This is a genomic window from Streptococcus canis (genome assembly GCF_900636575.1).
Classification (GTDB): domain Bacteria; phylum Bacillota; class Bacilli; order Lactobacillales; family Streptococcaceae; genus Streptococcus; species Streptococcus canis.
This window is the reverse complement of the sequence record NZ_LR134293.1, coordinates 728,015-785,685: the sequence shown is the minus strand read 5'-3', so window position 1 is coordinate 785,685 and position 57,671 is coordinate 728,015. Positions and strand designations below refer to the sequence as shown.

The window sequence follows — 57,671 nt, the reverse complement described above, 5'->3', positions numbered from 1 at the left end:
AATTTGACCTTCTTGTGGGTCAAACAAGCGAGGAATAAGCTGTGCCAGTGTTGACTTTCCAGCCCCAGTAGCCCCCACAACGCCAATCATTTGACCAGGTTCAATGCTAAAGGAAATATGGTGCAAGGTCGGTTCATCATCATTAGGATAGGTAAAGCTCACATCCTCAAACACAATACTACCTGAAACCTCTTCTTCTTGATCAGTTTCAAAGGTCATGGCTGGCTCAGTATTGAGCACTTCTTTGATACGACCAATAGAAACAAAGGCACGACTGGCTTGCATGCCCATAAAGCCAACCATGATAATTGAAAACATGATTTGCATCATATAAGTCATAAAGGAAGCAATATTTCCAATAACTGCTGGGTCTGTTTCAACCATGCCAGAAACCATGTAGATGGATACATAAACTGCCAAATAAGATACTAACATCAAAGTTGGTTGCATCAACGAAAAGCCATAGCCGATAAAAAGATTCAAGTCCAATAGTTCTTTAGAAGCTTCTTTAAATTTGGCATATTGTTCCCGTTCTTGCACAAAGGATTTAACCACACGCACCCCGCGAAGGTTTTCCTTGGCAATACGATTAATCTTGTCCATCAATTTTTGGAATTTCCCAAAACGTGGTCCCATCTGACTCATGACCAAAGCCATGATTATCCCAATTAAAATGACCATCAGCACAATGACCCACCACAAGTCAGGTAAGGTCTGCACTGCCATAATAAAAGAGCCCATAAAGAGAATTGGCAATCGAAGGAGAACCTGAAACAGCATCATCACCAAATTTTGAATTTGAGTAATATCATTGGTCATCCGAACGACAAGATTCCCAGCATTAAATGCCTCGACATTGGCATAAGAAAAACTCTGAATTTTTCGGAAAGTCTTCTCACGAATATCAGCTGAAACCCCTTGAGCAATCTTAGCTGATAAAACCGTATTAAGGGTTCCAGAAACCAAGCCCACAAGGGCAATGATAAGCAACAACCTCCCCACATCATAAATCTTATCTTGGTTATTTTGAATAACGGCACTTAACACATCTTTTAAATAATGAGGTTGTAACAGACTACTCGCAACCACCCCAATAATCATCAGTAGCGAGCCTAAAACGTACCATTTGTAACGCAGGATTGCCTCTTTAAGCATTGTTCTCTCCTTTGTAAGTTAGCATATTTTGCTTGAGCTGCTGAATCACCTTTTTGACTGTCAGCAACTCTTCTCTCGTAATTTCCTTAAAAAAATAATGTTCAATATCCTTACGACATTCTTGAAGCAAGGGTAATTTATCCTTACCCGCCTGAGCCAAAACAATTTGTTTATAGCGCTTGTCAGCCTGCGAGGGAAGTACTTGGATAAAGCCGTTTTTGACCATGCGCTTGACTAAATTGCTAGTGACCGATTTTGAAATCTGCAGTTCTTTTTCAATATCCTTGACAAAGATTTCCTGATCTTGATGTTTGGATAGAAAAACCAACACATGTCCCTGAGGACCTGCTAAATGTTCCAAATTGTATTTCCTAGCAATTTCATCGCTAATTTGCTCAATCTGATGCGTTAATTCGCGCAAATCTGCAATTACTCGTGACATTTCTTTCCTCCTTGATAGTTTCCATGATAAGTATTTTAGTTCTCTTGATAACTATTGTCAATTAAAATGTCTTGAATTTTAAAAATCGTGTTCCTCTTCCCAATCCACAAGAACTTCAGGATAGCTTTTTGCAAAGACAACTCCTCACACCTTCAAGAAACCTATTGCCTCCCAGTAACGTGTCAGAATGACTCTTTGATAACTTCTAATCAGGTGGTAGGACACCGTACCTTTTCTGATAGAGTTACCATTCTTCTTATGATATAATAAGGTGACTAGCTCTTAAAGGAGAATTTAGAATGGCAAAACAAAAAGTAGCGATTTTAGGACCTGGTTCGTGGGGTACTGCCCTATCACAGGTGCTGAATGATAACGGCCACGAGGTGCGCTTGTGGGGAAATATTCCTGCTCAAATCGAGGAAATCAATACCAAACACACTAATAAGCACTATTTTAAAGACATTGTTTTAGATGAAAAGATCAAGGCTACCCTTGATTTGACAGAAGCCCTAGCAGATGCGGATGCGGTGCTTTTTGTTGTCCCAACCAAGGTTACACGCCTAGTCGCTAAGCAAGTGGCTAAAGCTCTCGACCACAAAGTGGTGGTCATGCATGCGTCCAAAGGATTAGAACCTGAAACACATGAACGTCTCTCAACCATTTTAGAAGAAGAAATTCCCGCTGACCTCCGCAGCGAGATTGTCGTTGTGTCAGGACCTAGCCATGCCGAAGAAACCATTGTTCGTGACATTACCCTGATCACAGCCGCTTCCAAAGATATTGAAACTGCAAAATATGTCCAGTCCCTCTTTAGCAACCACTACTTCCGTCTCTACACTAATACTGATGTGGTTGGTGTCGAAACAGCTGGCGCCCTCAAAAATATTATTGCCGTGGGAGCCGGTGCCCTTCATGGACTAGGTTACGGTGACAATGCCAAGGCAGCCGTTATTACCCGTGGACTTGCTGAAATCACACGCCTCGGTGTCAAACTTGGGGCTGACCCTCTAACTTACAGTGGTCTATCAGGTGTGGGGGATTTGATTGTAACAGGTACCTCCATTCACTCTCGCAACTGGCGTGCTGGTGATGCTCTTGGCCGTGGAGAAAAACTCGAAGACATTGAGCGCAATATGGGCATGGTTATCGAAGGGATTTCCACTACAAAGGTAGCCTATGAGATTGCCCAAGAATTGGGTGTTTACATGCCAATCACAACAGCTATTTATAAGTCCATTTACGAAGGAGCTGACATCAAAGAAAGCATCCTCGGTATGATGTCCAACGAATTCCGTTCTGAAAATGAATGGCATTAAGCCATCAATGATTAAACATAAGGAGTTACTGATGACCAAAGTCAGAAAAGCCATTATTCCTGCAGCAGGTCTGGGAACACGTTTTTTACCTGCCACCAAAGCTCTTGCCAAAGAGATGTTGCCAATCGTTGACAAACCAACCATTCAGTTTATCGTCGAAGAAGCCCTCAAGGCTGGGATTGAAGAAATTCTTGTGGTAACTGGTAAGGCCAAACGGTCTATCGAAGACCACTTTGATTCCAACTTTGAATTAGAGTACAACCTACAAGCCAAGGGTAAAACAGAACTCTTGAAGTTAGTGGACGAAACAACATCTATTAACCTTCATTTTATTCGTCAGAGCCACCCAAGAGGTTTAGGAGATGCGGTGTTACAGGCCAAAGCCTTCGTTGGGAATGAACCCTTTGTGGTCATGCTAGGGGATGACTTGATGGATATTACTGATCCAAAGGTCAAACCCCTAACCAAACAATTAATGGACGATTACGACGAAACCCACGCTTCTACTATCGCTGTCATGAAAGTCCCTCACGAAGACGTTTCTAGCTATGGGGTCATCGCCCCTCAAGGAAAAGCTGTCAAAGGCCTTTACAGCGTGGATACTTTTGTGGAAAAACCACAACCTGAGGACGCCCCAAGTGACCTAGCCATCATTGGACGCTACCTGCTCACCCCTGAAATTTTTGATATTTTGGAAAAGCAAGAACCAGGGGCTGGTAACGAAGTCCAACTCACCGATGCCATTGACACCCTCAATAAAACCCAGCGTGTCTTTGCCCGTGAATTCAAAGGCAAACGGTATGATGTCGGTGATAAATTTGGTTTCATGAAAACCTCTATTGATTATGCTTTGAAACACCCCCAAGTCAAAGACGATTTAACAGATTACATCATTAAACTTGGAAAAACATTGGAAAAAAACGGCCCTAAAAACTAAAACACCAAAAAAGGAATTGGGAAACCCCAATTCCAGAATGTAGACAAAGACTATTTTTAAAAGGTGCCAATGACAATGATTTAATGATCATGATGTCAATTAACTCTTGAAACGCTTACGTTATCATGTTTCAGGAGTTTTTCTTTTTTAGAAGAGCAAAAAAGATTGAAGACAAAATCCTTAGATTTGCAAATAAACTTGATTTATCCCGCTTGTCAGCAAGTTTGAGAAAGGGGCTACCCCCCACTTCCTGACACTCGTCTTATAAAAAGCCCAGCATTAAGACAGCCCCTAAAACAAGACCGTAAACTAACAGTGCCAACCCTTTTGGGGATTTTCCAAGCGTTAGCTTTTGAAGTCGGTTTGACAGGCCAAAGCCAAGCAGAGCGCCTCCAATAATGCCTCCAACATGGCCTGCCATGCTCACATTGGGCATAAATACATTCAAAAGCAGATTAACCACAATCAAGGTCTGGTAAGACTTCCCTAGTTCTCTCAAAGCCTGATTATTTCCAAAAGCCCCCAAAACCATAATGGCAGCAAAAAGACCAAACAAGGACGTTGACGCTCCAGCAGCCACCGTGTCTGGGGTTAACCACATGGTAAAAGCATTCCCCATAATTCCTGAAAAAACATAGAGCAAGAGAAAGCGGCGCGACCCCCAAATCTCTTCAGCCATACGACCGACAAAATATAGGGTCAGGGCATTAACAAAAAAATGACCCCATCCAATATGGATAAAAATAGGAGTAACCAGTCGCCATAACTGATTGGGCATGACCTTGACCACAAGACCAAGCATGCCACCAAACTGATAAACCGCCTGAGAGCTAGTGGCTAAAGGGCCATAAATCAACTGCATGGCCATAAAAACTATTGTCGTTATAGCCAAGAAGAAAATGGTAATAGGCTCTTGCTTAAGAAAACGTGTCATCTGAGATAAACCTCCTGAACAGCAATATCATGGGCATCTGGCACAAATGCCTTCATTTGGCAATCATAAACCGTGCTAAAGGTAGCACCCTTATAGTCTGCCAAGTAGCGGTCATAGTAGCCACCTCCATAACCAATGCGAAAGCCTTGGTCATTAAAGGCCACACCTGGCACATGAAGGCAGTCAATAGCCGATTTAGGAACTTCCTCCTGGCTAGTAGGCTCTAAAATTCCAAAGGAAGACAAAGATAGATCGTCAGCTTGGTAGGCTACAAAAATCATTTTCCCCTTTCCCATTACCTTGGGAACCACCACCCGTTTGCCGTCTGCAAGTGCCTGCTGAATCAGTAAATCGGTAGCGTACTCCGTTGGCAAAGCCAAATAGCTGGCAAGGGTCTGTGCTTCTTGATAAGCAGGGCTGTTAATCACATCAGCCAGTAAAACCTGATCTTTTGCTAACTTGAGGTCAACATCCATGGTTCGCAAGGCTTGCAGCACTTCTTGCCGTATATCTCTTTTTATCATGCCCCTATCATAACATAAAGTAGGAAAAAGATTCAAGGTTACTTCTCTTAAAACAAGACAGAAGAAGAAGGCTTAAAAGCTTAAATTTATAAGCTTTCATTGACTTTTCATCGCCTACTTTAGGCCACCAAAATCAAACTGTCTGCAAAACAATTAAAATAAAGGCAATCTAAAAAATGATTTAAGGAAAGTTTAAGCTTTCTATTGTAGAATAAAACCATCCTAAAAAGCGGTTTACCAAAACCGTTGGGAGAATGGGTTTCCCTTGTTTTCCCTTTTCATAAATCTCCTGGGCACCTATCCTCTTAGGTGCCCAATCTTATTTCATCCTGATTAGTTAGTAAGCTAGTCAGGATTTTTGTGCTTCTGGCAATTATAAAGGGAGCTCAGCCAACTGCTAAACAAACCAAAAAAGACTAGGATTATTGCAATTCTAGTCTTTTGGTAAGAGCCTTTTGTTAGGGTGATAAGAGACTCTTGGCTTACTAATATTTGGAAACGTCTTTTAAGCTTTACGCATCTTCCATCTGAAGAGCATCAAAAGGGATAAGAAGACGAGCGTTGCCCCCACAAAAATGAGTACCGCTTGTCCAGCTTCACCTGCTGCAGGCAAGGACTTCTTAACTTTCGATGGCTCAGCTTTTGGCTGTTCTATTTTTCTTCTTTTGGTTTGTCGTTGTCAAAGTCGAAACAAATAATGATCATAACACATCTTTCGGCTTATCCGAATCTCTTTATTTCTGATATTACTGCCTAAAAAAGAATTGTTTTTTTATCTAATCTCAGCCGCCTTATTTTATTGTTTTTAATTGTTATATTTTTCATATCTTCTTTATTTTGTGCTTTTATATAGCTTCCTAGATATTTCGCTTTCTTTTTCGAACCTTTGTAGAGTTTGTTTTTCTGACTTTTTTGGCTTCATTGATTGTCAATTTTGTCATCATCGTTATTTCAGCTTTTTCGCGCTGTTTTAGTTGACTTTTGGAAAAGTTCAGCTACAATATATAGGAATTATACAATTTAATTTAAGGAGAGAGAAATTACGTTGTTAGATCATTACTTGGAGCCAGACATTATTGACCAAAAGGTCTTGCTGGCTATTTTGTTGACGGAAAAAGAGCTGACATTGGAGTCGGTATGCCTTCAAACATCTTTAACAGCTCAAAAGGTTAAGCAGTATTTTCGGCAGATAAATGCCTTGTTCAAGGGCTACTTACGAGTTGAGCTCGTGAAGTCTAATATTTATTGCGAAGTGCTAAAGGACAAAAAGGAAGGCTTTTTCTACGATATCTTTGCCCTGTCAGATACGTTAAAAATGTTGAGATTTTTATTGCTAGATAATCGTCAGAACAAGTCCATTGCGACCTACACGCGCCAGCAATTCATTTCCCAATCAAAAGCCTATCGTTTAATCCATAAATTAAAGGCCTACTTACAGACAATTGGCCTAGATGTCGTTGATAATACAGTTGTTGGAGACGAATTTCGGATTCGCTATTTAATCGCCCTGCTGCATAAAGAATACGGGATTGTTCTTTATGAGATTAGACCAGAGGACATCGAGACTATTCATGCCTTTATCTTTGCGACGCAAAAGAATTTGAAGCCTTCTACCTTTTTGGACAAGCGATTTCTTTTTTTCGATGTCTTATTGATGTTGTCTTGGCGACGGCATAATTACTCTGTCAGCCTGCCTGATTTGACCTTATTTGAGCACTTCAAAACCCTGTCTATTTTTGGCGAGGTCAAGCGCTATGCCATGTCAGAAATTGAGACCAGAACCCGTGTCAGGTTTTCACTAGATGATTTCGATTACCTCTTTTTGGTTTACTTAACAACTGATAATTCCTTTTTCAGTGGTTACTGGACACCCGAACATCGAGAGCAACTCTATCGCTTGATTGCTGAAGATCCTGATTACCAACTACTCATGGATCGCTTGCAGGCCCTTATGGGTAAGCATTATAGTATCACTGAGCATATCCCTAGTTTGATTCCATTTTTTAGAAGAACCCTTTATAATTTGCAAACCTTGATTACCTTTGACGGCTACTACTCTGATCAATATCAAGGCAACATGCTCTTGCTAGAAAAAGTCAAAACCTTAATTAAAGACTGGCTTGACGATACTGGTCGTCAGGGAAATATTAGCACGGGTCATTTACACCTGATGTGTCTGCACCTGGAACAAGCTTTGGAAAATTCTTTGGCTCCCATTGCTATTACCATTGTGGAAAGTCAAGAAACTGTTGGTGACGTTATTGCTAACTTCATCACTTCAACCATTCCTTCTTACAAGATTGAATTGTCACGGGTCAATATCTTATCGGATAACATTTATCACTATGACAAGCTTGTTGATCTGATTGTGACCAGTCAGAAGCTTTTGCCTTTCCTAAAAGAACTAGATGGTTTTGCCAAAGATACTTGCTTGTGTGGCTTAAGTTTGGATGGCATTCAACAGCAGCGCGAAGAATTAGTCAAAACCATCTTAGCCTTGCGCCAGCACCACTACCAACAACGCTTAGAAGAACTTTTGGCTGAGCCCTAGACCTTTTCGAACCTCCCCTCTTAGACACTGATATGTACCCCTTTCGCTAGATAGTCCAGTGAAGGGGTTTTTATATGAAATATAATGATAAGGTTAAGTTAAATGCAGTAAAACAGCATCGCTCTGGCAATACTTTTCTGAGGTGTTTTTGATATGAGTCCGTATTTTCTCAATAAAATGATACTCAGGTGAGTACGGAGGAAGGGGTAAAAGTCTATGTCCCTGCTCCTTACACAAGACCTCTAGCCTACTCCTCCTATGAAACGTTGCCTTGTCCATAATGACAACCAATGTATCTAAAGCGGGGAGCAAGACTTTTTGGAACCAAGCCTCAAAACAGTCACTAATCATAGTATAGTAACATAAAAAGGGAAAGCACAGTTAGTTCCCACAGGAATGGCTCTACCCCCAAAAAAGGCCTCCCTTTAAGGAAGACCTAGCAACAAGCTGTTGATTAGAGACGAGCGTTAAGCTCTGCTGATAATTCTTCAAAACCTGGTTTTCCAAGAAGCGCAAACATGTTACGTTTGTAAGCTTCAACACCTGGTTGGTCAAATGGGTTAACAGCATTCATGTAACCTGAAACGGCGATAGCAAGCTCGAAGAAGTAAATAGTGTAACCAAGGGTAAATTCGTCTTGAGCTGGAAGAGTGACAAACATGTTTGGCACGCCGCCATCTGTGTGTGCAAGAAGCACACCGTCAGTTGCTTTTTTATTAACAAAATCAACGTCCTTACCTTGAAGGTAACCAAGGCCGTCAAGGTCTTCTGCTAATTCAGGGATAATCACGTTTTTACGAGGTTTGTCCACACGCACAACCGTTTCAAAGAGGTTACGGTAACCTTCTTGGATAAATTGACCAAGTGAGTGAAGGTCTGTTGAGAAGTTAGCTGAAGTTGGGTAAATCCCTTTTTGATCTTTCCCTTCTGATTCACCAGCTAATTGTTTCCACCATTCTCCAAAGTATTGGAGAGATGGTTCGTAATTAGCCAAGATTTCAGTGATGTAGCCTTTGCGGTAAAGCACATTACGAACAGCAGCATATTGGTATGCAATGTTTTCAGAGATTTTGTCTGAAGAAAGGTCTTTACGCGCTGCATTTGCACCTTCCATAAGAGCTGTGATGTCTGCACCTGATGCAGCAATTGGAAGCAAGCCAACAGCAGTCAAGACTGAGAAACGACCACCAACGTTGTCTGGCACCACAAATGTTTCCCAGTTGTTAGCGTCAGCTTCTACCTTAACAGCCCCCTTAACTTTGTCTGTTGTAGCGTAGATACGTTTGTTAGCTTCTTCTTGGCCATATTTTTTAACCAAAAGTTCTTTGAAGACACGAAAGGCAATCGCCGGCTCAGTAGTTGTACCAGACTTAGAAATCACGTTGACTGAGAATTCTTTGTCTTGGACATACTCTACAAGATCAGCTAAGTAAGTTGATGAGATAGAGTTTCCAGCATAAAGAATTTGTGGCGCTTTACGCTCTTTAGCAGTTTGTAAGTTAGCAAAGTGGTTGTTCAAGAAATCAATAGCAGCTTTGGCACCAAGGTATGAGCCACCGATACCAATAACCACAAGAACTTCACTGTCTGCTTTAATCTTTTCAGCAGCAGTCAAGATACGTGCAAATTCGTCTTTGTCGTGGTTTTCTGGAAGGTCAAGCCAGCCCAAGAAATCTGAACCTGGTCCAGTTCCTTCACGTAATAACTTGTCAGCTTCTGTTACTTGGCCTTGTAAAAAATCAATTTCATGTTGTCCTGCAAATGACTCGAGGACTTTTGAATAATCAAATGTAATATGTGACATGAGTTTCACTCCCTTAAAATTTTAAGTTTCATTAGTATGATAACCTTTTCTACCTAATATTTCAATGGTTTTATCTGATTTCACCTGTGAAAAAGCCTGAGGTTTTGAAAAGGTTTTCAAGTTTTCAACCTTATAAAAACAGGCTAGGGTGGCTTTCTCTAAGACTGATCTATTAAAGGAGAACATTTTGTTTTCGATGTTTCTGAAATTATACAGAAAAATCAAAAGACAGCATCTAAAGGCGATTGTATCCAACGATTAGTAGCTAGGCTATCGGATTGATTGATAGAACCGAGGTTTATTTAGAAAACCAGACTAACGGTTCTAGACTAGCTACAAACAAGAGCAATGGGTGTTTATCTGTTAAAACTCTTTTCCATAAGCTTTCCTTTGTTTTGGCAAAAATAACACAAGGCCATCATTTACTAACCTAGTTTGCCTATTAAAAAACGACCTGATGGCCGTTTGAATTTTCTTATTTGAGAGACTTGATGATTTCAATCCGAGTAATCACTCCTTCGTGCATGTGATCAATGCGTAAGGCCACATCCGCAAAAGCAATGGAAGCCCCAATTGTTGGGAGCTTATCCTCTACTTCTAAATGACGAAGCATCAAATCACGCATTAATTCGTCTTTGCTAGCTGCTGGTAAATTGACACGCGCCAGCACATTGGCTACCTTTACCTTCTGACTGCCTCTGACAACCACACTAGAGGTGTCATCAAAGCTGGTAAAGAGGTATTTCCGAGTTGCAAACAAGATAGTCAAAGCAAGGACACTCAGGAGCGAATCAATAGGAGAGCCATGCGCCACCACAATTTGACGGGCAATGGCAAACAAAAGCACTTCAATGATGGTACCTGAAGTGTGTTTACTCAACATCTTAATCAACTCGACCCCAATCGCGATACTCATCGCCTGATTGAGAAAATTCTGCAAGTAGGTGTCCAAACCACTCTTGATCGAAAAAATCCCCGTCAGCATCAAGGCTAAATGACCTGTCAAAATCAATAAAGACACTAGCAATATAATGGAAATCAAAATCTCAACATAATAGGACAATTCGTATAACCTAACTTGTAAATACTTTCTCATACTATCTCCTTAACATATCCTACTCTCATTATATAAAAATTATAATCATTTGAACACTAAAAAAGCAAGCCCTAGACGGACTTGCTATGACTAATCATCTAGATTAGGAGAAAAAAGCTCCCACAATGCTACGACCAAAATCTCGACCAGATTCATAGATAGCACGAAAAACAGGTGGATATACTGTCAAAAGCGCTAATACTATAATAGTGCTACAGAACGTAGACAAACTCTATTTTTAGAAGGTGTCGATGAAAATGATTTAATGATCATGACTTCAACCAACTCTTGAAACACTTATGTTGTCGTGTTTCAGGAGTTTTTCTTTTTTAGAGGAGCAAAAAAGATTGAAGAAACATTGTCCTAACTGGACTTTTTCTTCAATCTGAAGCGCTATTACTATAATAATGCTAATAATTCATTATAAAACGATACATTATTTTGAACCATCTCTGTCCTTTTTTACGAGCAGTCTCATTAGCTCCGCCTGCAATAGCTCCCAATACAAATGGAGTAGCCAATCGGAACACCTGCTACAACAAAAAAAGAGCACACACCCGACAATCGCTTAGGGCTGCTGGATTCCTCCCCTGACCCACTTCACGCACAAGTGTTGCTCCATTTATTATTATAGCATATCGTTTCCAGTTTGCAAGCTTTCAACACAGAGAAATCACCTTCAAGTGAGGGCAGCCTTATTTTAGGACAGGCGGGGTGGAATAGGCAGGAAACCTATGACCCTTTCAGAAAATCATGTTTCCTTTTTGGAAATCTTTCCCTTTCGCCCGTTTCACCCCTTCTCTATGTTATAATAAAGCTGATTAGATTAGAGCGGACGAAGTGTATGAAAAAAGAGTTTAGTGTCTTAGTATTTATTGGTTTGATAATGGTTAGTTTGTCTGCTTGTGGGCTCGTCAATAAACCTTCCAATCAGAGAGAAGCTTCTGCATTGACAGGGCAAAAACGGCAAAAGGCCATCGCTCAAGTAGGGCAACATTATTATTTTCAGCAGTTATCCAAGACAGAGCAAGAAAACTATCTTGCCTTGCATGACAGCTTATCACAATTTCGTGAGGTCATCAGTTTGCTACCTGCTTCTAAAAAAAGCTTAATTAAAACCATTGATGCCTTTATGATGGACAATCCCGAATTTTATTGGATTACTTCTGCAGATTATCAGTTTGAACTTTCTGATCAAACAGCCTTCGTCACCTTTCCTTTACCAAAAGACGCCCAAAAAACTTACCAAGACTTACAGGCCATTGGAGACGATATTGTTGCTAAGATGCCGACCGGAGATGACTACGAACGCATTAAATATTTTTACGAGGTGATTATTAAAGATACGGACTACAATAAAAAAGCCTTTGAAGCTTACCAATCCGGAGACCAGTCTCAAATTTCGTCTAACCAGGACATTAAAAGTGTCTTTATTGATCATTTATCCGTGTGTAATGGTTACGCTCAGGCCTTTCAATTTCTCTGCCAGAAGGCTAATATTCCTGTCGCCTACATTAGAGGAACAGGAACATCACGCCAAACACAGGAAGCTTTTCCTCATGCTTGGAATGCTGTTGAGCTCAACGGACAATATTATGGCGTAGATGCTACTTGGGGCGATCCTGTGTTTGACAATCATCTGTCTCAGCAGCAACAAACAACTATCAATTATAGCTTTCTCTGCTTGCCCGACCAAATCATGTCCTTATCTCATCAAGCTAGCGCGGACATTACTTTTAACGCTAAAGAAACCTTTAAACAGGTTTGGAACATTCCGAAATGTACAGATGACACTTTAATCTATGCCAAACGTAACCACAGTTATATGACTAGCTTTGATACTAATGCCATTCTCAATAGCCTAAAAAGCCAATTGTTGCAAGGGCAAGAGCAGGTCAGCCTTCAATTTGCCAACCAAGCAGATTATGACCAGATGGTCACAGACTTAGCAGCTAATCAAGCAAGGTACCACAACCTCTTTAGCCACTATTGGGAACATTACAGCGGTTTCTCCTATGGTCTATTAGCAGAAACCTTTAGTATTTCTTTTACCAATCACACGTAAACTACTAATTAGGTTCATCTGCTGCTGTTGCCTGACTTGAGCATACCTTTTAGAATGGAAAAGAGGCTTAAACGCATTGGCTAAGTCTCTTTGACATGGTTAGGTTTCGTCATCAGCAAGCACTGTTTCTTGCTCTTTGGCCAGGCGTTTAGCTTCTTTTTGACGTTCTCGTCCTTGTCTAAAGAAGGTTTGCATGATTCTAGCGCAATCTTCTGCTAACAGACCTCGTTCAACCTCTACACGGTGGTTTAAGCGCTCATCTGTCAATATCTGGTAAAGACTGTCTGCTCCACCAAATTTTTGATTGCTGGCCCCATAAATAACATGCGGAATCCTTGCTAGCCCAATGGCTCCACTGCACATGACACAGGGTTCGATGGTCACAAACATAGTAGTGTCTAATAAGCGCCAGTTCCCTTGATTGGCATTGGCTTCATTAATAGCCATGATTTCTGCGTGCATGACAGCTTGGTTAAGCTCTTCACGCGCATTGTGCCCTCGGCCAATAATCTCACCATCTTTGACAATGACACAGCCAATTGGAATTTCTGCTTTTTGGAGGGACTTCTCAGCTTCTTTTAGGGCCTCTCGCATAAAATAAGTTTGCTCTTCTAAACTATATGGCATCAGGAAAGACTCCCCAAGTTCCAAGCCTTGTGTGGCAAAGCAAGGTCAACAGGAATATCACCTGCATAGACCTGTGTCTCTTGCCTCAATACTTCTAAATGATTTTTCGGATCAATACCTTCTGGCGGAATAGGGGGCATGTGGGTCAAGACCAGTTTCTTAACGACTGCCTGACTGGCAATCAAACCTGCTTCCTTACTAGTCAAATGGGCGATATGGTTTTCATTTCCTTCATAGAGATAAACGTCTGCCAAGAAGAGGTCAGCACCCTTGGCAAAATCCGCAAGCCCCTCAAAGTAACCACTGTCTCCAGTAAAGACAAGTACCTGACCAGTCTCTCTTTCTAAAATACGAAAGGCATAGCAAACCACCGGGTGAACTGTCTTGATAAATGTAATGTCAAAGGGGCCTATGGTTTCAACGCCTGCCACATTGTAAGCTCTACCTTCAGAAACATCAGGAATAGTAAGTTTGGCAAATTCATGTCTATCCTCATTATGCCCATAAATTGGCAATACTTTAGGCTGCCACAGGTAACCTGGATAAAGTTGAAAATAGTGGCGCAACACGCCTAAATCAGCCACGTGGTCTGGATGATAATGGCTGATAATCACCGCATCTAGGTCTAAAGGACTGATTTCTTTTTCGAGTTCATTGAGTGCTCTACTTCCTGCATCCATCAATAACTGAAAACCATCATGTCCTGTGACTAAATAAGACGTTGTTCCTGCATCTTGATAGGGATAGGCTCCCCAAGACCCTAAGGTGGTTAATCTCATCTCAAAACCTTCTTTCTTGCTTTGCTCCTATTATAACAAAAATTAGTGTCAAAGAGGATTGATACCTATTAAAAACAAGCCCTAGCAGATAAGCCTGCCAAGACTTGTTTTCACAACTTAATTTCGGATAACCATTAGTTTTTAGTGTTCAAAAAACTATCTTTGTATTTAACAGCGATAATGGTCGCAATGATTGCTTTGATGGTGTCCCCTGGAATAAAGACCAAGTTTGACAAGAGGGAGGTTACAAGTGGCATCCCTGTGTAAGCTGCTAACCAGATGGCTCCCATCACATCAACCAGTAAAACTCCTGAGATAAAAAGAGCCAAGAATGCCAACGGCGTACTTTTTGAGAACCAGTTGCGGTAAAGCAATGAAAAGGCAACAGGCACAAGAAGGTAAGCAATGACATAGCCAGCAGATGGGCCCATCAAAACTGGGATCGTTGTTCTTGATCCTGAAAAAACAGGTAAGAAAAGACCAATCACTAAAAATAAGAAAACAGATAGGGTTCCTTTTTTGCCACCTAGCATCAATCCAGCCAACATAATACCTAAGTTTTGTAAAACAATAGGGACTGGAATAAAGCCTAAGGGAATAGCTGGAATAAAGCCTAAAATAATAATCAAAGTGGTCATCATAGCCACCTTAACAAGTTCTTTGGTTGTAAACATCTGTTACGACTCCTTTAAAAAATAGATATCCTTGTGCCGATGGCAAGCTGGATTGAAGGGACTTTGACAATAAGGACAATGGCCATAACCATAGTCAGATCGGCTTAAAAGCTTTCGACAGTGACCACAAATCACAGGGAACATTTCAGCAGATCCTGTTGCCACAAAAGCATGATTGGTTAACTGGTCATGGCAATGGTAACAAGCATAATAAGTCTGACAAGCAGCACACTTGAGCCCTACAATATCAAGTGACGTATGATAATGTAGGCAGCGATACTCCTGGTCAAGAGCAATTCCAAAACAGTCCGTCATCTCTCATCCTCTTGTAAGAGTTTAATCAAAAATTTATCATTTGTCAACCTCATTTTTTAAAAGGGTAACTGTTGTCCAAAAAAGAACAAGTAAAAAACAAGATCTTCCCTTTAAAAATTGACCTATCGATTGAAAGCACTAATTATCCGTCTATGTAAAAAAGCCTGAAACCAGAGACGATTGTCGCCTTCAGTTTCAGGATTTTAGCATTTTTAACTAGAAATTACGGTTAGATGTGTTGTAGCCATAGCGTTCAAGGAAATCTTGACGGAATTCAAGGAGGTTATCATCTACAATAGCCTGACGAACTTTTTTCATCAAATTAACCAAGAAATAAAGGTTATGGTAACTTGTCAAGCGGATACCAAACGTCTCATCTGCTTTAAGCAAGTGACGAATGTAAGCACGGGTATAATGTTGACAAGTGTAGCAATCACAATCATGATCAAGCGGGGTAAAATCTTCAGCGAATTTGGCATTTTTAACCACAAGACGCCCCTCACTAGTCATGCAGGTTCCATTACGGGCAATACGAGTCGGCAGGACACAGTCAAACATATCTACACCACGAATCACACCATCAATCAAGCTGTCTGGTGCTCCCACGCCCATAAGGTAACGAGGCTTGTTTTCTGGTAACAGCGGGGTTGTAAAGTCAAGGACGGCATTCATTTCTTCGTGGCTCTCCCCAACAGCTAAACCACCAATAGAGTAGCCTGGAAAATCCATAGCTACCAAATCTGCCGCAGACTGACGACGAAGGTCTTCAAAACCTGCTCCTTGAACAATCCCAAACAAACCTTGATCATGGGGACGACGATGGGCTTTTAAGCCACGTTCTGCCCAGCGACTGGTACGTTCAATAGACTTTTTGACATAATCGTAAGGTTGGTAAAATTGTGGGCATTCATCAAAACTCATCATGATGTCTGAGCCAAGGTTATTCTGAATGGAAATGGCCTTTTCTGGTGAAAGGAACATCTTTGAGCCATTAAGATGGTTCTTAAAGGTCACCCCTTCTTCAGTGATGTTTCGCGAATCGGCTAACGAGTAAACTTGGAAGCCGCCTGAATCGGTTAAAATCGGCTGATCCCAATTCATAAACTTGTGCAGACCACCTGCGCGAGCAATTAATTCGTCTCCTGGACGCAACCAGAGGTGATAGGTGTTTGATAAAATAATTCCAGAACCAATAGCTTTTAACTCTTCTGGCGATTGGGTTTTCACCGTTGCCTGAGTTCCTACTGGCATAAACATAGGTGTCGGGAAGGTCCCGTGAGGGGTAATAATTTCCCCCAATCGTGCACCAGTGTGCTTTTCTTTTTTGATAAGGCGATACTTAATTGGATAATCTGTCATGTTCTTTTTTCCTTGCTATCAAGATAAACAGTCTTGAGCGTTTTTAATCTGCCTGAGTTTCCATCATAATGAAGGGCTTCAAGATGACATGTTGTTCCAGCGCCTATCATTTTATCAAAAAATCCAAATCTTGTCATGCTTTCCTTGAAAGGAAACACTAATGCAACTGCTGATTTTCTGACGTTTATTTTATGGTATAATGGGACAAAGGAGTTTACTATGTCAATTAAAGAAATAAAACGCCAAGCAAAGACGACCTTAGCGAGCCTTTCTGGTAAGTATTTACTATTTTTAATCCCAACACTTCTCGTCATTTTCCATTTCGGCATTGAAGTCCATCAAGGTTATATTTTAGCATATGGCATCGAAATATCCTTAATGGCTAGTTATTTCCCTTTGCTATTGACTCTTATCATTAGCTTTTTTACCTTGTCAGCCGCCTTTACCATGATTGATGTTGTTAGGCACTACCGCCGCAAGGTGACGTTTTCCGAATCAACAACAGCTTTTTCGGGAGAACTTTTTGGCAAGCTACTGATTTTGTTTTTCATGAAGTGGCTTTTCTTCCTTGTCTGGTCTTTGATTTGGTTCCTAGGACTCTTTATTTTCATTATCGGCTTATCTGCCTTTATGATGAATGCAAAATCGGGTACAGGTATTGCTATCTCTTTGGTCTTTTTGGTTCTCGGAGCTCTTCTCACCTTGGTGGGTTTTGGTATTTATGTCAACCGCTACTACGCTTATAGTTTAGCAGAATATATTCTCTACGATAAGGTCAAAGAGGGGGCCTACTTAGGTTCTGTTGCTGCTATTGAAACCAGCGTCGCTATGATGAAAGGTTACAAATGGAAGCTCTTCTTGTTACAATTAAGCTTTATCGGCTGGTTTCTGTTAAACCTGTTAACCCTTGGTTTGTTAACTATCTACCTTTTACCTTACTTCACCACAGCCAATGTCATTTTTTACGACCGCCTCAAAAAGCGTTATGAAGAAAACGATGAACCGCTTGAAGGAGAGCACTTGAGAATTCCTAAGCTCAATAAGCAACCTAAACCACTGATGTGCGATGACCATCAGGACTAACCCAGAAGCTGTTGAGCCCTAACATATGGGGCAATCATAGAAAAAATGTCAGTGTCTAAAAACACTGACATTTTTTTGATTTCTAAACACATAACTTCTCTCACCCTCAGGTTACCAAATGGATTGTGCCCTAGTCATCTGACTTATCTTTAGCCTGACATTCTGGGCAAATCCCGTAAGCAATAACTGGAATGCGGGTAACCTTATAGCCTGTTTGTTGGTGAGCTTCCTTGGCAATATCCATAACATCAACGTCCATAAAGTCAGCAATCTTCCCACATATTTCACAAACCACATTGACGTGCTGATGACCCATAAAATCATAGTAGGTGGTTAAATCATTGCTGATCTTCAATTCTGAGACAAAGCCTTCATCAACCAAGACCTTTAAGTTATTATAAACAGTTGCCAAACTCATGTTAGGGAACTTAGGCTGTAAGTCACGGTAAATCTTATCGGCACTAGGGTGCTCTGTTGACTGAATCATGTAAGAAATAATAGCCTTACGTGTTTCCGTAATCCGAATATGTTTTTCCCGTAGATGCTCCAGGACGTTTTCATAGGCATCTAGGGCTTGCTGATGTGAATGAATGTCCATAAGCTGCTAACTCCTATCACTTTTTTCTTTATTATTATATCACAAGTCTGAGGTTTCAACGACCGATGATTTAGCTTTGATTGGCTATCCATTTTAAATAGTCGATCTTAAGGCAGCGGTTCATGACAATAGCCTCTTTGCCTGCAGACCGTAAATTGGTTTCTGCTTCTTGGCTTTCTAGGCCTAATTGCGCCCAAAAAACCTTGGCCTGGCCTGCTAAAAAATCTCTAGCAACCTCTGGTAAAAACTCACTTCTGCGAAAGACATCCACAATGTCAACCTCAAAGGGAATAGCTTTGATGCTGGCATAAACCTTCTCTCCCAAAATAAGCTGGCCTGCTAATTTGGGATTGACAGGTACAATTCGATAATCCATAGCCTGCATAAATTTGGCAACGCCATAAGCTGCCGTGTCTTGACGGTCTGAAAGACCAACAACTGCAATGGTTTTGGCTGACTCCAAGTAAGCTTTCAGAACATCAGCCGAAGGATTTTGGAAAGCGTAAGTCATTTACTACTCCTTAACAATTTAAAAGACAAAATAGTAACAAGCTACAAATACTAGGATAAAGGCTAGGGCAATCAACAGCATGACACCAACCAATTTTAAAATCAGTCGTAAAAAGAGTTCAAAACCGTTCATTAGTTGCCTCATCTGTTCTATTTTTCATTTTATTATAACATACCTTATAAAAATGAAAAACGGTAAGAACCAGACTTACTTGGCTTCGTACCAGCTTTGCCCTGCATTTTCATCTGCACGCAAAGGAACAGCGAGAGCAACAGCAGCTTCCATGGTGTCTTTGACGAGTTCTCTTATAGCGGTCAACTCATCATTAGGCACTTCCAAAACGATTTCATCGTGCACTTGAAGCAGCATTTTAGCCTTAAAACCACCTGCTTGCAAGGCCTTATCCAGATTAATCATAGCAATTTTGAGAATATCAGCTGCGCTCCCTTGAATTGGCGAGTTGATGGCTGTACGCTCCGCAAAGGACCGAACGTTGAAATTACGAGAGTTGATGTCCGGTAATTCACGACGACGCTTAAAGAGGGTCTCCACATAGCCCTTGTCTTTAGCTTCACGCACCACATTTTCCATATAAGCCTTGATGCCAGGGTAACGGTCAAAGTAAGTGTCGATGTAAGACTTGGCTTGTTTACGGGTGATGCCAAGATTATTGGACAAGCCAAAATCAGAAATTCCATAGACGATACCAAAATTAACAGCCTTGGCATTCCGACGGTCATTGGCAGTAACATTCTCTGCCTTATCAATGCCAAACACACGCATAGCCGTTGAGGTATGAATATCTGCTCCTTCTTTGAAGGCAGCAATCAAATGCTCATCTCCTGAAATGTGTGCCAATACCCGCAATTCAATCTGTGAATAGTCAGAACTCAACAAGACGGCATCTTCTTGAGACGGCGTGAATGCCTTACGAATCAAACGCCCCTGCTCCAAACGAACAGGTATGTTTTGAAGGTTGGGATCCACACTAGACAGACGTCCTGTCTGGGTCAAATCTTGCACATAGCGAGTATGGATTTTACCGTCAGCTAAGATATAATCCTGCAAACCAATCACATAAGTGGATTGCAATTTAGTAATCTGGCGGTAATCCAAAATTTTTGCCACAATCGGCGCAATCGGCGCCAAACGTTCCAAAACATCCACGGCGGTAGAATAACCTGTTTTGGTTTTCTTGGTCATCTCAAGAGGTAACTGCATCTTCTCAAACAGAATGCTACCAAGTTGCTTAGGAGAATTGATGTTAAACTCTTGGCCTGCCATGTCATAGATTTCCTGTGTTAAGGCATCAATGATGACTTTGTTTTGCTCTGCCATTTCTTGCAAAGCCGCCCTATTAACCTTAATGCCTTCAATTTCCATTTTTGCAAGGACATTAGCCAAAGGCAATTCAATGTTCTGATAGAGGTCTAGTTGCTCATGAGCAGTGAGTTTGTCCAGCATTTGAGCCTTGCTGTCTAATAATACTTTGACCTTACGCGCTAAGTGACCAAGTAAGACTTCTTTATCAGGAACAGCCCGTTTAGCACCTTTGCCATAGACCGTATCGTCTTCTTCCAAAGAGATGTCAGTAAAAATGCGGGCAATGGTGCTAAGTTCATTGTCTTCTACATTTGACAGAAGGTAATTGGCTAGTCTAGCATCATAGCTAGGTGCTGCCAACTCAATTCCTAAGTGGCTCAGCAGGACCTTGCTACGTTTAAAATCATAGGTGGCAATTGGTTTTTCAAAGACCCTTTTGAAAAGTTCAGTTGATAACAAGCTGAGATCAGTTGACGCATAAATCTGGTCTCCTTGTCCCCAAGCAAAGCCAATGATGTCCTCACGATGATAATTGTCCCGAAGCACCTCAAAGTAGAACATGTCTTCATCGCTAAAAAGGTCAGCAGATAAACTAGTAATTTCTTGGTAAGAAATAGCGGGTACCGCTTCTTGAGGCATCTGGCTAGCAAGACCTTGTTTGAGTTGAACAAAATCCATCTCATCATAGAACTGAGAGAGACTGGCAACATCTGGACCTTTATAGACAATATCGTCTAAGCCAATGGTAATTGGAGAAGCTGTATTGATAGTGGCGAGCGTTTTAGATAAGAAAGCTTGGTCACGGTCATTGATCAAGTTTTCTTTCATTTTTGACGCTTTGAAACCATCAATATGTTGATAGATACCTTCTAAACTGCCAAATTCGTGAAGGAGCTTGAGGCCTGTTTTTTCCCCAATTTTTGTCACTCCAGGAATGTTATCCGATTTATCCCCCATCAAGGCTTTGAGGTCAATAAACTGGTTTGGCGTCAAGCCCAGTTTTTCCATGAGGTAAGCTGGCGTGAATTCTTCAAAGTCGGCAACACCCTTTTTAGAAATCTCAACCACGGTGTTCTCGTCAGTTAATTGGATCAAATCCTTGTCACCACTGACAATGGTCACATCAAATGGTACTTCTGTCCGCTCTGCCATTTTATCAAGCGTCCCGATAATATCATCCGCTTCGTAGTGTTCCAACTCATAATAGGGAATCCCAAGAGCTGTCAACATCTCACGAATATAAGGAAATTGCTCGCGAAACTCGTCTGGGGTTTTAGCACGCCCGGCCTTATAATCTGCATACATTTCTGTTCGGAAGGTGGTTTTGCCCGCATCAAAAGCCACCAGCACATGCGTCGGCTGAACCCGTTTCATCATATGATCTAACATCAAATGAAAACCGTAAATAGCATTGGTGTGAAGGCCACTATGGTTTTTAAAGCGGTCAATTTGATTGTAGAGGGCAAAAAAGGCACGAAAGGCGACAGATGAGCCATCAATTAATAGTAATTTATTCTTGTTTTCCATAGCCTTATTATAACACAGTCAAGCAGGCTTGGCTCCTCCAAGCCATTGCTTTTGCTGATAAGTATGATTAGCTTAAAAAGCCTAGGAAAATTCCTAGACTTTAGAACGTAGACAAACTCTATTTTTAAGAAGGTGTCGATGAAAATGATTTAATGATCATGACTTCAACCAACTCTTGAAACACTTATGTTATCGTGTTTCAGGAATTTTTCTTTTTAGAGGAGCCAAAAAAGATTGAAGAAAAATTGTCCTAACTGGACGTTTTCTTCAATCTGAAGCCTAGGAAAATTCCTAGACTTCTCTATTTACTCTTCAGGCGCGCCTATTTGATCCAATCTGATACCTTAGATTGGTTAGCATCTACCCATTTTTTAGCAGCTGCTTCTGGGGTCATGCCTTTGTTGATGTCAAGCATGACAGCTTCCATATCCTTTTTGGTCCAGTGGAACTTATCAATGATTTTGTAGACATTTGGAAGGTCTTTTTTCAAGTCTTTGCGAGCAATGGTATTGATGTTTTCTGCTGAACCAAAGGTTTCTTTGGAATCTTTAAGGTACTTCAAGTCATACTTGGCAAACATCCAATGTGGCGACCAAGCAGTGATGACAATGGGTTCCTTTTTCTTGATGGCCTGATCTAGTGAGGTCGTCATAGCTCCTGTTGATGCTGCGACTAACTCCCAACTTGATAGATTATCATAGTCCTTAAGGGCATTTTTTGCGGCTGTCATGATTCCTGCACCAGGTTCAATCCCTGTGATTTTTTGGTCAGCTTGACTGTCTAAATCTTCGATACTGTTGACATCTGTCATGTATTTAGGGACAGCTAAGCCAAGCTTGGTTCCTTTTAGGTTAGGACCCAGATCATCTAGTTTTGATTTGTATTTCTTATATTGTTGGCCATGGGTGACTGGCAACCAAGCACTGGTTGAGAAGTCAGCGTTCCCATTGGCAACAGTTTGCCACATAACGGCGTTATCAAGTGGGGTCAAGGTCACATGGTAACCTTCTTTTTTCAAGACTTCTGCAATCACGTTGGTTGAGGCAACTTCAGAATCCCATTGTACATAAGCAATGTTAACATTTTCACCTTTGTCTGCCATACCAGACGTCATAGCCATAATACCGCGTCCTAAAGCAGCTATCAAAAAGACAGCAAGGGCTGCTAGACCAATCCATTTATTGGTTTTACCAGCTTTAGCTTTTTCTTGAGGTTTGCTATTAAACAACTGTGTCATGCGGTCAAGCACAATAGCCAAGATAACCAAGGCAAGACCACTGACAAATCCACTACCAATGTCAGCGTGTTGAAGAGCTGATAAAACTTCACGTCCTAAACCAGGGGCACCGATCATGGATCCTGTGACCACCATAGAAAGGGCTAGCATCATGGTTTGGTTCACACCAGCCATAATGGTATTTCTAGCCAAAGGCAATTCCACTTTGAAGAGCTTTTGTTGCCCAGTTGACCCAAAGGCATCTGAGGCTTCAATCAATTCTGTTGGAATGTCACGAATAGCCAAGTTGGTAAAGCGAACCGTTGGCGGTAAGGCAAAGATGACTGAGGCAAACACACCCGGAACCATCCCGATACCAAAGAAGGCAACAGCCGGAATCAAGTAAACAAAGGCTGGCATGGTTTGCATAAAGTCCAAGATAGGGTTGACCACTTGTCGGACGGTGGCATTTTTAGCCATCCAAATGCCTAGAGGAATACCAATCAAAACGGAAATCAAACTGGCCACCAAAACCAAGGTGAAGGTGTTGATTAATTGTTCCCACAAGCCTTGATTATAGATAAAGAGCAAGCCTAGGAAAGTAAAAGTTGGTAGGGGCCACTTCTTCTTGGCAAGGAAAAACATGGCAGCTGTTACCAAGACAATAAAGAGAAGAGGAGGAATAAACAAGAGGGTCTTGGTCATCCAATCCATTAAGAAACTCCCCACCGCCTGCATGACATCAAAAAGACCTGAGAAGGTCTTGGTTACCCATTCCGTTAATTGTTCAACCAGTTGAGCTACTGGTAATTTTGTTTGTAATATCGTTTCCAAAATGCAATCACTCCATTCTAGTTAAGGTCTTCGTCTGAAATATTAGCCAAGGCTTCAATGACTCGTCCTCGAATAATGACTCCCAGCAGACGGTTATCGTCATCTGTTACCGCAATAGGAGCAGATGAGTCGTAGATAAGGGGCATAATGTCTGTAATGACCATGTCTTTTGACACTGTTCTAACATCACGGTCAATCACTTCTGATAGAGGTAAACCTTTTTTGCGAGCCTCTATGGCAGCATCGGCCGTCAAACTACCAACTAATTGGCGACGGCGATTGGTTGCCATTAACATGGACACCTCTTCATTATGCATACGGTTCAAGGCAACTTGAGGCCCGTCTAATTCAATGGTTGTCGTTAGTGGTTTGATCATAATGTTTTGTGCTGTCAGAACTTTTGAGCGATCGACATCTTCAACGAATTCACGTACAAAGTCATTGGCTGGATTGGTCAAAATTTCCTCACCAGTGCCAATTTGCATGATTTGTCCGTCTTTCATCAAAGCGATACGGTCACCAATACGCAAGGCTTCATTCAAGTCATGACTGATAAAGATGATGGTTTGTTTCATGCTGGCTTGCAAATCAAGCAATTCATCTTGCATCTCACGGCGAATCAAGGGGTCAAGGGCTGAAAATGCCTCGTCCATTAAGAGAATTTTGGGACTATTTGCTAAAGCACGCGCTAAACCAACCCGCTGCTGCATCCCACCAGATAATTGGTCTGGGTATTGGTTTTTAAAATCCAAAAGACCTGAATTATCAAGGGCTTTTTCTGCTAACTGCTGGCGTTCTTCTTTAGGGACACCACGCAATTCCAAGCCAAATTCAGTATTTTCCAAAATGGTTTTGTGAGGAAAGAGGGCAAAACTTTGAAAGACCATATTGATGTCATGGCGGCGCACGTCACGAAGTTGTTCCGCCGACATGGTTGAAATATCTTTTCCTTCCAGCAAGATAGATCCTGTTGAAGGCTCGATTAAGCGGTTCAACATACGCACAAGGGTTGATTTCCCGCTTCCTGATAGCCCCATGATGACAAAGATTTCCCCCTCTTTGACTTCAAAACTAGCATCATAAACCCCAACAGTAGCTCCTGTCTGCTTAAAAATCTCATTCTTACTTTTACCAGCCTTGACCATGTCAAGCGCTGCTTTTTGGCGTTTGCCAAAAATTTTACTCAAATGGTTGACTTCTAAAATTGTTTCCATTTTTTCCTCTCCTAGATAGTTGATAACTGCAATTATTAATTTTAGCCTAATAACTGTGCCAAAGTTTGTTAAAGTAGCCCTACATAAAATATAATAGTATGGTCACTTTTTTGCTTAAAAAAAGAATCTGTCGAAACAGAACACAACTATTGTATCGCGTGTGGTCACTTTTTGTCAAGGAAAATAACTGTATTTCTTGTTTGAGAACGCACAAGTGACCGCTTACAACCTTATAAGTATGGTCTTTTAAGAGACTTATTGTTTTTTTGACGTAACCACTCATCTTTTTTTCTTTTTGCCTCCCTACCTGCTTTTTTAGGGTCACTTGGAGGAGGGCAGGAGACAGGGTGAACACTCTTTTTATTATTTGTCACAGCAAATAAAAAAAAGCTGGTAGCAAAACCAACTTTTTAGGTTTATCTGGCAGCCATCATGTCACATCCTCTGTCAACCGTTCTCTGCTGCTATAAACTTGCAAGTGACTTGGCAAGACCTTAATGGTCAACGGCAAGTCATCTCCCTCATCACCGTCAACATTGCTGGTCAGCTTTTCTCCTTCTAGGGCAATCTTTACCTCCTTAACCCTTTCATAGCCTAGTTGGTCACTGCCTTCTGTTTCAGCTGAAAAGAGACTTGGCAAAGCCGCTAAGGTATCAAAGATATTATGGTCTTTGGTATAAACCAAGTGCAGGTAGCCATCATCTACCTTGGCATTGGCAGTCATTTGGTCAAAGCCCCCGATAGAATTGGTCAAACCAACAAGTATCAGGGAGCTTTTTAGCTGCTCTTCTTTGCCATCTCGCGTCAGTTGAAAAGTGTAGCTAGTATTGGATAGAACCTGTTTTAGACCTGATAAAAAGTAAGCTAGCGGTCCAAGAGCTGTCTTGGCTTTATCATCAACATTGTTAATGGATTCAGGGATATTACCAATGGCAACAATATTCATAAAATAAGCATCATTGACCTGACCAACGTCAAGGGCTCTTGGATTGTCCAAATCTAGACTATCAATGGCTTCTTCTGGATCTAACGGAATGTCTAAAGCACGCGCCAAGTCGTTGACGGTTCCCAGTGGTAAAAAACCAAAATAAGGACGCTCGGCATGCCCCGAAATGCCATTGATAGCCTCGTTAACAGTACCATCTCCACCCATGACAAACACACTATGGTAATGCTGCTCACTTGCTTCATGTGCAAAAACTTTGGCGTCTCCAGATTCTTTAGTGTGTCGAATGATGACGTTGTCAAAATACTGGGCTAATTTGTGATGCATCTTAGTTTCGTACTCTTTAGCTTTTTCTCCGCCTGAGGCTGGGTTAACAATCAATAGAGCTTTTTTCATAAACAGTTTCCTTTCATTTGTGATAGGATTTTAAAGCCCTTCTCCCTGACCATCTGGCACTTGGAAAGGAGCTTTTCAATCAGTTAATATCTCATTACATTTATTGTAACATAATGCTTCCCTTTTACCCTTATTAATGACTGACTGGATTGACAAACTAAACCAAAAAGCCCTTAGTGACGAGCTCAAAAAGAATCCAAAAAAAACTCACCCAAGACAGTCAGTCTCACTAAGCCAACTGGCTTGATGAAGGACTACCACCTTGAATGAGCAGGTTTCTATTAAAGAAGGGCCTTAAATTGAATATTTGAGTCTTCTAAGAAGCAATCGTCAAAGCCACGTGGGTGATGGTATTCGATACGGTTTTGATCTTGTGGGTAAGTGTATTTACCACCAACTTCCCAGATAAATGGGTGGAAATCGTATTGAAGACGTTCCTTACGCATTTTCCACAATTCAAGAATTTCATCTGTGGATGCCATGAAATTTGACCAGATATCGTAGTGGACTGGAATGATGACTTTGGCATGGAGATTTTCTGCCATACGAAGCAAGTCGATAGAAGTCATCTTATCTTGAATGCCGATTGGGTTTTCCCCATAGTTGTTCAAAGCAACGTCAATCTTGTAGTCACGGCCATGTTTAGCAAAGTAGTTTGAGAAGTGTGAGTCAGCACCGTGGTAAATGGTTCCGCCAGGGGTTTCAAAAATATAGTTAACAGCCTTACGAGCCATCTCTTCGTCTGTCACTGCTAGTCCTGCTAACTCACCACCTTGAGCATCAGCACCTTCAACCGGAAGAGTCACCAAGCAAGTACGGTCAAAGGATTCGACAGCTGTCACTTTCATGTCTTTAAATTCAAAGCTATCGCCTGGTTTCAAAATCATGATACGGTCTTCTGGCACACCCCATTTTTTCCAAATTTCGCCACATTCGTAAGGGCCTACAAATTTAACATGGTCAAGTTTTGGATTGTTGATAATGGCTGCCGCAGTATTGATATCAATATGGTCACTATGGTAGTGAGAAACCAAATAGTAGTCCAATTCGTTAATCATGAATGGGTCAATAACCATTGGCTGTGCTCTAAGGTTTGGTTGCAATTTACGCACACCTGCCATATTGGCCATCTGATGACCGCGCACCATGTCTTTGACTTTTTTAGTTGACTTACCACGCGCAGACCACAAGTCCATGACAACATTCGCACCGCCAGGCGTTTTAATCCAAACACCACAGTTGCCTAACCACCACATGGCAAAGTTGCCGTCTGGCACCACTTCTTCTTCGATTTCTTCGTTTAACCAAGTGCCCCATTCTGGGAATGTGCTAAGAATCCATGATTCACGTGTAATATCTTGTACTTTAGCCATTAGATTTCCTCCGAGATTATTCTTCTTTTCTATAAGTTAAGTATAGACTTTCTTAACACTGATAAAAAGACCAAGTGTCACACAGTTCTGTGTTCAAAAATGGACTGGATTTGAAGTCATAATCTGCAAGGAAAGCACATCATAGAAAGAACTCTCGATAAGCAAGCAACTGCCCTGCTATTTTCTCAGGGCATACTAAAAACCTCAGTTATGTTTTTTCTACGTCATAGAAAAACTGAGGTACCTTTTTTGATATGTCGACACTCACAACAGCTCGCGGTGAATGAGTTTTTCAATTTTAGAAGTCAGCGCATAGCGGTCTGATTCATCTTTGACAACTGCCTCGATTGCCTTGGCCAACTCAGTGGAAAAGCGTGAATGCTCGGTCAGACGCCCCTGCTTGGAAAAGCGAATGAGCTTGATAATATCATCATCACTTAAAATAGGATTAACGATAAGCATCGGAAGCTTAGTGTCCAAGGCGTCTGTTGTGGCCACAATCATATCCACCGACAAGAGGTCATAGACACTCTGGTATTGCTCTGTTGTAAAAACAGCTTCAATCTGCCCGTTGGCTAGATACCGCTGGCACTGTTTGAGCAGGAGTTTTTGGATACCAATACCATCATCAGACACAATAACCAATTTAGTCTTATCTTGATCCGCCTTGTTGTTGCGCAGCTCTCCTCCCAAATGAATGGTCAAGTAGGCCACGTCATCATCCGTTAAACTAATACCCCAGTCTTTTTCTAAAATAGTCGCACAGGATTGCGCCATAGCAAACAATTCTTCGTATTTTTCTTTGATATGATCTGTTAGCGGATTGACTGAAAAGATTCCATAAGCTTTACGGTAAATGAGTGCCTTACAGTGGGTCGTCAACTGCTTCAACAACTCTTGTTTATGGATAAAGTACAACTGATAGCAGCTCTCCAACTGGTCAATAAAATGACTGATGGTGGCCCGCATGTCATCATAATCTTGACTTTCCACATGACGGTCTTGGTCTTTTCGGAAAGACAGCATGAGCATGGCCACCATACTCACTTCGATGTCATCCAAATGGAGTTTGAAATTCTGGTAGAGCTCACTGGCTAATTCTTGAGCAATTTGGTATTCTTTGCGTTTCCAAATCAAGTTAAAATCCTTTTTGAGGGCATTTTTGACGTCCGAATTAAGCCTCATGTTGCGATAGCTCAAAAGCATGTAGGGTAAGATTTGCAACATAAACTGGCTATCTTGACTATTAATGGTTTTTCCTAAGCTAGCCTGTGATAAAAAGAGATATTCGTGGAAATAGGTTAAAATATCCTTTGAAAAATAGACTGAAAAGCCCTGCATTTCTGACAGCTTGCGGTCAAACATATCAATAAAACTACTATTTCCCCCTTGATAAACATCCACCAACACCTTATAAAGGTATTGAATTAAGGCCATGGGGTGACAATCAAAATAATACCCTCTTGCCTTAGTGACATGAAGCTGGATCTTGTACTGTTTGTCTTCCAGTTCCTCCCTTAACTCAGTCAGGTCATTTAAAATGGTGTTACGGGACACATCGTTGATCTGCATGAGTTTGTCAATGGTCACGCGCTCAGTGGAAACTGCAATATAAATCGAAGATAGACGCCTTCGCTCATCACTTTTCATGACATAATTGTAATCAGTCACTTCTTCTAACAATAAACGGCAAGCAGCTTTTTGAGCATCACTTAAAAGAATACCGATTCTAGGATAAGAGATAATCCGCTCAACCTCATCAGGCAGAGCCTCATTTATTTTGTCAAGCTGGTAATAGACTTTACGACGCGACTGGTTCAGGGCCTGCGAGATAGCCATAACCGTCTCAGGCGCTTCTAACTTGAGCAAATAAGAGAGCAAATCATAACTCTTTTTATCCAAAATCATCATTGTTCCAAACCTCCTCCCTAAAACTCCATCCTTGTCTATTTTAGCACGATTTTAGCGACTTGGCACCTAACGGCTGTAAAGAAACCTTGAGCAAAGCTGAGTCAGATGTCTCGCGTCAGCCAAGAGTTCTTCCTTGCTAGTAGCGTATTCTAAGGCTAGGTATATAGCGTTGGGAAATTGCTGGATCAGACTGGTAATATCTAGTTCCCCCTCCAATAAAGAAGTACTCATTTCCAAACCTGTGCTGTGTTGCTGGTAATTTTTGCAGTGGAGATAAGTGGTGAACGGGCTCATCTGAATAACTGCTTGCGAAATAGACTCCCCAACGAATGCCCAATTAGCCGTGTCAAAGACAAAATGGATAGGCAAGCCTGTCTGGCTAGCCAAGGTCATAAACCGAACACAATTAGCTAAACTCGCTCCCTTAGGGTCTTGGTTATTTTCCACCAGAAGTTGCATACCTGCTGGTAAAAATCCTGCTATGGGGGATAACGTTTTGGAAGTTAGACGACTAGCATCACCAATATTAAGTTTCAAAAAGGGCGCTTGCAAGACTTGTGTTTCCTGTAACAAAGCATCCAAGCTCGGATTGATCCTTCCTTCGACGAGCAAGTCTTCATTGACACTGTAAAAAAGCGCCAGCCCAAGTTGATTGGCTTTGGCTTTTAAAAGTCCTAATTCTTGGGGAATATCCCTCAAAAATTCCCGACGAACTTCAAAGCGTTTAAAACCTAAGGAGTGCACTTGGTCTAAAAGATCACTCTGCGAAATTCCTGCTTCCAAGGCCTCCTTAAAGACAATACTATTAATAATAAGCTTTTCTTGTTCAAACATATTTTTTCTTTCTAACCTTCTTGTGACAAAGTCGACAGGGCAGCTAAAGATTGCCAGGCTGGCCCCATCACGGTGACTAACTGCTGATAGAGGTCATATTTTTGCTGGTAATACTTGCCTTGCTCTTGGTTTGGATAATAGGTCTCCTTGACCCTTACCATGTCGGCCACAACCTCGTCTAAGGAAAGGCTATCCAAAGATGCCTTGGCAATCAAAGCACCTCCGAGACCTCCAAGTTCACTACCCGATACAGTCTCAATTGGCAGCTGGAGCACATCTGCAAACAGTTGCACCCAAGCCTTTGAATGCGTTGCCCCACCGGTCATTCGAATAACCTTAGGTGCTGAGCCCTTGGCTAGGATTAGCTGATCAATATGCTTCTTGTGAGCAAAAGCAATCCCTTCATAAACCGCCCGTAAAAGGTGTGACTTGGTGGTCCGCGTGCTCAATCCAAAAAAGCAGGCTTTAGCGTCTGAAGAAACATTGCTCCCATATAAAAAGGGTAAGAAAATAAGGTCATTATAGGCGGCGTCTGTGTTTTCCAGAAAGGTTTCCAAGGTATCATAAATAGATTCACGCCCTTGTTCTTTAATGGTTCGTATTTCTTCTGCCATCAACATTGTTAAGATAGCATCAAGATTTCCAGCAGACGTTGGACTGCTGGCCTCAATCAAATAATCACGGTTGGGAAAATACGAATTCATGTGGCCACTGGCTTGGCTAGCGGCTTGTTTGCTTGGATAGGCATTAATATTCCAAGTGCCAGAAATCAAACTGAAGGTCTGATCATCAAGAACTCCTGAACCGATGGCACAGGCATCAATGTCAAACAGACCACCGAGAACTGGGGTCCCTTCTGTTAAACCAGTCAGGTTTGCGGCCTCTTTGGATACTCCTCCAACCATATCCGCACAGTCCACCAATTCAGGCAAGGCTTGAGCCATCTCCTCAATATCAAAAAAACTGAGAATAGCTGGGTCATAAGTCCCTGTTTGAAAATGAATCCAATGATTGCCTGAAGCATCACCATATTCTTGATTCACCTTGCCCGTTAATTGAAAACGAATAAAATCTTTGGCTGACAAAACCCAACCGATCTGCTCATAAGAAGCCCTATCATGCTCTTTCAACCATCGTAGCAAAACAGGAGCTTGAACCCCAACGACATGTTGTTGAGTCATTGGCCAAAGTTCATCTAGCTTAGCTTCAAATGTTTTTGCTAAGTCGTTGGCTCGTTCATCTGTGGATAAAATGCCATGACAAAAAATAGCTTGTTGCTTATCTAGCAGATATAGCCCTTTCCCATGACCGATGGGAATAACAGCTGCAATAGCGGAGCTATCAATGTCTGATGTGATAATAAGGTCCTTAATGGACGCACCAATAGCATGCCAGAGAGCCTCTAAATCAATTTCTCTGAAACCAGGTCTGTCTTCTATTTTCAAGGTGGGAAAGGAGGAAATAGCAATTTCTTTGCCCTTGTCATCAAATAAAATCGCTTTTGTGGTGGTTCCCCCATAGTCAATACTTAAAAAGTAGCGCATCTTTTATCCTTTCATCGTCAAATCAGAAACCAAGAGCCAAACCGGACCTTTCAAAGGCAACCGATACCATTATCTTTTAGCCTTGAGCAGGTTACCTCACTTGACAAAATAAGTTTGGGACCCTTTTTGTCCCAAACCCCTAATCATTTTAATACAAGCCTAGTTCTTTGGTGACAGGATCGACAGCCTTGCGATTGGCTTCAACAGCAGACGGCTTGAAGTAAACACGTTCTGCATTGTGATAAAGCACATCTTCTAATTCTTCTGGTGTGAAAATAGCAACATGTTCTAGCCAGGTCGCCAATTCCTCATAAGTGTTAAAGGTCGCAGACCAAGGCGAATCTGTCCCCCAAATGATGCGTTTAGCTCCTAGAACCTCTTTGGCAATGCGCACATTCTTTTCAGCCTTAGGGAATGGAAATTTGTCTGGGCTATCTATGTCTTGGATAGCTGAAATATCTGTGTAGATATTGTCCAAGTCCTTCCACATGCTGAGCTCTGCTCGCAAGCGATTTGGAGTGTCTGCATGGGGGAATGACAAATGGCAAACCACAAAGTCAAGACTTGGGTGTAGGCGGGCAAGATTAGCAATAGCATCTGGCTGATGGCTGATTTGATCCCAATTTCCATAATCCACTGTCACGACAAAACCTGGGTATTCTAGCAAGTAGGTCAAGATACGGCTCACATGCGGATCGGTATCCAAACGAAATGGTGTTTTTTGACCTCGATAGCCATGAATGCCACCACCTTGACTAATTTCAAACTTGATAGCTCGAAAACCTAGGACTTCCACATGACGTTGGACAATCTGCATGGCATTGTCAGCAAAGGGATCCACTGAAAAGGCTCCTGTAAAGCGCTCAGGGTATCTTTTAATCGCCAGATGAGTATAGTAATTTTGATAACCATTGAGATGTCCTTGGAGAATAACAGCCTTTTCTACCTCATTAGCATCCATAAATTGTAAAAAAGATTCTGCAGTAAAAGCGTCATCTCCATAACCATCTGGGATTAGTTTGATCAAATCCCCATCGTCCCAAATCGCATAACCATTTCCAACTGCATTCAAGCGGCCTTTGCCATTAAACCCTGCAATGGTGTTGACAATATGAGCATGCCCATCGATTTTTTTCATTTTTCTTTCCTCCACTAAATCTAATCTTCCGCAATAAAGATTTTTTCACAAGACCCTTCAAAACCACTGTTTTTATCTGACATGACCTTCAAATAACGGTAAATAGCTTCTCTTCTTGTCCGTAAAAGCACTAAGAAGGCCAAGTAAGTCACAATGGTGAGACCAATATAAATTGGATTGCCAGAAATCCAAGCAAAGAGCACAAGCGCCGTTAAGGGATGAGCTAGGAGATTAAAGCTCATAATTAGGGTAACCCCAGCAGGCAGAGCAGTGCCAAATTGTTTAACCGCTTCGGTGTAAATTGGACCAAGAGCACTGGCAGCGTAGAGGCCTAAACTAAACCAAACAATCCCATTTAAAATCGCTTTTAGAATATTGCCTCTCGTTATTGCAATCATGGCCTCAATCATAAAAGGAATAGCAATCAAATCCACCACAGGGAGTGCCTTGTTTCCTGGCAAAATCAAGGAAATCACTACCATGATAGGAACCAAAACCAACCCAGCAATAATAGTAGCTGGTTCACCAAATCCTACCCCATCATCAACAGCAATAAACCAGCGTTTTTTGTCAGAAAGGGTAGAGCTTTCAGCATTTTCTTTTTTCTTGTTGCGTTCAACAGCTTCTGCCAATGGGGCAAAGGCTTGGGCAAATACCCCTGTGATCAACGGAAAAATAGTCATCACTGCAGCCAAAGCCACAGCAAAGGATAAGATACCACCCCAAGTTTCAATGGACATGAGGTTTTTGAGACTGCCTAACACCCCAATAATCACCCCTAGAATAAAGCCCAGGGTCATTGGCTCACCAAAGATACCTAACTTGGTTTTAAGAGATTCAGGGTTCAATTTGACCTTATTAATACCAAGTAAATTCCATAAGGGATCAAGGATCAAGGCAGGAATCAAGGTTTCAATATTATGAATGGAATTAATCGTGGCATTTTTGACGCCGTAGTATTCTGACCAGCGATCTGCCAAAACTTCTGACATGACAAGTGAATAGAGTAGGACAAAGACCATGAAGGCAAAGGATAAGACAAAATTTCCTGTTGCAGCATAAGCCATGGTTCCCCAAATCATGTAACCAAAATTATTCCACAAATTTGATGGCACAAAGACACGCGTAATCCCAGTTAGGAATAAAACAAGTTCGATTAGTAAGCCAAAGACAAAGAAAGACAGGCCAATTTCAGAAGAGAAGGCTGTCAAGGAACCAGCCTGCCAACCAATATCTACAATAGGCAAATTTAGCCCAGTCGTGTCAACCATTTGTTGAATATACTTGGTCACCATTGGTGCAAAGGCAGAAATAATCCAACCAAAACCAGTCAAACCGACACCTGCACGCAAGGCACAAAAGAAGGCACGTTTAGGATTGACTTTTAAAAAAAGACTGACAATAAAAATCATTACTGGCACAACCGTGGCTGCACCAAAGACGTTGAAAAAATTGTGTAAAGCTTCTAACATAGTTTCACCTTTTTATTTTATTAAGCGCTTACATTTATCTTTAGAAAAATGAGAAACCCATTTTTCTAAGCCAGCAAGGCTTGATTAACGTGATGCATTGACCACATTGATAGGTTTTCCATCAAAGAAAGAGAGAATGTTATTGGCAGCCTCCTCAGCTAGAGTGATACGGCCTTCAATCGTTCCTGTTCCCGCATGCGGACTCATGATGACATTATCAAGCTGGCGAAGTTCTTCAGAAACAGCTGGTTCAAACTCAAAGACATCTAAGCCAGCTCCAGCAATTTGTCCCTCTTTCAGAGCCCAGACCAAATCTTCTTCGGAAACAATAGGTCCCCGTGCAGCGTTGACCAGATAACTGCGGTTTTTCATCGCCCTGAAAACATCTTTGTTAAATTGATGATGGGTCGAAGGCAAATAAGGAGCATGTATGCTTACCACATCTGCTTGGCTTATTAATTGGTCAAAGTCAAGGAAGTGAACACCTAGTTCCTCTTCACGTTCTTGTGGCAAGCGATAAAGATCATTGTAAACCACCTTCATGCCCAGCGCCTTAGCAAATTCCGCCACAGTGAACCCAATTCGTCCCATCCCATAAATGCCCAAGGTAGCTCCCTGTAAGGTCATCCCTTGGAAACGACGTTCACTTGGGTCAAGCCATTCGCCTTGCCTTACCACCTTATCATAGAAAGCTAAGCGCTTGGCCGCAGCCATCATAAGCGTGATGGTCATTTCAGCCGTAGGCACCCGCACAGCTTGAGGGGAATTCGAAACGGTAATCCCTTTTTCTTTGGCATAGGCAATATCAACATGGTCATAGCCAACAGCATTTAAGGAAATCAGCTGCAGATTTTGAGCTGCATCAATCATTTCACGATCCCCTTTTTGCCCCATCAATAACCAAGCGTCGTAGTCCTTGAGGTGTTCAAGGACATACTCTCTTGAAAAAGGGGTATCCTCTGAATAGGTTACTTCACACTGGGCCATCAATTTTTGAAGCCCTTCTTTAGGAACGATGCCTGTCACTAGCACTTTCTTTTTTGTCATAATGTTCCTCCTTTAATATATAATATATTGTCATGACCTTAAAAACTGAGCTCATAAAGAGCCACTTGATTGCTGCCATTGTTAGCGGAGAAGAGATAAGATTTCCCGTCCTTGTCAAAGGCCAAGCAATTGCTGGAAGCTACTCCAGCTTCCACAAGATGAGACTGAAAGTCCCCATCAGTATAAGTGAATACCCGAAGCTCTGCCTTCTCAGACCGCCAACCAAAGATAAAACAGGGCACTCCTGAAAGGCTACCACTCCAGATGGCATGTCCAAAAGGTGTGGGGTCAGGATAATGGTACAATTCTCTGCTAAAATCATGAGAGAAAATCCTCAAGCGATCCCCATGGAAGCCTTGTATAATCATGTTTTCATGCTCCCCATCCTGATTAATATCTAACTGAACAATATCACTGGTTTCTTGACCATATAATATATCTAAGCACCAGTCTCCAGTGTCTGAAGCGTAAGGATAGGTAAGTTTGACAACACCTTCGACGGCTGTAATCAGCGAGTAGTTTTGATTCTGTACATTGCAATAACCATGGTTTTTTAAAAGACGCAAGGGTAATGCTTGAATGTCTTCCAAAACCAGCAAGTCTTTGTTGAATCTACCAACAAAAACCCGTCCCTTATCTGACCAATCCTCCACAAAAGATTTGGAGTTAGCAATGGTACAGCCAATAAATAACTGTTCTCCTGTCGGTGTTTCAATCACATCAAACCGATGAAGGTAGGGAAAATCAGTTATTTTTTGAATATCCCATTTCTTCCCATTAAAGCTACCATAAACAATCTGACAGCCCTTAGCATCAAAGCCAGGATAAAACTTCTGCGTTGCTAAAAAATCCATACTGCCAGGAACTTGCACAATTGACATGGTGCCCCCAATGTCTTGCCAAATTACCTGCTTTTCTAGCTGGCGATTCAAGTCGTAGGCAAAACAAGCCCCATCAACCTCTGAGGCAACTAAAAGAAAGTCAGCCTCATCAACATGTAAACGACAAACAGCATAGGCAGCTGGTAGGGTATCTGATAAAGATTTTTGAACCCGCATAAACCCTCCTAATTATTACCATAAGCTAAAATCATCATGACGACTAACAGGATCATCACAACAATGAGTTAATCGGTTAACTAAACCTTTAAAAAAATAGAAGAGAAGACCTGAATTAACAGCGGCCACATAAAAACAAAGAATATTTTATGTTAATCGGTTAACCAAAGACACTCTTATTATAACGCTAATCATTTTAAAAAGCAAGCGTTTACACGTGTGTTTTTTTAAAATTTAATGAGCCAAGCCTGCCTAGCCCAGCTCATTAACTATTCTTAAAATGACTGTCGAATAATCAGCTCATTAACCACTTCTAGTAATTCTGGACTGGCAGCCTGATTCTTTTCTCCTTTTAACTTTTGAATCAAATGCTCCGCTGCCAAACAGCCAATACCATAAGAATCTTGTTTAATACAAGATACAGCTGGTGTTAAGACCTGCATCCATTCCAAATCTTCATAAGTCCCTAAACCAAAATCATCTGGATAATGATAAGGAGATTGGTTCACAATCTTCATAAAACTTAACAGAGTTGGACCATTCATCATTAGAAAAGCAGGCTTGGTAGCAGACTCCTTAATCAGATTTAGTATACGGTCTTGGCTACCTTCTTCCCCCAAAACAATCAAGCGGTTGCTACTGGAACCAACCATCTCTTGAAAGCCTTGATAACGGAGTTCGCGCGTAGAAATGCCTTCAATAGGAAATGTCACAAAATAAATCTCCTGATAGCCTGCTTTTAGCATCTCCTGTAAGAACTGCTTGGTTGATTGTTTATTATCAGAAACAATGGTATCAAATTGTAAAGTCGTGGCTTGTCTATCTACCATGACTAAGCTATTAGGATCAAAGACACTAACAAAGGGGTTGTTGGGATTGACCGAGTCCAAAATAATACCTGACACATTTTGCTGCTTCAAGCGGTGCAAATTCTCCAATTCAATTTGGAGACTGTTATCTGAATTAGTAAAGTTAACCGTATAACCATAACGTTGACAGGTATCATGAATTCCCTTCATCACGGAAGAAATAAAAGGATTGGTAATGTCAGCAATCACAACACCAATCGTCTGCGTGTCTCGGGTAACAAGGCTCTGGGCTATTTTGCTGGGCTGGTAACCGGTGACTTCAATTGCCTGCTTAATTTTTTCCTTGGTGGCTAACGACATTTTTTTATAATTACCGTTTAAATAATAAGAAACAGTGGCTTTTGACACTCCAACTAACTTAGCAATATCACTGATGGTGACTTTCTCAAACATGCCTAACTCCTACTCATTCTGTCATTCGTTACGCGTATTATACCACGATTAGGATAATTTTAAAATAAAGGAGGAGCAAGACCCTTGAGTTTACCTTTTTCAAGAAGCATAAAAAAAGGGCAAGCCGATAAGACTCGCCCAAACAATGGTTAACAAAGATGGATACTTTCCCCAAAAGGCAGTTGTCCTAATGCGCATCTCCTTTTTGACCATAATAAGCATTTGGACCATGTTTACGTAAATAATGTTTGTCCATAATGTATTCTGGTGCAGGCTCTACGCGTGGATTGATTTGTTCTGTCAAGCGGTTCATTTTAGCCACTTCTTCTAAGACAACAGAATGGTAAACGGCTTGCTCTGGTGTTTTGCCCCAAGTAAATGGGCCATGATTACGAACCACAATCCCTGGAACCGCCATTGGGTCAAGACCTCGCTTGCTAAATTCCTCTAAAATCACGCTGCCAGTTTCTTGCTCGTAAGCCCCATTAACTTCTGCTTTTGTGAGAGAGCGAGCACAAGGTATCGGGCCATAAAAATAGTCCGCATGGGTAGTCCCATAAAAAGGGATGTCACGGCCAGCCTGAGCCCAGCCAACAGCTTCTGTTGAGTGGGTGTGGACAATACCGCCTACTTCTGGCCAAGCTTTATAGAGCTCCACATGGGTTGGCAAATCTGAAGAAGGGTTCAAATCACCTTCGACCACACGGCCATCAAGGTCTGTCACCACCATGTTTTCTGGTGTCAAGAGGTCGTAGTCAACACCTGACGGCTTGATGACAATACGTCCTAACTCACGACAAACTTCGGAGACATTGCCCCACGTAAATTTGACAAGACCGTGTTCTGGCAGACACTTATTAGCCGCACAGACACGTTCACGCATTTCTTGTAAATTTTTCGCCATATTACTTCAACCCCGCTTTCTCAATGAGTGGGTAAAGAAAGTTCTGAGCTTCTTTGATAGCAGCCCTTGTTTCCTCCACCGTTTCACAGTTTTCTGACCACATTTCAATCAAGAAAGGACCATTGTAGTTAGTTTTCTTGATAACAGCAAACATTTCTTCCCAGTCCACACAACCTTGACCGAATGGCACATCACGGAACTGACCTTTTGAGGTTTCCGTAACAGCATAGGTGTCTTTCAAGTGGAGGGCTGCAATGGATTTGTGGCCATTGTAAAATTCACTCCACAGGTCATTGTGCCAGGCAGAAACATTCCCTGTGTCAGGGTAAACAAAGAGATAGGGAGAGTCAATTTCCTTTTCAACAGCCAAGTATTTTTCAATGGAGTTGATAAAAGGATCATCCATAATCTCAATAGAAAGCATGACTTGGGCTTGTTCTGCCCAATCACAGGATTGTCTTAAATTTTTGATAAAACGAGCACGGGTTTCAGGCGATTTTTCTTCATAATAAACGTCGTAACCAGCTAATTGAATGGTACGAACGCCTAGGTCCTGCGCCAATTCAATACATTGTTTCATCAGTTCAAGAGACTTGGCTTCAATAACAGGATCGTTTGAGCCTAGTGGGTAACGTCTGTGGCCAGAAAAACAAATGGTTGGGATGCGAATGCCAGTTTCATAAATGGCTTTCACTAAATCAAGTCGCTCTTCCTTAGTCCACTCTAAGCGAGCTAAGCGAGCATCTGATTCATCGACAGACATTTCCACAAAATCAAAACCTAAGTCTTTTGCAAATTGCAAACGCTCACGCCAAGTAAACTGTTTTGGCGTAGCTTTTTCATAAATACCAATAGGACGCGCCATAGGTTACCCCCAAATACGTTTGATTTCGTCTTTGAATGCACGCGCCGCTGCAGCAGGATCTTCTGCCTCAGTTATACCACGTCCTGCAATAAATGTAAAGACATCAAGCCCTTCAAAGAGTTTCAAGGTATCCACATCGAGTCCGCCTGTCACTGACACACGAAAGCCCATGTCAATCAATTTTTTCACCTTGTTAAGGTCTTTTTCACCCCAAGTTTCGCCAGCAAGAAGGGCATCACGCGATTGGTGGTAAATCGCCTGAGAAATCCCAGCGTCAAGCCATAATTGAGCTTGCTCATAAGTCCAATCGCCATACAATTCGATTTGGATTTCCCCACGGTCACCGCGCTCTTCTTTAATAGCCTTGAGGGCTGCTGCCATGGTTGGAATAGTCGCACAGCAGATACAAGTCATCCAATCAGCACCGCGCTTAGCATTGTTTTTGGCAACAGTACCACCAGCATCAGCACATTTTGTATCTGCCACGATGATTTTTTCTGGGAAAAGGCTGCGCAACACCTCAACCAATTCGCTTCCCACTTGAAGCAAACAAACTGTACCAGCTTCAATCACATCTACTTCGTGACCAACAGCAACGGCTGCTTTAACAGCCCCCTGTAAGTCAGAATGGTCTAAAGCAACTTGTAAATTTGGAACATGTGTCATCTCTTTTTCCTAAAACTCTTAGCTACAGTACAAACTGGTTAAGAGCTTCTGTCCTTTCAATCATTATTGTCAATTCATCTATTTGAGAATTATCCCCAAAGATTAATTAAGAGTCCAAATCCAAACCGTCTAAGTAAGGACTGGTTTTTGATTCTTCTACCATTGCCAGCACTTCTTCTGAACTTTGGCAAGCCACTAAGCGTTCAATGGCATTGTCTAGTTCAAACAAGGCCACAATTTGTGGGATAGCTACCGTCGTGTGAATAGAAGGGTCTGTGGCCGCCAACGTCAAGAGAACAGAAACCTCTTTACCATCTGAGAAGGTTACTGGTTTTGTCAGTGTAACCAAAGCAAAAGCGTTACGGTTGACCCCACGACCTGCTTCTGCGTGAGGCATTGCCATGCCTGGCATCAAAACGTAATAAGGACCATATTTTTCTGTTGAGGCAATAATGGCATCATAGTAAGCTGACGTCACCGCTCCGCTATCAATCAAAGGTTGAACAGCTAATTGAACAGCTTCCTGCCAAGTATCAGCACTTAGTCCTAAACGAATGGAGTCGTTCTCAATAAAAGCCTGTTTTAAATTCATACAACTATCTCTTTCTAGTGGCTAGGATAAAAGTCCTTGCCTCTTTCCTTTTTAAATACTTAGCACTTTGACACAGTGGTTGATTGGAGGTTCTCATTCCTTGCCGCGCAAGTGACAACGACCCTCCTAATCAACTGTGCGGGGGTGGGACTACAAAATCGATTGCTACACAATACCGATTTTTGTCCCACTCCCATCGTTTTTGGGTTTTTAGCCTTCTTTTGCTAAAGAGAAAGAGTTGGTAACCTTCGTCACAACTCCCCCCTTTTGTTTCAGAATCAGCTTACAGCACTTCTTGTAATTTGGCTTTGATTTCATTGTCGTCCATCAGGTTATCAAGCCCAACCAAGTGACCTTTGGTACGACCATCAAGTTCATGGATCAAGTGGTTTGAAGCCACTACAATGTCATAACCAGAAGCTAGGCCTTTAGCTTCACCAACTGAGCAAGAAGCTGATTGAATATCAGTCACTCCAAGTTGACGAAGAGCATTTTCAACTTTCATTTTAATGACCATAGATGATCCCATGCCATTGCCGCATGCTGTTAAGACTTTAACCATTGTTTTTTCCTCCGAAGATGTTAGTTTTATTTTTTTATTAGAATAGCAGAGCTATTATTTGAAGTGGTGCTTATTGAGCTTCCCCACGGTAGTAAGCCTCTTTGTCCTTAGCTTTAGCAAATTGTAATTGTGGAATGGCAAGTAAGAAGAGGCAGACAAGCACATAACCTGCAATACCAAGGAATTTGAAGAGGTAACCAAATGGCAACCATGGAAGAACCAAGTCGATGTTACCGTGGTAACCACCTGTAAGACCTAATAAACCAACAGCTACCGCACCAAGAGAAACTTGTAAAATCCCTGAGATAAAGGAAAGAGCAACTGCAGCTTTCCAACCACCACGTTTATCAGCGTAAACCGCAATCGCCGCATTATCAAAGAATACTGGAACGAACCCTGTGATAATTAAGATTGGGTTTTTAAAGATAACAAGAAGAGCAATCGTGATCAATTGACCAATCAAACCAAAAGCAAATCCTGAAAGAACCGCATTTGAAGAGCCAAAACCATAAGAAGCTGCAACGTCAACCGCTGGGAATGACCCTGGAAGCAATTTGCTTGAGATCCCTTGGAAGGCATTGGTCAATTCAGAAACGAACATACGCACACCTTGCATCAAAATGAAGAGGTAAACTGAGAAGGTGAGTGATGTTTGCAGAATATACATGAAGAAGGCTTGCTTAGCTGGGTTGAACGCTCCAGGTCCAATCAAGTCCACATTAGACATGATGTCTGGACCAAGGACAGCCAAGATAGCTCCAAAGAAGACTAACATCAAGGTTGCGGACGCAACAACAGTATCGTGGAAAATATTTAAAAAGGTTGGTAATTTTAGGTTGTCAAGGTTTTCTTCTTTTTTGCCAAAGAACGGTGCAACCTTATCCACAAACCAAATGGCAAATTGTTGTTGGTGACCAATCGCGAACCCACCGCCACCTGTGAGACGTTGGGTTGCTTCAACCGTCATGTTAGAACTAATCGCCCAGTAAAGTCCACAAATGATACCAACTGCCCATGCCCCAAAAGCATTTTGGAATTGAGGGATTAATAAGAGGACAAAGACAGAAATGGTTGCTGCTTGTTGTACCATGATATGACCAGTAATGAAAAGGGTACGCACTTTTGTGACCTTACGTAGGGCAACGAGGAGAATATTGACCCCAAAACCAATCAAGAGAGCGGTTGTGGCAACACTAATGAAGCCCATCTCTTCCAATTTTGTATTGGCAGCAGCAAGACCAAAGTAAGGATCGATAACAGCTGCTTTCAACTCAAATTTCTTAGCAAGGGCAACCAAGATGGGACGAAAAGTCGTTACCAGACCACCTGCACCAACGTTCAAAATCAAATAACCAACTGTTGCCTTGACAAAACCGGCAAAGACTTCATAAATTGGTTTTTTAAGGAGTAAATACCCGATTAAAACCAGAAGACCTACGAAGAAAGCTGGGTTTTGCAAAATATTTTGCGAGAACCAGTTTAGGGGAGCTAGAAACATTTCCATGAGAACTACCTCTTTTCAAAGTTAATAAATATAATGTGTTTATATGTTCATTATAGAAAATGAAAGCGTTTTAAAAAAGACCAACTATCACACAAAGAAGTGTTCAAAATTAGACTTCAGTTAACTTATTTTAAAATTTAACCATACTTAACACTTTTAGAATTCTTGACAAGCTTGCTTTTTCGGGCAGTTAGTCACAAAAAAGACCCCACTAGAACACAGGTTCCAGCGGAGTCCACATAGACATTAACTATTATTAGTCTTTGGTTTTTACTTTACCACGATATTAACAAGTTTGTTAGGAACAGCAATCACTTTAACAATCTCTTTGCCAGCAATTTCAGCCTGTACTTTCTCGTTAGCAAGGGCTGTAGCTTCTAAGTCTTCCTTAGTGAGGTCTTTAGCAACCACTAATTTTGCTTTGACTTTTCCTTTGATTTGGACAACGATTTCCACCTCATTTTCAACCAATTTTGAGTCATCCCAAATTGGCCAAGCCACATGAGCAATGGACTCCTCTGATTGGGTCAAGGTTTGCCATAATTCTTCACCCAAGTGTGGCGCAAATGGAGCAAGCAATTGTACAAAGCCTTTGGCATAATCCACAAACAACTGGTCTTCTTTATTAGCTGCATTGACAAAAATCATCAATTGAGCAATGGCAGTATTGAACTTCATGGTCTCAATTTGTTCAGTAACGGCTTTGACAGTTTCGTTGTAAATCTTGTCCAGAGCTCCGCTATTTTCAGCCACAATCTCCTTAGTCGTTACCAAGCGGTAAACACGGTCAAGGAACTTACGAGAACCTTCTAAGCCTTCTTCGCTCCAAGCGATTGACGCATCTAGTGGCCCCATGAACATTTCGTAAACACGCAAGGTATCCGCACCGTATTGCTCAACCACATCATCAGGATTGACAACGTTTTTCAGTGACTTAGACATTTTCGCTGGTGCTTGCTCAAGCTCCTCACCCGTTTCAATATGGAAGAAACTGCCATCACGTTTTTCTACTTTGTCAGTCGCCACAAGGGCACCACGGTGGTCGCGGTAGCTCGTTCCCAAAATCATTCCTTGGTTAAAGAGTTTTTGGAATGGCTCCTTGGTTGGGACAACACCTAAATCGTAAAGGACTTTATGCCAGAAACGAGCGTAAAGGAGGTGAAGCACCGCGTGTTCCGCACCACCCACGTAAATATCAACTGGCAACCATTGTTTCAACAAGTCTGGATCTGCCAAAGCTTGATCGTTATTAGGGTCAATGTAGCGCAAATAATACCAACTTGAGCCCGCCCATTGTGGCATGGTATTGGTCTCACGACGACCCTTAACACCATCTTCGCGGGTCACTTCTAACCAATCAGTCAAGTTAGCTAGCGGTGACTCACCTGTACCTGAAGGGCGAATATCTGAGGTTGCTGGCAAGACAAGCGGCAATTCATTTTCAGGAACAGCTGTTGATGTGCCATCTTCCCAGTGGATAATTGGAATCGGCTCACCCCAATAACGTTGGCGGCTAAAGAGCCAGTCACGTAAACGGTAGGTGACTTTTTCATTTCCAACTTCCTTGTCTTCAAGCCAAGCCACCATTTTAGCAATCGCGTCAGCCTTGTCTAAACCATCTAAGAAGTCTGAATTAATGTGGGGACCGTCTTCAGTGTAAGCAGCTTCTGCCACATGACCACCCTCAAGCACTGGAATAATCTCAAGGTCAAATTGTTTAGCAAATTCCCAATCGCGTTCATCATGTGCAGGTACAGCCATAATAGCACCTGTCCCATAACTTGCTAGCACGTAATCAGCAATCCAGATTGGCATTTCTTTGCCATTGACTGGGTTAATAGCATAACTACCCGTCCAGACGCCTGTTTTTTCCTTAGCAAGATCTGTACGAGCCAAATCAGATTTCAAGCTCGCTTGGCGTTTGTATTCTGCCACGGCTTCTGCTTGCTCTGGGCTAGTAATAGCGTCGACAAGGGCATGCTCTGGTGCTAAAACAGCGTAGGTTGCTCCAAACAAGGTATCAGGGCGTGTGGTAAAGACGGTAAAGTCCTTGTCACTACCTTTAACTTTGAAGGTCACATTGGCACCCGTTGACTTGCCAATCCAGTTACGTTGCATGTCCTTGATAGATTCTGGCCAGTCCACCTCTTCTAAGTCTTCCAAAAGACGTTCCGCATAGGCTGTGATTTTAAGCATCCATTGGCGCATCGGTTTGCGGACAACAGGGTAGCCACCACGCTCAGAAGTCCCATCAGGTAGGACTTCCTCATTGGCAATCGCTGTTCCCAATTCTTCTACCCAGTTAACTGGAACCTCTGCTTCATAGGCTAAGCCCTTTTCATACAATTTGGTAAAGATCCACTGGGTCCATTTGTAATAATGTGGATCCGTTGTGTTGACTTCACGATCCCAATCATAAGAAAAGCCAAGGGAATTGATTTGACGTTTGAAGTTAGCAATGTTTTCAGCAGTAAATACCGCTGGATCATTCCCCGTATCCATAGCGTACTGTTCAGCAGGTAAACCAAAGGCATCCCACCCCATTGGGTGCAAGACATTGTACCCTTGGGCACGTTTAAAACGACTCAAAATATCTGTTGCAGTATACCCTTCTGGGTGTCCGACATGAAGACCAGCTCCTGAAGGGTAAGGAAACATATCTAACGCATAAAACTTAGGTTTTGAAGCGTCCGTTCCTGTCTTAAACGTGTGATTATCAGCCCAGAAAGCCTGCCATTTGGGCTCAATGGCTTTATGATCGTAAAATGTCATGTGAAATCTCCCGTGTAAAAAATCTAGTCCTTTTATTATAGCATGAGATGAGGCTTTTAGGAATGGGCAAGTCGTGCTATTTGCTGTTAAGTTCTGATTTTTCAAACTATTTTTAGCCTCGTCAGCCTCTTAAAAAAGTTAGCAAAAATTGCCTATCTTACTGACTGCCAAATAGCTACCAACAGCCACTAGAATCTTGCCACTTGTTAAACGTTCAATCATGTTAATCTTAGCAGCCAATTCAGCTCTCAAGGGATCAATTTTTTTTTAGAAGTTAAACTGTCAATATTATTGAGCAGTTCCAGATTGAAGAAAAAGTCCATTTAGGACAATGTTTCTTCAATCTTTTTTCACTCTTCTAAAAAAGAAAAACTCCTGAAACACGACAACATAAGCGTTTCAAGAGTTGGTTGACATCATGATCATTAAATCATTTTCATTGACACCTTCTAAAAATAAAGTTTGTCTACGTTCTGAAACTGTCAATATTATTGAGCAGTTCTTCTGCTTCAGCTGTCTTAGCATGTTCTGCAGTAGTTTCCAAAGATCCTCTTATATCTTGCTCTTTTTAGCTAAGAGCTCTTTTTCTACTTATCCGTCAACAACCTGACTCATTTCTGCTTGTAGTTCTTGGATTTCTTCTTTATGAACACTATCAGTAATTGATTTTTTGACGTTATCTGATACCAACTTATCATTAATAGATGACTCTAATCTGGAAATCTCAGTTAATGCTGCTTCTTATGCAGTTTTTGTTTGCGCTCTTGTCTTAACTTGTGCAGAAGCTGAGACAGCTGCTAAGCCAAATGCTGATTTTCTCAAGTGATACTTCATTTGTTTGGCTTTTTCCATTCCTACTCCCCTTTAAAATTGTGTAAAGAAAATGTTATTCTAAGTATCACCGTTGATAAACCTAATTTTAATTATAAATAAGCTGTAAGCTAAAACAAGACTAAATGATCATCTATTTAACCTTCATTTGTTTACAAGCACCTTCACAGAAGATGGACTGATTTATACACTTTTTAATTCCAAGAAATTAAAAAGTCGGACGATTAGATGACTATCGCCCAACTTTTTTCTTTTGAAAAATGATATAATTAAAATTTATTAGAAACTTTACTGTTTACAATTCTGCAAGTTGATAAAGTTCCACTTCGGCTACTGTTTCAGAGCCAAACATGTTCAACATGAGTTTAACTTTGTTGTTTTCAATTTCAACCACACGGCCCTCTTGTGCCATAAAGGCACCGTCAATGATTTGAACCACATCGCCTTCTTTGATATTGGTATCAAAGACATCAATGGTTTGGCCCATAGACAATAAGATGGCACGAATTTCTTCTTCAAGAAGTGGCGTTGGTTTAGAACGGTTTCCGTGTGAGCCCACGAATCCTGTAACGTTTGGCGTGTTACGCACAACAAACCAAGCTTCATCAGTCATGACCATTTCTACCAAAACATAACCTGGGAAGCGATTTTCTTCGATTTCTTTGATTTGACCATTTTTTTCCACGTTAACGGTTTGTGTTGGAATTTCCACACGCAAGATATTATCCAACATGTTATACGTTTGAGCACGTTGTAAAAGATTTTCCTTCACTTTGTTTTCGTAGCCTGAATAAGTTTGGAGGACGAACCACCCCTTGTCAAAAGAATCTAGCATGATATTTCCTTTCATTATAAAAAAGCCTCTCTTGGCTTTTGCGATGTTTTCTATTATTTTTATTATAATAGAAGAAAGGTTGGCTGTCAATGAGAGACCTTTCTTCTCGGCTATTTCAGGCATACTTATCGGAAACTTTTAGGCATTTAAAAAGGCTGGGATATTTTCCCAGCCTAGGCTTTTCCAAGCAAACTTATCACTTCTTCTAAAATGTAGCTTAGAAGAAATTGATCAATGATAATACGCCTTTTGACAACAAGTGGTCAAAGATATAGATAATCACCGTAAAGAAAGCTGTGTACTCAAGAACTGAGATAAAATCTTTCCAACGCTGCTTACGATCTGGCCATGTTGTGTCTTTTAAGACTTTAAAAATCCCACTAATGAATCCCATCAGGCTCTCCTCTTAACGTGTTTCTTTGTGTAAGGTATACTTTTTGCAATACTTGCAAAACTTGTTTACTTCTAGACGTGTTGGTTTTGGCGTGCTGCTTACTCCGATAGAGTAGTTGCGGCTGCCACAGTCGACACACGCTAGGCTTGCTTTTTTCTGTGCCATAACGCCTCCGTAGTCCTTATTTTAGCATAATTTTTAGAATTCCGCAAGCTATCTGAAATAGTCTACAATGCTGTTCCAGAGGGACTGAGCTTTGTCGCGCAAGCCCGATTGATCTACTGCGTCTGATAAGGATTTTGAGGCCTCCTCGGCTGATTTTCTCAAGCCGTCGATAATAGATTGGGAATCAATCCCCGTTTCACTACCTGTTTCATTTACCCCATAGACAGCTGCAATTCCATTTTGGGCGTAAGCATTATCCACATGAAACTGACTACCTTTGGTGTAAGGCAGGATATATGAAGCCTGAGTACTGAAAATAGCGGAAGCTGTTCCTGCGCTGGAATCCGTCAGGTAGTGATTTTCATCTGTCTGGTTAAACCCAACCCACTGGCTAATGACCACATCTGGGGTGTAGCCAATAACCCACTGGTCTCCTGCTAAATCTGGATTGAAGCTAGTTTCAGTAGTCCCTGTTTTTCCAGCCAAGGTATAACCATAGACATTGGCATTAACCGCTGTTCCATTTGAGAAGGTTCCTAGCATCATGCTGGTCATCTTGTCAGCAACTGACTGGCTAATCACGCGTTTAGCCTTGTCGGTGAAAGCTTTGACTACCTCACCTCTAGCATTTTCAATCCGAGTGATAAGATGAGCAGGGTGAATGACACCATTGTTGGCAAAGGCAGCGTAAGCCTGAGCCATTTCAAGTGGGTTGGTGGTTACACTACCACCGAGAGCCACTCCCAACTCTTTTTTGGCAGAGGTCATGTTCAGACCAAATTTTTTCCCGTAGGTAAAGGCTTTGTCAATTCCAATATCATTGAGTGTGGACACGGCTGGGATATTATAGGAATTAGCTAGTGCTTGATACATGGGCACATCTTCTGACTCGTAGTTGCCGTAATTATGAGGCTGGTAACCCTCAAAATCTTGAACCGTATTGGGCAGTTCTTTTTCAATAGACCAACCAGCAGCCACTGCGGGCGCATAAACCACAAGGGGTTTAATGGTTGAAGCCGGACTACGTTTGGCTTGGGTGGCATAATTAAAACTTCTGAAAGTTGGGTTTTCACTGCTATTTATGCGTCCAATGAGTCCTCTAACGGCACCTGTTTTAGGATCAAGGGCAACGCTGGCTGCTTGGGCAGAACTGCCATCATAGGCAGAGACCGGAAATAAATTGTCATTGTTAAAAGTGGTCTGCATTCCTGTTTGGTAGTTCTGATCCAGCTCAGTATAAATCTTGTAACCATTATTAACAATATCTTTTTCAGAAATGCTATAGGTTGAGATGGCTTCGTTAATCACAGCGTCAAAATAAGACGGGTACTGGTAATCATCTGATTTACCAACATAGGTATCTGCTAAGCGATTCCCCATACCGACAGTTTTGGCTTCATTAGCTTGTGCTTGACTGATTTTACCTGCGTCAACCATAGCTCCTAGAACAGTGTCCCTGCGATGGGTCGCGTTTTCGAGAGAATAATAAGGGTTGTAAATTTCAGGTCCCTTGAGCATACCAGCTAAGGTGGCAGCCTCGTCCAAGGTCAAATTAGAAGCTGTGGTTCCGAAATACTTTTGACTAGCATCTTCGACACCCCAGACGCCATTTCCAAAATAGGAATTGTTGAGATACATGGTAAGAATATCTTTTTTGCTGTATTTTTTGGTTAATTCCAAGGCTAGAAAAAATTCTCTCGCCTTGCGCTTAATGGTCTGATCTTGTGACAAGTAGGCATTTTTAGCCAACTGCTGGGTAATAGTTGAGCCACCTCCAAATCGACCTGCAGTAACAACCGCCAGCAAGAATCGTTTAAGATTAATCCCGTTATTGCTATAAAAGGTCCTGTCCTCCGTGGCGATAACCGCATTTTCGAGGTCATCTGAGATGGCGTCTAATTCCACATATCTTCCTTTTTGCCCAGATAGACTACCCGCGTACTCCCCCTTATGGTCGTAAATCACCGTCGTAGCCTTTAAGGCATCTTGCAGGTCAGATACTTTAGCTGTTTTTGAGAGGTAAAAAAGGTAAGAACCTAAAGCCAAGACCAATGTCCCAATGACAATGATTAAGATTTTACCAATGTGATAACGGCGCCAGAAACGGCGAATAGGATTTTGCGGTGAGGGCAAAATAGTCTCCAGTTTTTGCAACCAGACCGGCTGTTTCTTTTTATTAGTCTCATAAGACTTGCTGCGTTGGAAAGCAGCACCCTGACTAGTGGCTGAATCATGATTCACTTGCCTATCTTGAGACTGATCCGTGTTTTGGTCAACTAGCTGTGCTTGTTTTTCTTTTAAGGCTTGTTTTTCCTGATATTTTCTAGGAAAAAATTTCTTTTGTAAAAGTTCTAGAAATGTCATAGAGTTATTATACCACTAAGACCTTAAAGTATGCTTGATTAAGTGATAGGAATATGCTTGGAATAAGCCACACCATCTACTTGGAACAGCAAGCCTTCTGGTCCACCATGATGAGCAAATTCAGTTTGGATAGATTTGCGAGCTGGGTATTTGCCATTAAAGCGCTCTTTCATAATCTTTTCCATGACAGGCACATTCCAAACGTCTCGAAACAGACAATCCATCTGAACGACAGCTTCTAAGGATAAGCCAACTAAGCCCAAACGACGTTCCATCTCATCAAAAGCGCCATTGATTTGACTTTCAATATCTTGACCAACATTGCCAACACAGTAATTTAAAAAGTAAAAGTCTCCTGCTTCTACAAGACCCGTATGAGCCCATTCTTCATTAACGTCATAACGTCTAATTGTTTTCATTTATCTTCCCCTATTGATGTTTAATCTTTTATCATATTATAGCAATTTCTCTTAAAATCTTATATTAAAAACCAGTAATATTGGTCATTGAACCTAAGAAATACCAGTTTTGAAACAGTCAGAACCAGCATCTTTCCTTGGTTATTGTTAAGATATTACCCGGGAGATTTACCGACCTGTCTTTCAGAGATCTTGAAGCCTTCTTTCGTGAAAACATCAGGGTCTCTTTCTTTTATCAGCCAGTCAACGGTTCCACTTTTTGGCAGAATGACACTTGTTTAGCAAATGCTTTTTGACCTTGGTCACTATCTTAAAATGAAAGATTCTCTTGGTCATCATAATAAAACATCTTTCTCCTGTCATTTCATACAAGCGTCCTCTTGAAAAATTCTTGCTTCTTCTTTTGCCAAATGTCAAGTTTTGCTCAGAAACATGCTATAATAGCACTATATTCTTGCCTTAGTTAGGCAACTGTGACACTAAACATAGAAAGATAGGACACACAAATGAATAAATTCCAAGCCTTTAAAGAAACCTTATCAGCTGAGAGCTTAAAAGCCATTTACGATGAAACACGTCTTGAAGTAGCCAATGACGAACGCGAAGGAACGGAAGCTTTCTCTGCTGCCCTTGCTACTCAAATGGCGATTAATCTTGTTGAAAAATACCATGACTGGCTCAATGAAGACCGTAAGTAATTCCACTAAGGGTTTTGCCGTTAGTCTCCAAAATCCCTACGAAGAACTAACTGTCAAGGAACTGCTCGAAGATAAATTATTAATTCCTCGCAAAATTAGGCACTTTCTGCGAACCAAGAAACACATTCTTATCAATGGCAACCCCATTACCTGGCAGCATTTAGTGAAAAAAGGGGATCAGATTGACCTTTTCTTTGATCAGGAAGATTATCCCGACAAGTCTATTTTGATGGGGCAAGCCCAACAGGTGGATTGCCTTTACGAAGACGAGCACATGATTATCGTCAACAAGCCTGAAGGCATGAAAACTCACGGCAATGAACCTACCGAACTAGCCCTACTCAACCACGTTTCTGCCTATACAGGGCAGACCTGTTATGTGGTTCATCGTTTGGATATGGAAACCAGTGGGGCCATTGTCTTTGCCAAAAACCCTTTTATTCTCCCCATTCTGAATCGTCTTTTGGAAAAGCGAGAGATTAAGCGAGACTATTGGGCACTGGTTCATGGAACTCTGACCAGCAACAAAGTGATCTATAGCGAACCGATTGGTCGCCATCGCCATGATCGCAGAAAACGCGTGGTCGATGTCAAGCGTGGGCAACAAGCTATCACAGAGGTTACTGTCCTCAAATCCTTTAAGCGTGGAATGAGCTTGGTTAACTGCCGATTGCAAACGGGACGAACGCATCAAATTCGCGTTCATTTAGCCTATCACGGCCACGCCTTATGTGGTGACCCTTTGTATGGGACTGGCAAGCAAGACTGTCCTCGTCTCATGCTTCATGCCCACCAATTACAGTTGACACACCCTTTAACACAGGAAAAGATTTGTGTTCAGGCGACGTCTCCCACCTTTGAAAAAGAATTGCAATCGAGTAGAGGCTAAGAGATAATCCCTTAGCCTTTTTAGGTGTTAGCCAACCCCTTTGAATTGGAATGATAAAGTCATCTATTTAGAATCTACTGATGGGGTAGGAGATCAGTTATTGTTTCTTCAAAGTGATTCCTGCTAATGGTTTGCTATAATCAAAGTCGCTGTTGGCACCCGCTTGCCAAACAAGAGGTGTCGCAATATTACCTGATACCTTAAAACCATAGGCATATTTGACATTAACACCACCCAAACCTGTTCCTGGAGTCAGAGCCCCTAGATTACTACTTGGGTCTGCTGTATAGAGGTAAAGCCCATCTCCTTTGTCCTCAACCTTGGTAATTTTAGCGGTCTTGGTTTCGCTACGATGACCATTTTTAATAACTACTTTAGTGGTCACGCTACCGTCTTCTGCTAGGGTCATCTCAACAGACAAGTCATTTGTCTGTCCTACCCAGGTGCCTAAAAAGTTTTCAGGGAAAACAGAAGGCACTTTGACCTGGTTCTGTTCGCTAGCAACGGTAATATTTTTAGTTCCCGTTTGGCTAATCAGATAATGGTCTCCGACTTTTTTCAAGGTCATTTTTCCGATCAATTCTTGACTAATATGCCCTGAGGTTTGCTTGGCTGGGTCTGTTGATTGATCATACATGAACTCATAGGTAGCAGTAAAATCCAGTAGGTAGGATTCCTTACCAACTTGAGTCATTTTCGTCAGAAGAATGGAAGGAATATTAAGGCTGCTAGCTTTGCGAACGTCTGTCTGGAATTTAGCCTGAATGGATTCTTTCAAGCCCCTATAAAATGCATTGCTGGCACCTGCTTCAAAGACACTTCCTAGATTCGCGGCATCTTGACCAGTCCTAAGATAGTGTATCAGTTGGTCAAAGGCCGATACTAATAGCTGCCCTGCTTTTTCTTCTCCTAACAGATGATCAATGGTAATCTCCAAGTTATCACCGTCTGTCACGTCCGCTAGAGCATATTTTCTTGATTTAAGGTCGCCATCTGGAAAAGTTTTCTTAATGTAGGCTTTGGCACTATCTGTGACAGGATAATCTTCAACTTGGAAGTGGCCTTCTTTTAAGGTGCCAACACGGTTATCCTCAAAATAAAGGTCCCCTTCTTTGACATTGCTGGTCACCATAAATGTTTTGAAGGTCACACTCAAATCAAGCACGCGGTTTTCGCCGTCATAGGCTTTGTTAACCTTAATCTTGCGGCCATTATGAGTTCCATTGATGCTGGCAGTGTAATCTGCCATGGGCAGGCGGTCTAGTTTGACGGAAAAGTCTTCTGAATCAGAAACAGCCACCTTTTTATGATTTAAGAGAAGGTCCATTTGAGGCACATTGGTTTTTAGGGTTAAATCCATGGGTTTGATGGCGATACGGTAATCTGGAAATATCAAAAAGCGACGGCCAACAGATTTTACCTGAATCGCACTGTCTGGGCCTGCTTCTTTGAGTTCCTTCGCCTTTTGAGCTAGCTCTCTTTGGCTATATCGCCTGAAATCAGTAAATTTGGCTTCATCATTAGTGATTTGTTCCTTGGTATCAGTCCAAACCAAGTATTCCTTGATGTTTTCAAAAACACGGCCAGAAGGAACTGATCGCGCTTTCAGATAGGTGTTAATCCGGTTTGCTTTAGAATAATGAAAGGCTCCAAAAATCAGAAGCAAGAGACAGCAACTCCCAACAACAAGGACTATTTTGTTAAATGTCTGGTTATGAAATAACTTGGTCATAGACAGGCTCAACTTTCTGTGATTTTTTCCATTATACCATAAATGACAGGTGTTTTTTGGGGAAAATTACGTGTCATTCCTGCGTCAACCTGACCCTGCACCATGTCGTAGAGGATGAAAACACGGAGAAATTAGTGAGAAGACTAAAACAAATTCTCACAATATTTAGATAACTAACAATTTCAAAACGCTTGAGAAAAAACTTGAATTTTAAAAGGAGCAGTTTTATAATATTGGCGAAAGCGTTATCATTTTTAAGGAGGTTTCGCATGACAAAGAAAAAAATGGCTCTCGGGCTTTTGACTGTCCTAACAGCATTTTCGTTCCAAAATGTTAGTTACGCTTGCACAGGTTTTATCATTGGTAAAGAGTTAACAACAGATGGTTCCACGATCTATGGACGCACAGAAGACCTTGAACCCAACCATAATAAGAATTTTGTGGTTCGACCAGCTAAGGATAATAAGCCTGGAGAAATGTGGAAAGACCAAGCCAACGGGTTTGAGTATCCTCTACCTGAGCATTCTTACCGCTACACAGCCGTTCCTGATGTAACCCCTAAAGAGGGGGTCTATGACGAAGCAGGCTTTAATGAATACGGGGTCTCCATGTCCGCAACGGTGTCAGCTTCAGCTAATGATGCTATTCAGAAAATCGATCCTTACGTTAAAAATGGTTTAGCAGAATCGTCTATGGCCAGTGTCATTTTACCAAGCGTCAAAACAGCCCGTGAAGGCATCGAATTGATTGCTAAAATGGTCACTGAAAAAGGTTCTGCCGAAGGAAACATCGTTACCTTGGCTGACAAAGACGGCATCTGGTACATGGAAATCCTCTCTGGGCACCAATACGTTGCTATCAAATTCCCAGATGATAAATTTGCCGTTTTCCCAAATACCTTCTATCTCGGACATGTTGATTTCAACGATAAGGAAAATACCATTGCCTCAGCCGATGTGGAAAAGGTCGCTAAAAAAGCCAAATCTTATACCGAAGTTGATGGTAAATTTCATATTGCCCAATCCTACAATCCACCGCTAAGCGATGCTAACCGCTCTCGCTCTTTCTCAGGGATTAAATCACTTGACCCTGATTCAAAAGTAACCTATAAAGACAGCAATTATGAGTTGCTCCAAAGCACTGATAAGACCTTTAGTCTAAAAGACGCTATGAAGCTACAACGTAACCGTTTTGAAGGGCTTAATCTTAAACCACTTGACCAAATGGCATTAGACGGTAAAGGGAAACCAAAATCTAAGGATGCTGTTAAGGGCTATGCCTATCCGATTTCCAACCCAAATGTCATGGAAGCTCATATTTTCCAACTGAAAAAAGATATTCCTGCTGAATTGGGTGGCGGCGTCATGTGGCTATCTGTTGGCAGTCCTCGTAATGCCCCTTATCTGCCATACCTTGGCAACATCAGCAAGACCTACAAGGCTTATCAAGAAAAGAGTACCAAATACAATGACAAATCTTGGTATTGGACGGTTTCCCACATTAATGAGCTTGTGGCTGCCCATCCAAAACAATTTGGAACTAAAGTTATTGATGAGATGAAAGACTTGGAAAAAAACTGGATAGCTGAACAAGACCAAACCAATAAGGAACTTAGCCAACTCGTTCAAACGGATCCTGCGGCTGCTCAAGAAAAAGCTGACACCGTTTCCTTGGCTCGAGCAGAAAAAACCTTCAAACGCTTAAAAGCTATTGAAGCTAAGTTGGTTAAAGAAAGTGGCGAGAAAGCCTCATCAAAAAACACTAAATCCTAACGAAAACGTTAAAAAATGACTCTCTATGCTGTCTTACTTTTCCTATCCTAGGAGAAAAAGACAGCTTTTTAAAATGGCAAAAAAAAGCTAACCAGCTTTTCTGACGAAAAACTGGCTAACTTAGGAAGGGGTTATGAAAAGAATTAGCTATCCATTGGTAACTAACCATTATTCAGGATAGTTATAGTATAACCATTCTTTCTTAAATAAACCTTAAGCCAAAAAATGACAATAAACCTCTTTCACCCCTTTTTTTCTTATGCTATACTAAAAAAGAGGTAAATCTGATGATAGAAATGATTAAAAACTGGGTCAATATTTGTGTCAAACATAACAATATGATTTTATTACTGTATAGGCAACACGATAACTTCCCAGGATGGATTCAGCCAGGAGGTAAAGTCGAGCCCTGCGAATCTTTCTTTGAGGCAGCGCTTAGGGAACTCAAAGAGGAAACGGGCTTGACTGCCCTCAACCTACAATTAAAGGGCATTTCAGGCTTTATCAATCCCAATAAGCCAGAGCGTTATGTTTATTACGATTTTCTTTGTGAATCCTTTGAAGGAGAGCTGCTGACAGAGTCGCGTGAGGGACTCCCAAAATGGCATGCCATAGCAGACTTGGACAAGCTGGACATGCAAAAAGATATCCGTGAGCGTCTGCCTCTTTATTGGCGAAAGGGCTCTTTTGAGCGCATTCACTACTGGTCGGAAAGCCAGAAAAAGGTGGTCAAAACCGTAACACACCTTTATGACTAAACCTTCTTACGCATCATAAAAACAGCCTTATTGGGCTATTTCAATTTGAAGAAAAAGTCACTTTTTACTACTTTCCTTAGGTGCTGTCGGACGGTAGCGACTTCTTAGAAGAATTCCATACCTAACTATCGAGCCTAAGGTCTCGCCAGTTCCGAGTGTTTAAAATCTTGCTATTAAAGGGATTTTAGACACTTTCAGCACAGCGAAAGTAGCCTTAATAAGCTCGCTATCGCTCGCAGAAATAGGATATTTAGTAAATCCCTTGCAACGTTTCTCATCCTATTGGTACAGGGATATGGGATTTGTCTTCAGTCTGAAACAGCCTTATTGGGCTGTTTTTTCCTATTCGAAAGACTTGATCCTCACTAACAAAATACTTGAAAAAGCTAAGACTGCCACCGCTAGATAAGCAGCTAATGTAGTATGTTGTGTGGCTATAAATACCATCAGCATAGATAGTACACCTGCTATACATGTTAAGAGAAAACCTAAGGCAGACTCAATCGCTCCCATTTTGTCTTTTGGAATATGCTTAAAGAACAATTCTTGAAGTCTAGGATTAATGACTCCCATGAAGAAAACATTTCCAAAAGCTCCAAGCAGAATCACAGCAAATTGAGAGAAGAAAATCCCTACAACCATCACAAAACCCATCATTTGAGCTAATAACATAGCATTTCGCGTCGATAAGCTCTTTCTTAAGATTGTCGTGCTGATATTTCCCAAAAGCATGCCGACAAAAATAGCAATGGATAATAAGCCTAAAGAAAAGCCAACCGATAAGCCCAAAAAAGGATGCTTAATCAGCAATAAGCTCGATAAAGGAACAATCATTCCCAAAATGCTTTGTCCAATAGCTAAGATAACAAATAACTTGAATATTGTTGAAAAGCCAAATAAGATTCGTAAGGACTGCCACATATGGCTGATATAATTTTTCAAATTAAAGTCTGTTGTTTCTGGCAATTCTTTTTCGTAACCCTTCAAATCCTTGCGAATATAACATAATCCCAAAAAAGTAAAGAGGAAGGTCAAGGCGTTGATCATAGCAAACCACTGCAAACTGATAAAGCCTAAGGCTAAC

51 protein-coding genes, 1 other RNA gene and 1 pseudogene (2 of these 53 running past the window's edge) are annotated in these 57,671 nt (G+C 41.5%); 9 read left to right on the top strand and 44 right to left on the bottom strand.

The genetic code is table 11. The features are described from left to right. A protein-coding gene (locus EL097_RS04085; protein WP_003045509.1) for an ABC transporter ATP-binding protein crosses the window boundary here: on the bottom strand, positions 1-1,155 show its 5' portion. Its footprint begins 555 nt before the window's first position; 1,155 of the gene's 1,710 nt are visible here — the first part of the coding sequence; the start codon lies at positions 1,153-1,155; its stop codon lies off the left edge, out of view. Continuing rightward, the gene (locus EL097_RS04080) at positions 1,148-1,597 is read right to left on the bottom strand and encodes a MarR family winged helix-turn-helix transcriptional regulator (protein ID WP_003045511.1); all 450 of its coding nucleotides are present in this window, start codon (positions 1,595-1,597) and stop codon (positions 1,148-1,150) included. The genes EL097_RS04085 and EL097_RS04080 overlap by 8 nt, the downstream gene beginning before the upstream one ends. A gap of 299 nt (positions 1,598-1,896) precedes the next feature. Here EL097_RS04080 and EL097_RS04075 point away from each other — a divergent pair, with 299 nt between their 5' ends. Then, positions 1,897-2,913 carry an NAD(P)H-dependent glycerol-3-phosphate dehydrogenase gene (locus EL097_RS04075; RefSeq protein WP_003045513.1) on the top strand — a complete coding sequence of 339 codons (1,017 nt, stop codon included), beginning with the start codon at positions 1,897-1,899 and terminating at the stop codon, positions 2,911-2,913. 31 nt (positions 2,914-2,944) lie between these two features. Further along, the gene (galU, locus tag EL097_RS04070; protein ID WP_003045515.1) at positions 2,945-3,850 is read left to right on the top strand and encodes a UTP--glucose-1-phosphate uridylyltransferase GalU; all 906 of its coding nucleotides are present in this window, start codon (positions 2,945-2,947) and stop codon (positions 3,848-3,850) included. A 262-nt stretch (positions 3,851-4,112) separates the two neighbouring features. Here the strand turns inward: galU and EL097_RS04065 are convergent, their stop codons facing one another. The 3 genes from EL097_RS04065 to EL097_RS11195 form a co-directional block, all read right to left on the bottom strand. After that, complete coding sequence (locus tag EL097_RS04065; RefSeq protein WP_003045516.1) at positions 4,113-4,784, bottom strand: rhomboid family intramembrane serine protease; 672 nt, start codon at positions 4,782-4,784, stop codon at positions 4,113-4,115. Beyond that, positions 4,781-5,308, bottom strand: a complete 528-nt coding sequence (locus EL097_RS04060; RefSeq protein WP_039994714.1) for a 5-formyltetrahydrofolate cyclo-ligase — start codon at positions 5,306-5,308, stop codon at positions 4,781-4,783. The genes EL097_RS04065 and EL097_RS04060 overlap by 4 nt, the downstream gene beginning before the upstream one ends. 505 nt (positions 5,309-5,813) lie before the next feature. Continuing rightward, complete coding sequence (locus EL097_RS11195; RefSeq protein WP_081587247.1) at positions 5,814-5,963, bottom strand: LPXTG cell wall anchor domain-containing protein; 150 nt, start codon at positions 5,961-5,963, stop codon at positions 5,814-5,816. 390 nt (positions 5,964-6,353) lie between these two features. Here EL097_RS11195 and EL097_RS04050 point away from each other — a divergent pair, with 390 nt between their 5' ends. After that, entirely contained in the window at positions 6,354-7,859 is a 1,506-nt protein-coding gene (locus EL097_RS04050) for a helix-turn-helix domain-containing protein (protein WP_003045520.1), read from the top strand. Between the two features lie 70 nt (positions 7,860-7,929). On the opposite strand, the pseudogene EL097_RS04045 reads toward EL097_RS04050, so the two are convergent. From EL097_RS04045 to ffs, 4 genes and pseudogenes are all read right to left on the bottom strand, one after another. Next, a pseudogene (locus tag EL097_RS04045) lies at positions 7,930-8,213 on the bottom strand (transposase); the annotation flags it as partial. Positions 8,214-8,313: 100 nt separating this feature from the next. Further along, entirely contained in the window at positions 8,314-9,663 is a 1,350-nt protein-coding gene (locus EL097_RS04040) for a glucose-6-phosphate isomerase (protein ID WP_003045524.1), read from the bottom strand. A gap of 475 nt (positions 9,664-10,138) precedes the next feature. Then, a complete protein-coding gene (locus EL097_RS04035) occupies positions 10,139-10,759 on the bottom strand; it encodes a hypothetical protein (RefSeq protein WP_003045529.1) in 621 nt (206 codons plus the stop codon). A 531-nt stretch (positions 10,760-11,290) separates the two neighbouring features. Further along, an RNA gene (ffs, locus tag EL097_RS04030) (signal recognition particle sRNA small type) lies at positions 11,291-11,389 on the bottom strand. A 214-nt stretch (positions 11,390-11,603) separates the two neighbouring features. On the opposite strand from ffs, the gene EL097_RS04025 reads away from it, so the two are divergent. Then, the gene (locus tag EL097_RS04025; protein WP_003045531.1) at positions 11,604-12,824 is read left to right on the top strand and encodes a transglutaminase domain-containing protein; all 1,221 of its coding nucleotides are present in this window, start codon (positions 11,604-11,606) and stop codon (positions 12,822-12,824) included. A 99-nt stretch (positions 12,825-12,923) separates the two neighbouring features. On the opposite strand, the gene tadA is transcribed toward EL097_RS04025, so the two are convergent. The 5 genes from tadA to tgt form a co-directional block, all read right to left on the bottom strand. Beyond that, positions 12,924-13,451, bottom strand: coding sequence for a tRNA adenosine(34) deaminase TadA (gene tadA / locus EL097_RS04020; RefSeq protein ID WP_003045533.1), 528 nt, complete (start codon positions 13,449-13,451; stop codon positions 12,924-12,926). Then, complete coding sequence (locus tag EL097_RS04015) at positions 13,451-14,230, bottom strand: MBL fold metallo-hydrolase (protein ID WP_003045535.1); 780 nt, start codon at positions 14,228-14,230, stop codon at positions 13,451-13,453. The genes tadA and EL097_RS04015 overlap by 1 nt, the downstream gene beginning before the upstream one ends. Positions 14,231-14,364: 134 nt before the next feature. Beyond that, the gene (locus EL097_RS04010) at positions 14,365-14,904 is read right to left on the bottom strand and encodes a biotin transporter BioY (RefSeq protein ID WP_003045537.1); all 540 of its coding nucleotides are present in this window, start codon (positions 14,902-14,904) and stop codon (positions 14,365-14,367) included. 3 nt (positions 14,905-14,907) lie between these two features. Next, a complete protein-coding gene (locus EL097_RS04005; protein ID WP_093999140.1) occupies positions 14,908-15,219 on the bottom strand; it encodes a CHY zinc finger protein in 312 nt (103 codons plus the stop codon). Between the two features lie 216 nt (positions 15,220-15,435). Continuing rightward, the gene (tgt, locus tag EL097_RS04000) at positions 15,436-16,578 is read right to left on the bottom strand and encodes a tRNA guanosine(34) transglycosylase Tgt (protein WP_003045541.1); all 1,143 of its coding nucleotides are present in this window, start codon (positions 16,576-16,578) and stop codon (positions 15,436-15,438) included. Positions 16,579-16,797: 219 nt separating this feature from the next. Here tgt and EL097_RS03995 point away from each other — a divergent pair, with 219 nt between their 5' ends. Next, the gene (locus EL097_RS03995) at positions 16,798-17,661 is read left to right on the top strand and encodes a DUF975 family protein (RefSeq protein ID WP_003045545.1); all 864 of its coding nucleotides are present in this window, start codon (positions 16,798-16,800) and stop codon (positions 17,659-17,661) included. Between the two features lie 130 nt (positions 17,662-17,791). On the opposite strand, the gene perR is transcribed toward EL097_RS03995, so the two are convergent. The 28 genes from perR to EL097_RS03850 form a co-directional block, all read right to left on the bottom strand. Next, the gene (gene perR / locus EL097_RS03990) at positions 17,792-18,259 is read right to left on the bottom strand and encodes a peroxide-responsive transcriptional repressor PerR (protein ID WP_003045549.1); all 468 of its coding nucleotides are present in this window, start codon (positions 18,257-18,259) and stop codon (positions 17,792-17,794) included. Positions 18,260-18,329: 70 nt separating this feature from the next. Then, positions 18,330-18,770, bottom strand: coding sequence for a CoA-binding protein (locus EL097_RS03985; RefSeq protein ID WP_003045552.1), 441 nt, complete (start codon positions 18,768-18,770; stop codon positions 18,330-18,332). Positions 18,771-18,977: 207 nt separating this feature from the next. After that, positions 18,978-21,620 carry a DNA polymerase I gene (gene polA, locus EL097_RS03980; RefSeq protein ID WP_003045557.1) on the bottom strand — a complete coding sequence of 881 codons (2,643 nt, stop codon included), beginning with the start codon at positions 21,618-21,620 and terminating at the stop codon, positions 18,978-18,980. A gap of 322 nt (positions 21,621-21,942) precedes the next feature. Next, the gene (locus tag EL097_RS03975; RefSeq protein WP_003045560.1) at positions 21,943-23,670 is read right to left on the bottom strand and encodes an ABC transporter permease/substrate binding protein; all 1,728 of its coding nucleotides are present in this window, start codon (positions 23,668-23,670) and stop codon (positions 21,943-21,945) included. Between the two features lie 17 nt (positions 23,671-23,687). Next, a complete protein-coding gene (locus tag EL097_RS03970) occupies positions 23,688-24,884 on the bottom strand; it encodes a quaternary amine ABC transporter ATP-binding protein (RefSeq protein WP_003045562.1) in 1,197 nt (398 codons plus the stop codon). Positions 24,885-25,314: 430 nt separating this feature from the next. Further along, complete coding sequence (locus EL097_RS03965; protein WP_003045565.1) at positions 25,315-26,226, bottom strand: diacylglycerol/lipid kinase family protein; 912 nt, start codon at positions 26,224-26,226, stop codon at positions 25,315-25,317. Between the two features lie 281 nt (positions 26,227-26,507). After that, the gene (gene ulaG, locus EL097_RS03960; protein WP_003045567.1) at positions 26,508-27,599 is read right to left on the bottom strand and encodes an L-ascorbate 6-phosphate lactonase; all 1,092 of its coding nucleotides are present in this window, start codon (positions 27,597-27,599) and stop codon (positions 26,508-26,510) included. 264 nt (positions 27,600-27,863) lie between these two features. Then, on the bottom strand, positions 27,864-29,510 hold the full coding sequence (locus EL097_RS03955; RefSeq protein WP_003045569.1) for a BglG family transcription antiterminator: 1,647 nt from the start codon (positions 29,508-29,510) through the stop codon (positions 27,864-27,866). A 66-nt stretch (positions 29,511-29,576) separates the two neighbouring features. Next, positions 29,577-30,344: a sugar phosphate isomerase/epimerase family protein gene (locus tag EL097_RS03950; protein WP_003045571.1), complete on the bottom strand. Its 768-nt coding sequence runs from the start codon at positions 30,342-30,344 to the stop codon at positions 29,577-29,579. Positions 30,345-30,355: 11 nt separating this feature from the next. Beyond that, complete coding sequence (locus EL097_RS03945) at positions 30,356-31,888, bottom strand: FGGY-family carbohydrate kinase (RefSeq protein WP_003045573.1); 1,533 nt, start codon at positions 31,886-31,888, stop codon at positions 30,356-30,358. Between the two features lie 148 nt (positions 31,889-32,036). Then, entirely contained in the window at positions 32,037-33,026 is a 990-nt protein-coding gene (locus EL097_RS03940; RefSeq protein WP_003045575.1) for an amidohydrolase family protein, read from the bottom strand. A 20-nt stretch (positions 33,027-33,046) separates the two neighbouring features. After that, on the bottom strand, positions 33,047-34,498 hold the full coding sequence (locus tag EL097_RS03935; RefSeq protein ID WP_003045577.1) for a PTS galactitol transporter subunit IIC: 1,452 nt from the start codon (positions 34,496-34,498) through the stop codon (positions 33,047-33,049). A gap of 84 nt (positions 34,499-34,582) precedes the next feature. Continuing rightward, complete coding sequence (locus tag EL097_RS03930; RefSeq protein WP_003045579.1) at positions 34,583-35,545, bottom strand: 2-hydroxyacid dehydrogenase family protein; 963 nt, start codon at positions 35,543-35,545, stop codon at positions 34,583-34,585. Positions 35,546-35,583: 38 nt separating this feature from the next. Beyond that, positions 35,584-36,603, bottom strand: a complete 1,020-nt coding sequence (locus EL097_RS03925) for a hypothetical protein (protein WP_003045581.1) — start codon at positions 36,601-36,603, stop codon at positions 35,584-35,586. Positions 36,604-36,878: 275 nt separating this feature from the next. After that, positions 36,879-37,865, bottom strand: a complete 987-nt coding sequence (locus tag EL097_RS03920) for a LacI family DNA-binding transcriptional regulator (protein WP_003045583.1) — start codon at positions 37,863-37,865, stop codon at positions 36,879-36,881. 187 nt (positions 37,866-38,052) lie between these two features. Then, positions 38,053-38,769 (bottom strand): L-ribulose-5-phosphate 4-epimerase, encoded by a 717-nt coding sequence (locus EL097_RS03915; protein WP_003045586.1) that lies wholly within the window; start codon positions 38,767-38,769, stop codon positions 38,053-38,055. A 1-nt stretch (position 38,770) separates the two neighbouring features. Further along, positions 38,771-39,634, bottom strand: a complete 864-nt coding sequence (locus EL097_RS03910) for an L-ribulose-5-phosphate 3-epimerase (RefSeq protein ID WP_003045588.1) — start codon at positions 39,632-39,634, stop codon at positions 38,771-38,773. Positions 39,635-39,637: 3 nt separating this feature from the next. Further along, the gene (locus tag EL097_RS03905; protein WP_003045590.1) at positions 39,638-40,300 is read right to left on the bottom strand and encodes a 3-keto-L-gulonate-6-phosphate decarboxylase UlaD; all 663 of its coding nucleotides are present in this window, start codon (positions 40,298-40,300) and stop codon (positions 39,638-39,640) included. A 106-nt stretch (positions 40,301-40,406) separates the two neighbouring features. Next, positions 40,407-40,892: a PTS sugar transporter subunit IIA gene (locus EL097_RS03900; RefSeq protein WP_003045592.1), complete on the bottom strand. Its 486-nt coding sequence runs from the start codon at positions 40,890-40,892 to the stop codon at positions 40,407-40,409. Between the two features lie 283 nt (positions 40,893-41,175). Next, the gene (locus EL097_RS03890) at positions 41,176-41,454 is read right to left on the bottom strand and encodes a PTS sugar transporter subunit IIB (protein WP_003045594.1); all 279 of its coding nucleotides are present in this window, start codon (positions 41,452-41,454) and stop codon (positions 41,176-41,178) included. Between the two features lie 70 nt (positions 41,455-41,524). Further along, complete coding sequence (locus tag EL097_RS03885) at positions 41,525-42,958, bottom strand: PTS sugar transporter subunit IIC (RefSeq protein WP_003045596.1); 1,434 nt, start codon at positions 42,956-42,958, stop codon at positions 41,525-41,527. 270 nt (positions 42,959-43,228) lie between these two features. Further along, on the bottom strand, positions 43,229-45,730 hold the full coding sequence (leuS, locus tag EL097_RS03880) for a leucine--tRNA ligase (protein ID WP_003045597.1): 2,502 nt from the start codon (positions 45,728-45,730) through the stop codon (positions 43,229-43,231). 741 nt (positions 45,731-46,471) lie between these two features. After that, the gene (locus EL097_RS03875) at positions 46,472-46,582 is read right to left on the bottom strand and encodes a YSIRK-type signal peptide-containing protein (protein WP_003045599.1); all 111 of its coding nucleotides are present in this window, start codon (positions 46,580-46,582) and stop codon (positions 46,472-46,474) included. A gap of 274 nt (positions 46,583-46,856) precedes the next feature. Next, complete coding sequence (nusG, locus tag EL097_RS03870; protein ID WP_039994716.1) at positions 46,857-47,396, bottom strand: transcription termination/antitermination protein NusG; 540 nt, start codon at positions 47,394-47,396, stop codon at positions 46,857-46,859. Positions 47,397-47,613: 217 nt separating this feature from the next. Beyond that, positions 47,614-47,790 carry a preprotein translocase subunit SecE gene (secE, locus tag EL097_RS03865; protein WP_003045604.1) on the bottom strand — a complete coding sequence of 59 codons (177 nt, stop codon included), beginning with the start codon at positions 47,788-47,790 and terminating at the stop codon, positions 47,614-47,616. A 12-nt stretch (positions 47,791-47,802) separates the two neighbouring features. Then, positions 47,803-47,955, bottom strand: coding sequence for a 50S ribosomal protein L33 (gene rpmG, locus EL097_RS03860; RefSeq protein ID WP_003045606.1), 153 nt, complete (start codon positions 47,953-47,955; stop codon positions 47,803-47,805). 48 nt (positions 47,956-48,003) lie between these two features. Further along, complete coding sequence (gene pbp2a, locus EL097_RS03855; protein ID WP_003045608.1) at positions 48,004-50,319, bottom strand: penicillin-binding protein PBP2A; 2,316 nt, start codon at positions 50,317-50,319, stop codon at positions 48,004-48,006. Positions 50,320-50,357: 38 nt separating this feature from the next. Next, complete coding sequence (locus tag EL097_RS03850) at positions 50,358-50,738, bottom strand: RidA family protein (protein WP_003045610.1); 381 nt, start codon at positions 50,736-50,738, stop codon at positions 50,358-50,360. 506 nt (positions 50,739-51,244) lie between these two features. Between EL097_RS03850 and EL097_RS10855 the strand changes: the two genes are divergently transcribed. Together EL097_RS10855 and EL097_RS03840 are read left to right on the top strand one after the other, a co-directional pair. After that, positions 51,245-51,436: a hypothetical protein gene (locus tag EL097_RS10855; RefSeq protein WP_003045612.1), complete on the top strand. Its 192-nt coding sequence runs from the start codon at positions 51,245-51,247 to the stop codon at positions 51,434-51,436. Then, positions 51,420-52,325, top strand: a complete 906-nt coding sequence (locus tag EL097_RS03840) for an RluA family pseudouridine synthase (protein ID WP_039994718.1) — start codon at positions 51,420-51,422, stop codon at positions 52,323-52,325. The genes EL097_RS10855 and EL097_RS03840 overlap by 17 nt, the downstream gene beginning before the upstream one ends. Before the next feature lie 97 nt (positions 52,326-52,422). On the opposite strand, the gene EL097_RS03835 is transcribed toward EL097_RS03840, so the two are convergent. Then, entirely contained in the window at positions 52,423-54,057 is a 1,635-nt protein-coding gene (locus EL097_RS03835) for a zinc ribbon domain-containing protein (protein ID WP_003045616.1), read from the bottom strand. Positions 54,058-54,326: 269 nt separating this feature from the next. Here EL097_RS03835 and EL097_RS03830 point away from each other — a divergent pair, with 269 nt between their 5' ends. Beyond that, the gene (locus tag EL097_RS03830; RefSeq protein ID WP_003045618.1) at positions 54,327-55,829 is read left to right on the top strand and encodes a C69 family dipeptidase; all 1,503 of its coding nucleotides are present in this window, start codon (positions 54,327-54,329) and stop codon (positions 55,827-55,829) included. A gap of 287 nt (positions 55,830-56,116) precedes the next feature. Further along, positions 56,117-56,587, top strand: coding sequence for an 8-oxo-dGTP diphosphatase (locus EL097_RS03825; protein WP_003045620.1), 471 nt, complete (start codon positions 56,117-56,119; stop codon positions 56,585-56,587). Between the two features lie 342 nt (positions 56,588-56,929). On the opposite strand, the gene EL097_RS03820 is transcribed toward EL097_RS03825, so the two are convergent. After that, on the bottom strand, positions 56,930-57,671 hold the 3' portion of the coding sequence (locus EL097_RS03820; protein ID WP_003045622.1) for an MFS transporter. Its footprint extends 476 nt past the window's final position; only the last 742 of its 1,218 coding nucleotides appear in the window; its start codon lies off the right edge, out of view — the gene reads right to left on this strand; the stop codon is at positions 56,930-56,932.

Excerpts from the sequence above, each read along its gene's own strand:
- EL097_RS03925 (WP_003045581.1), bottom strand. The coding sequence starts at position 36,603 with ATGCGGGTTCAAAAATCTTTATCAGATACCCTACCAGCTGCCTATGCT.
- EL097_RS10855 (WP_003045612.1), top strand. The coding sequence starts at position 51,245 with ATGAATAAATTCCAAGCCTTTAAAGAAACCTTATCAGCTGAGAGCTTA.
- EL097_RS03850 (WP_003045610.1), bottom strand. The coding sequence starts at position 50,738 with ATGAAAACAATTAGACGTTATGACGTTAATGAAGAATGGGCTCATACG.
- EL097_RS04060 (WP_039994714.1), bottom strand. The coding sequence starts at position 5,308 with ATGATAAAAAGAGATATACGGCAAGAAGTGCTGCAAGCCTTGCGAACC.
- EL097_RS03830 (WP_003045618.1), top strand. The coding sequence starts at position 54,327 with ATGACAAAGAAAAAAATGGCTCTCGGGCTTTTGACTGTCCTAACAGCA.
- EL097_RS03970 (WP_003045562.1), bottom strand. The coding sequence starts at position 24,884 with ATGGAAACAATTTTAGAAGTCAACCATTTGAGTAAAATTTTTGGCAAA.
- EL097_RS03910 (WP_003045588.1), bottom strand. The coding sequence starts at position 39,634 with ATGGCGCGTCCTATTGGTATTTATGAAAAAGCTACGCCAAAACAGTTT.
- tadA (WP_003045533.1), bottom strand. The coding sequence starts at position 13,451 with ATGCCATATAGTTTAGAAGAGCAAACTTATTTTATGCGAGAGGCCCTA.
- EL097_RS04025 (WP_003045531.1), top strand. The coding sequence starts at position 11,604 with ATGAAAAAAGAGTTTAGTGTCTTAGTATTTATTGGTTTGATAATGGTT.
- EL097_RS04075 (WP_003045513.1), top strand. The coding sequence starts at position 1,897 with ATGGCAAAACAAAAAGTAGCGATTTTAGGACCTGGTTCGTGGGGTACT.
- EL097_RS04035 (WP_003045529.1), bottom strand. The coding sequence starts at position 10,759 with ATGAGAAAGTATTTACAAGTTAGGTTATACGAATTGTCCTATTATGTT.
- EL097_RS04015 (WP_003045535.1), bottom strand. The coding sequence starts at position 14,230 with ATGAGATTAACCACCTTAGGGTCTTGGGGAGCCTATCCCTATCAAGAT.
- EL097_RS03955 (WP_003045569.1), bottom strand. The coding sequence starts at position 29,510 with ATGATGATTTTGGATAAAAAGAGTTATGATTTGCTCTCTTATTTGCTC.
- EL097_RS03900 (WP_003045592.1), bottom strand. The coding sequence starts at position 40,892 with ATGAATTTAAAACAGGCTTTTATTGAGAACGACTCCATTCGTTTAGGA.
- EL097_RS03875 (WP_003045599.1), bottom strand. The coding sequence starts at position 46,582 with ATGGAAAAAGCCAAACAAATGAAGTATCACTTGAGAAAATCAGCATTT.
- EL097_RS03995 (WP_003045545.1), top strand. The coding sequence starts at position 16,798 with ATGTCAATTAAAGAAATAAAACGCCAAGCAAAGACGACCTTAGCGAGC.
- EL097_RS03945 (WP_003045573.1), bottom strand. The coding sequence starts at position 31,888 with ATGCGCTACTTTTTAAGTATTGACTATGGGGGAACCACCACAAAAGCG.
- EL097_RS04080 (WP_003045511.1), bottom strand. The coding sequence starts at position 1,597 with ATGTCACGAGTAATTGCAGATTTGCGCGAATTAACGCATCAGATTGAG.
- EL097_RS03905 (WP_003045590.1), bottom strand. The coding sequence starts at position 40,300 with ATGACACATGTTCCAAATTTACAAGTTGCTTTAGACCATTCTGACTTA.
- secE (WP_003045604.1), bottom strand. The coding sequence starts at position 47,790 with ATGGGATTCATTAGTGGGATTTTTAAAGTCTTAAAAGACACAACATGG.
- EL097_RS03965 (WP_003045565.1), bottom strand. The coding sequence starts at position 26,226 with ATGAAAAAAGCTCTATTGATTGTTAACCCAGCCTCAGGCGGAGAAAAA.
- EL097_RS03920 (WP_003045583.1), bottom strand. The coding sequence starts at position 37,865 with ATGTTTGAGAAAGTCACCATCAGTGATATTGCTAAGTTAGTTGGAGTG.
- EL097_RS04010 (WP_003045537.1), bottom strand. The coding sequence starts at position 14,904 with ATGTTTACAACCAAAGAACTTGTTAAGGTGGCTATGATGACCACTTTG.
- galU (WP_003045515.1), top strand. The coding sequence starts at position 2,945 with ATGACCAAAGTCAGAAAAGCCATTATTCCTGCAGCAGGTCTGGGAACA.
- EL097_RS03885 (WP_003045596.1), bottom strand. The coding sequence starts at position 42,958 with ATGGAAATGTTTCTAGCTCCCCTAAACTGGTTCTCGCAAAATATTTTG.
- EL097_RS03915 (WP_003045586.1), bottom strand. The coding sequence starts at position 38,769 with ATGGCGAAAAATTTACAAGAAATGCGTGAACGTGTCTGTGCGGCTAAT.
- tgt (WP_003045541.1), bottom strand. The coding sequence starts at position 16,578 with ATGACAGATTATCCAATTAAGTATCGCCTTATCAAAAAAGAAAAGCAC.
- EL097_RS03985 (WP_003045552.1), bottom strand. The coding sequence starts at position 18,770 with ATGACTTACGCTTTCCAAAATCCTTCGGCTGATGTTCTGAAAGCTTAC.
- leuS (WP_003045597.1), bottom strand. The coding sequence starts at position 45,730 with ATGACATTTTACGATCATAAAGCCATTGAGCCCAAATGGCAGGCTTTC.
- EL097_RS03825 (WP_003045620.1), top strand. The coding sequence starts at position 56,117 with ATGATAGAAATGATTAAAAACTGGGTCAATATTTGTGTCAAACATAAC.
- EL097_RS03930 (WP_003045579.1), bottom strand. The coding sequence starts at position 35,545 with ATGACAAAAAAGAAAGTGCTAGTGACAGGCATCGTTCCTAAAGAAGGG.
- EL097_RS03935 (WP_003045577.1), bottom strand. The coding sequence starts at position 34,498 with ATGTTAGAAGCTTTACACAATTTTTTCAACGTCTTTGGTGCAGCCACG.
- EL097_RS03940 (WP_003045575.1), bottom strand. The coding sequence starts at position 33,026 with ATGAAAAAAATCGATGGGCATGCTCATATTGTCAACACCATTGCAGGG.
- EL097_RS04040 (WP_003045524.1), bottom strand. The coding sequence starts at position 9,663 with ATGTCACATATTACATTTGATTATTCAAAAGTCCTCGAGTCATTTGCA.
- EL097_RS03890 (WP_003045594.1), bottom strand. The coding sequence starts at position 41,454 with ATGGTTAAAGTCTTAACAGCATGCGGCAATGGCATGGGATCATCTATG.
- ulaG (WP_003045567.1), bottom strand. The coding sequence starts at position 27,599 with ATGGCTAAAGTACAAGATATTACACGTGAATCATGGATTCTTAGCACA.
- rpmG (WP_003045606.1), bottom strand. The coding sequence starts at position 47,955 with ATGGCACAGAAAAAAGCAAGCCTAGCGTGTGTCGACTGTGGCAGCCGC.
- EL097_RS04005 (WP_093999140.1), bottom strand. The coding sequence starts at position 15,219 with ATGACGGACTGTTTTGGAATTGCTCTTGACCAGGAGTATCGCTGCCTA.
- EL097_RS03840 (WP_039994718.1), top strand. The coding sequence starts at position 51,420 with ATGAAGACCGTAAGTAATTCCACTAAGGGTTTTGCCGTTAGTCTCCAA.
- EL097_RS04065 (WP_003045516.1), bottom strand. The coding sequence starts at position 4,784 with ATGACACGTTTTCTTAAGCAAGAGCCTATTACCATTTTCTTCTTGGCT.
- EL097_RS03835 (WP_003045616.1), bottom strand. The coding sequence starts at position 54,057 with ATGACCAAGTTATTTCATAACCAGACATTTAACAAAATAGTCCTTGTT.
- EL097_RS03950 (WP_003045571.1), bottom strand. The coding sequence starts at position 30,344 with ATGTTTGAACAAGAAAAGCTTATTATTAATAGTATTGTCTTTAAGGAG.
- pbp2a (WP_003045608.1), bottom strand. The coding sequence starts at position 50,319 with ATGACATTTCTAGAACTTTTACAAAAGAAATTTTTTCCTAGAAAATAT.
- polA (WP_003045557.1), bottom strand. The coding sequence starts at position 21,620 with ATGGAAAACAAGAATAAATTACTATTAATTGATGGCTCATCTGTCGCC.
- nusG (WP_039994716.1), bottom strand. The coding sequence starts at position 47,396 with ATGCTAGATTCTTTTGACAAGGGGTGGTTCGTCCTCCAAACTTATTCA.
- perR (WP_003045549.1), bottom strand. The coding sequence starts at position 18,259 with ATGGACATTCATTCACATCAGCAAGCCCTAGATGCCTATGAAAACGTC.